At 54.6% G+C, this 56739-nt stretch carries 55 protein-coding genes and 10 pseudogenes (1 of these 65 cut by a window edge); 44 read left to right on the plus strand and 21 right to left on the minus strand.

The window, feature by feature from the left end:
* Positions 1-842, plus strand: the 3' portion of a protein-coding gene (locus GC087_RS24090; RefSeq protein WP_324030623.1) for an ISNCY family transposase. It extends 505 nt beyond the left edge of the window; 842 of the gene's 1347 nt are visible here — the last part of the coding sequence; the start codon falls outside the window, past its left edge; it ends in the stop codon at positions 840-842.
* Between the two features lie 62 nt (positions 843-904).
* On the opposite strand, the gene GC087_RS24095 is transcribed toward GC087_RS24090, so the two are convergent.
* From GC087_RS24095 to GC087_RS24130, 8 genes and pseudogenes are all read right to left on the minus strand, one after another.
* Positions 905-1135 carry a hypothetical protein gene (locus GC087_RS24095; protein WP_324028428.1) on the minus strand — a complete coding sequence of 77 codons (231 nt, stop codon included), beginning with the start codon at positions 1133-1135 and terminating at the stop codon, positions 905-907.
* Between the two features lie 829 nt (positions 1136-1964).
* Positions 1965-2450 (minus strand): type II toxin-antitoxin system YhaV family toxin, encoded by a 486-nt coding sequence (locus GC087_RS24100; protein ID WP_064352207.1) that lies wholly within the window; start codon positions 2448-2450, stop codon positions 1965-1967.
* A gap of 23 nt (positions 2451-2473) precedes the next feature.
* Positions 2474-2815, minus strand: a complete 342-nt coding sequence (locus GC087_RS24105; protein ID WP_082208507.1) for a type II toxin-antitoxin system PrlF family antitoxin — start codon at positions 2813-2815, stop codon at positions 2474-2476.
* 377 nt (positions 2816-3192) lie between these two features.
* Positions 3193-3963, minus strand: coding sequence for a hypothetical protein (locus GC087_RS24110; protein WP_205957578.1), 771 nt, complete (start codon positions 3961-3963; stop codon positions 3193-3195).
* 129 nt (positions 3964-4092) lie between these two features.
* Positions 4093-5213 (minus strand): annotated as a pseudogene (locus GC087_RS24115) (IS3 family transposase).
* Between the two features lie 30 nt (positions 5214-5243).
* The gene (locus GC087_RS24120) at positions 5244-5909 is read right to left on the minus strand and encodes a hypothetical protein (RefSeq protein WP_324030777.1); all 666 of its coding nucleotides are present in this window, start codon (positions 5907-5909) and stop codon (positions 5244-5246) included.
* A gap of 1092 nt (positions 5910-7001) precedes the next feature.
* On the minus strand, positions 7002-7145 hold the full coding sequence (locus tag GC087_RS24125; protein ID WP_415911229.1) for a hypothetical protein: 144 nt from the start codon (positions 7143-7145) through the stop codon (positions 7002-7004).
* Positions 7132-7415, minus strand: a pseudogene (locus GC087_RS24130) (SOS response-associated peptidase family protein); the annotation flags it as partial. The gene GC087_RS24125 and the pseudogene GC087_RS24130, both read right to left, overlap by 14 nt.
* Before the next feature lie 274 nt (positions 7416-7689).
* Between GC087_RS24130 and GC087_RS24135 the strand changes: the two are divergent.
* Positions 7690-7854, plus strand: a pseudogene (locus GC087_RS24135) (DDE-type integrase/transposase/recombinase); the annotation flags it as partial.
* 82 nt (positions 7855-7936) lie between these two features.
* On the opposite strand, the gene GC087_RS24140 reads toward GC087_RS24135, so the two are convergent.
* Together GC087_RS24140 and GC087_RS24145 are read right to left on the minus strand one after the other, a co-directional pair.
* Positions 7937-8914: a LysR family transcriptional regulator gene (locus GC087_RS24140; protein ID WP_205957584.1), complete on the minus strand. Its 978-nt coding sequence runs from the start codon at positions 8912-8914 to the stop codon at positions 7937-7939.
* Positions 8915-8990: 76 nt separating this feature from the next.
* Positions 8991-9688: pseudogene (locus GC087_RS24145) on the minus strand (IS6 family transposase).
* A gap of 211 nt (positions 9689-9899) precedes the next feature.
* Here GC087_RS24145 and GC087_RS24150 point away from each other — a divergent pair.
* The 6 genes from GC087_RS24150 to GC087_RS24175 all read left to right on the plus strand — a co-directional run bounded on the left by GC087_RS24150 (position 9900) and on the right by GC087_RS24175 (position 15979).
* A complete protein-coding gene (locus tag GC087_RS24150; RefSeq protein WP_205957576.1) occupies positions 9900-10217 on the plus strand; it encodes a hypothetical protein in 318 nt (105 codons plus the stop codon).
* Between the two features lie 40 nt (positions 10218-10257).
* A complete protein-coding gene (locus GC087_RS24155) occupies positions 10258-10977 on the plus strand; it encodes a fimbria/pilus periplasmic chaperone (protein ID WP_064352214.1) in 720 nt (239 codons plus the stop codon).
* A 76-nt stretch (positions 10978-11053) separates the two neighbouring features.
* On the plus strand, positions 11054-13555 hold the full coding sequence (locus GC087_RS24160; protein WP_226376384.1) for a fimbria/pilus outer membrane usher protein: 2502 nt from the start codon (positions 11054-11056) through the stop codon (positions 13553-13555).
* A 48-nt stretch (positions 13556-13603) separates the two neighbouring features.
* A complete protein-coding gene (locus GC087_RS24165) occupies positions 13604-14164 on the plus strand; it encodes a fimbrial protein (RefSeq protein WP_205957574.1) in 561 nt (186 codons plus the stop codon).
* A gap of 139 nt (positions 14165-14303) precedes the next feature.
* Positions 14304-15026 carry a hypothetical protein gene (locus GC087_RS24170; RefSeq protein WP_205957573.1) on the plus strand — a complete coding sequence of 241 codons (723 nt, stop codon included), beginning with the start codon at positions 14304-14306 and terminating at the stop codon, positions 15024-15026.
* A 677-nt stretch (positions 15027-15703) separates the two neighbouring features.
* Positions 15704-15979, plus strand: a complete 276-nt coding sequence (locus tag GC087_RS24175; protein ID WP_275273044.1) for a YgiW/YdeI family stress tolerance OB fold protein — start codon at positions 15704-15706, stop codon at positions 15977-15979.
* 442 nt (positions 15980-16421) lie between these two features.
* Here GC087_RS24175 and GC087_RS24180 read toward each other — a convergent pair.
* Positions 16422-17532 (minus strand): IS3 family transposase gene (locus tag GC087_RS24180; RefSeq protein WP_205957572.1). Its coding sequence is split into 2 segments (ribosomal slippage): positions 16422-17280 and positions 17279-17532, totalling 1113 coding nucleotides; the frame shifts between segments, so codons are not numbered across the junction.
* A gap of 79 nt (positions 17533-17611) precedes the next feature.
* On the opposite strand from GC087_RS24180, the pseudogene GC087_RS24185 reads away from it, so the two are divergent.
* Positions 17612-17746: pseudogene (locus GC087_RS24185) on the plus strand (oxidoreductase); the annotation flags it as partial.
* A gap of 548 nt (positions 17747-18294) precedes the next feature.
* Entirely contained in the window at positions 18295-19095 is an 801-nt protein-coding gene (locus tag GC087_RS24190; protein WP_205954854.1) for a class I SAM-dependent methyltransferase, read from the plus strand.
* A 224-nt stretch (positions 19096-19319) separates the two neighbouring features.
* Here GC087_RS24190 and GC087_RS24195 read toward each other — a convergent pair whose 3' ends face one another.
* The 4 genes from GC087_RS24195 to tnpA (GC087_RS24210) all read right to left on the minus strand — a co-directional run bounded on the left by GC087_RS24195 (position 19320) and on the right by tnpA (GC087_RS24210) (position 22657).
* Complete coding sequence (locus tag GC087_RS24195) at positions 19320-20012, minus strand: hypothetical protein (protein WP_205954850.1); 693 nt, start codon at positions 20010-20012, stop codon at positions 19320-19322.
* Positions 20013-20119: 107 nt separating this feature from the next.
* The gene (gene tnpC, locus GC087_RS24200; protein ID WP_205954851.1) at positions 20120-21688 is read right to left on the minus strand and encodes an IS66 family transposase; all 1569 of its coding nucleotides are present in this window, start codon (positions 21686-21688) and stop codon (positions 20120-20122) included.
* A gap of 19 nt (positions 21689-21707) precedes the next feature.
* Positions 21708-22055 carry an IS66 family insertion sequence element accessory protein TnpB gene (gene tnpB / locus GC087_RS24205; protein WP_205954852.1) on the minus strand — a complete coding sequence of 116 codons (348 nt, stop codon included), beginning with the start codon at positions 22053-22055 and terminating at the stop codon, positions 21708-21710.
* Positions 22052-22657, minus strand: coding sequence for an IS66-like element accessory protein TnpA (gene tnpA / locus GC087_RS24210; protein WP_226374906.1), 606 nt, complete (start codon positions 22655-22657; stop codon positions 22052-22054). Before tnpA (GC087_RS24210) ends, tnpB (GC087_RS24205) begins: the two co-directional genes overlap by 4 nt.
* Before the next feature lie 419 nt (positions 22658-23076).
* On the opposite strand from tnpA (GC087_RS24210), the gene GC087_RS24215 reads away from it, so the two are divergent.
* The 27 genes and pseudogenes from GC087_RS24215 (at position 23077) to trbC (ending at position 41362) form a co-directional block, all read left to right on the plus strand.
* The gene (locus GC087_RS24215) at positions 23077-23523 is read left to right on the plus strand and encodes an antirestriction protein (protein ID WP_205954820.1); all 447 of its coding nucleotides are present in this window, start codon (positions 23077-23079) and stop codon (positions 23521-23523) included.
* A 43-nt stretch (positions 23524-23566) separates the two neighbouring features.
* Positions 23567-23950: a DUF1380 family protein gene (locus tag GC087_RS24220; protein ID WP_205954819.1), complete on the plus strand. Its 384-nt coding sequence runs from the start codon at positions 23567-23569 to the stop codon at positions 23948-23950.
* Between the two features lie 9 nt (positions 23951-23959).
* The gene (locus GC087_RS24225; protein WP_205954818.1) at positions 23960-24148 is read left to right on the plus strand and encodes a hypothetical protein; all 189 of its coding nucleotides are present in this window, start codon (positions 23960-23962) and stop codon (positions 24146-24148) included.
* A gap of 770 nt (positions 24149-24918) precedes the next feature.
* Entirely contained in the window at positions 24919-25137 is a 219-nt protein-coding gene (locus tag GC087_RS24230; RefSeq protein ID WP_324030778.1) for a hypothetical protein, read from the plus strand.
* Positions 25138-25196: 59 nt separating this feature from the next.
* On the plus strand, positions 25197-26066 hold the full coding sequence (locus GC087_RS24235) for a DUF4942 domain-containing protein (RefSeq protein WP_324030779.1): 870 nt from the start codon (positions 25197-25199) through the stop codon (positions 26064-26066).
* Between the two features lie 737 nt (positions 26067-26803).
* The gene (locus tag GC087_RS24240; RefSeq protein ID WP_324030780.1) at positions 26804-27037 is read left to right on the plus strand and encodes a DUF905 domain-containing protein; all 234 of its coding nucleotides are present in this window, start codon (positions 26804-26806) and stop codon (positions 27035-27037) included.
* A gap of 70 nt (positions 27038-27107) precedes the next feature.
* Complete coding sequence (locus tag GC087_RS24245; RefSeq protein ID WP_324030781.1) at positions 27108-29159, plus strand: ParB/RepB/Spo0J family partition protein; 2052 nt, start codon at positions 27108-27110, stop codon at positions 29157-29159.
* A gap of 38 nt (positions 29160-29197) precedes the next feature.
* Positions 29198-29635 (plus strand): conjugation system SOS inhibitor PsiB, encoded by a 438-nt coding sequence (gene psiB, locus GC087_RS24250; RefSeq protein ID WP_205954814.1) that lies wholly within the window; start codon positions 29198-29200, stop codon positions 29633-29635.
* Positions 29632-30363: a plasmid SOS inhibition protein A gene (locus GC087_RS24255; RefSeq protein WP_205954813.1), complete on the plus strand. Its 732-nt coding sequence runs from the start codon at positions 29632-29634 to the stop codon at positions 30361-30363. The genes psiB and GC087_RS24255 overlap by 4 nt, the downstream gene beginning before the upstream one ends.
* Before the next feature lie 69 nt (positions 30364-30432).
* Complete coding sequence (locus GC087_RS24260) at positions 30433-30597, plus strand: hypothetical protein (RefSeq protein WP_205954826.1); 165 nt, start codon at positions 30433-30435, stop codon at positions 30595-30597.
* 656 nt (positions 30598-31253) lie between these two features.
* Positions 31254-31643 carry a hypothetical protein gene (locus GC087_RS24265; protein ID WP_205957569.1) on the plus strand — a complete coding sequence of 130 codons (390 nt, stop codon included), beginning with the start codon at positions 31254-31256 and terminating at the stop codon, positions 31641-31643.
* A gap of 135 nt (positions 31644-31778) precedes the next feature.
* Entirely contained in the window at positions 31779-32108 is a 330-nt protein-coding gene (locus GC087_RS24270) for a hypothetical protein (protein WP_205954824.1), read from the plus strand.
* Between the two features lie 94 nt (positions 32109-32202).
* Entirely contained in the window at positions 32203-32349 is a 147-nt protein-coding gene (locus tag GC087_RS24275) for a hypothetical protein (RefSeq protein WP_019106772.1), read from the plus strand.
* A gap of 48 nt (positions 32350-32397) precedes the next feature.
* Entirely contained in the window at positions 32398-33243 is an 846-nt protein-coding gene (locus tag GC087_RS24280) for an N-6 DNA methylase (RefSeq protein ID WP_205954811.1), read from the plus strand.
* Between the two features lie 136 nt (positions 33244-33379).
* A complete protein-coding gene (locus tag GC087_RS24285) occupies positions 33380-33661 on the plus strand; it encodes a type II toxin-antitoxin system RelE/ParE family toxin (RefSeq protein WP_019104686.1) in 282 nt (93 codons plus the stop codon).
* Positions 33595-33984, plus strand: coding sequence for a HigA family addiction module antitoxin (locus tag GC087_RS24290; RefSeq protein ID WP_324030785.1), 390 nt, complete (start codon positions 33595-33597; stop codon positions 33982-33984). The genes GC087_RS24285 and GC087_RS24290 overlap by 67 nt, the downstream gene beginning before the upstream one ends.
* A gap of 709 nt (positions 33985-34693) precedes the next feature.
* Positions 34694-35644, plus strand: coding sequence for a hypothetical protein (locus tag GC087_RS24295; protein ID WP_205954809.1), 951 nt, complete (start codon positions 34694-34696; stop codon positions 35642-35644).
* 89 nt (positions 35645-35733) lie between these two features.
* Complete coding sequence (locus GC087_RS24300; protein WP_033766154.1) at positions 35734-35883, plus strand: hypothetical protein; 150 nt, start codon at positions 35734-35736, stop codon at positions 35881-35883.
* On the plus strand, positions 35880-36440 hold the full coding sequence (locus GC087_RS24305) for a hypothetical protein (RefSeq protein WP_205954808.1): 561 nt from the start codon (positions 35880-35882) through the stop codon (positions 36438-36440). Before GC087_RS24300 ends, GC087_RS24305 begins: the two co-directional genes overlap by 4 nt.
* A 56-nt stretch (positions 36441-36496) precedes the next feature.
* Complete coding sequence (locus tag GC087_RS24310) at positions 36497-36820, plus strand: hypothetical protein (RefSeq protein WP_205954807.1); 324 nt, start codon at positions 36497-36499, stop codon at positions 36818-36820.
* Between the two features lie 71 nt (positions 36821-36891).
* Positions 36892-37125, plus strand: a pseudogene (locus GC087_RS24315) (TraK domain-containing protein); the annotation flags it as partial.
* Complete coding sequence (gene traB, locus GC087_RS24320; RefSeq protein ID WP_205954794.1) at positions 37122-38510, plus strand: F-type conjugal transfer pilus assembly protein TraB; 1389 nt, start codon at positions 37122-37124, stop codon at positions 38508-38510. The pseudogene GC087_RS24315 and the gene traB, both read left to right, overlap by 4 nt.
* A 13-nt stretch (positions 38511-38523) precedes the next feature.
* On the plus strand, positions 38524-39054 hold the full coding sequence (gene rfaH / locus GC087_RS24325) for a transcription/translation regulatory transformer protein RfaH (protein ID WP_205954793.1): 531 nt from the start codon (positions 38524-38526) through the stop codon (positions 39052-39054).
* Positions 39051-39458, plus strand: coding sequence for a hypothetical protein (locus GC087_RS24330; protein ID WP_205954792.1), 408 nt, complete (start codon positions 39051-39053; stop codon positions 39456-39458). Before rfaH ends, GC087_RS24330 begins: the two co-directional genes overlap by 4 nt.
* A 162-nt stretch (positions 39459-39620) precedes the next feature.
* Positions 39621-39728: pseudogene (locus tag GC087_RS24335) on the plus strand (hypothetical protein); the annotation flags it as partial.
* A complete protein-coding gene (gene traU / locus GC087_RS24340) occupies positions 39725-40717 on the plus strand; it encodes a conjugal transfer pilus assembly protein TraU (protein ID WP_088900842.1) in 993 nt (330 codons plus the stop codon). The pseudogene GC087_RS24335 and the gene traU, both read left to right, overlap by 4 nt.
* 57 nt (positions 40718-40774) lie before the next feature.
* Positions 40775-41362: a type-F conjugative transfer system pilin assembly protein TrbC gene (trbC, locus tag GC087_RS24345; RefSeq protein WP_324030782.1), complete on the plus strand. Its 588-nt coding sequence runs from the start codon at positions 40775-40777 to the stop codon at positions 41360-41362.
* A 633-nt stretch (positions 41363-41995) separates the two neighbouring features.
* On the opposite strand, the gene GC087_RS24350 is transcribed toward trbC, so the two are convergent.
* A complete protein-coding gene (locus GC087_RS24350; RefSeq protein ID WP_205954760.1) occupies positions 41996-42241 on the minus strand; it encodes a hypothetical protein in 246 nt (81 codons plus the stop codon).
* A 73-nt stretch (positions 42242-42314) separates the two neighbouring features.
* Here GC087_RS24350 and tnpA (GC087_RS24355) point away from each other — a divergent pair, with 73 nt between their 5' ends.
* From tnpA (GC087_RS24355) to tnpC (GC087_RS24365), 3 genes are read left to right on the plus strand one after another with little or no spacing between them, the layout of a single operon-like run.
* Entirely contained in the window at positions 42315-42950 is a 636-nt protein-coding gene (tnpA, locus tag GC087_RS24355; RefSeq protein WP_205954759.1) for an IS66-like element accessory protein TnpA, read from the plus strand.
* Entirely contained in the window at positions 42947-43294 is a 348-nt protein-coding gene (gene tnpB / locus GC087_RS24360; protein ID WP_043143335.1) for an IS66 family insertion sequence element accessory protein TnpB, read from the plus strand. Before tnpA (GC087_RS24355) ends, tnpB (GC087_RS24360) begins: the two co-directional genes overlap by 4 nt.
* 19 nt (positions 43295-43313) lie before the next feature.
* Positions 43314-44885, plus strand: a complete 1572-nt coding sequence (gene tnpC, locus GC087_RS24365; protein ID WP_324030783.1) for an IS66 family transposase — start codon at positions 43314-43316, stop codon at positions 44883-44885.
* A 129-nt stretch (positions 44886-45014) separates the two neighbouring features.
* On the opposite strand, the gene GC087_RS24370 is transcribed toward tnpC (GC087_RS24365), so the two are convergent.
* Positions 45015-45596: a hypothetical protein gene (locus GC087_RS24370; protein WP_064352141.1), complete on the minus strand. Its 582-nt coding sequence runs from the start codon at positions 45594-45596 to the stop codon at positions 45015-45017.
* A 427-nt stretch (positions 45597-46023) separates the two neighbouring features.
* Positions 46024-46461, minus strand: a complete 438-nt coding sequence (locus tag GC087_RS24375) for a YuaE family lipoprotein (protein ID WP_064352142.1) — start codon at positions 46459-46461, stop codon at positions 46024-46026.
* 570 nt (positions 46462-47031) lie between these two features.
* Between GC087_RS24375 and GC087_RS24380 the strand changes: the two genes are divergently transcribed.
* The 4 genes and pseudogenes from GC087_RS24380 to GC087_RS25895 all read left to right on the plus strand — a co-directional run bounded on the left by GC087_RS24380 (position 47032) and on the right by GC087_RS25895 (position 53599).
* Positions 47032-51681, plus strand: coding sequence for an Ig-like domain-containing protein (locus GC087_RS24380; protein ID WP_324030784.1), 4650 nt, complete (start codon positions 47032-47034; stop codon positions 51679-51681).
* A 2-nt stretch (positions 51682-51683) separates the two neighbouring features.
* Positions 51684-52736, plus strand: coding sequence for a hypothetical protein (locus GC087_RS24385; protein WP_205954044.1), 1053 nt, complete (start codon positions 51684-51686; stop codon positions 52734-52736).
* Between the two features lie 127 nt (positions 52737-52863).
* Positions 52864-53058: pseudogene (locus tag GC087_RS24390) on the plus strand (IS1 family transposase); the annotation flags it as partial.
* 460 nt (positions 53059-53518) lie between these two features.
* Positions 53519-53599 (plus strand): IS1 family transposase, encoded by an 81-nt coding sequence (locus GC087_RS25895; protein ID WP_205954047.1) that lies wholly within the window; start codon positions 53519-53521, stop codon positions 53597-53599.
* A 40-nt stretch (positions 53600-53639) separates the two neighbouring features.
* On the opposite strand, the pseudogene GC087_RS24395 reads toward GC087_RS25895, so the two are convergent.
* The 3 genes and pseudogenes from GC087_RS24395 to GC087_RS24405 all read right to left on the minus strand — a co-directional run.
* A pseudogene (locus tag GC087_RS24395) lies at positions 53640-53916 on the minus strand (IS5/IS1182 family transposase); the annotation flags it as partial.
* A 16-nt stretch (positions 53917-53932) separates the two neighbouring features.
* A protein-coding gene (locus GC087_RS24400; protein ID WP_103848104.1) for an IS3 family transposase occupies positions 53933-55044 on the minus strand; the annotation gives its coding sequence in 2 pieces (ribosomal slippage) (positions 53933-54783 and positions 54783-55044; 1113 coding nt in all).
* Between the two features lie 161 nt (positions 55045-55205).
* Positions 55206-56684 (minus strand): annotated as a pseudogene (locus GC087_RS24405) (Tn3 family transposase); the annotation flags it as partial.
* Positions 56685-56739: the final 55 nt, after the last annotated feature.

The following is a 56739-nucleotide window of genomic DNA, read 5'->3' on the forward strand; positions in this document are numbered from 1 at the left end:
TGATGCACCTGCGTTTCGGGGAAACCGAATCCGCGTTTGATTATATGCTGGCCACCCGCGAATACATTGACAAGCACGGTAAGCCCCTGGTTTTTTACAGCGATAAACACGGGGTTTTCCGTGTTAACCACCCGAATGGGGCAAAGACGGGAACAACGCAGTTCGGACGGTTACTTCATGATATCGGTGTGGATCTAATCTGTGCCAACAGTCCTCAAGCAAAAGGCCGGGTCGAACGGGCTAATCAGACGCTACAGGACCGGCTTATCAAAGAAATGCGTCTGGCAGGGATCTGCAGTATTGAGCAAGCCAATGCCTGGTTAGAAACCTTTATTGATAGTTTTAACGGTCGTTTTGCCCGTGTGCCCAGATTCCCTAAAAATCTGCACCGGCCGATCACTGAAAGTGTTGAGGAACTTGATGACATGTTTGCCTGGCAGGAAACAAGAAAACTCACCAAATCACTGACATTCCGTTATGACAAAATTATTTACCTGGTTGAACCGACAGAAGAAAACTCACGCCTTGCTGGCGAAAATATCATGGTATATGACTATCCAGACGGCACTTTAGCCTTTAAATATGCCCACCGCTCACTGAAATATCATGCGTTCGACAAACTTGACTGCATTGACCAGGGAAAAATAGTTGACAACAAACGCCTCGGTACGGTGCTGAAACTGGCACAGGATAAAATGGATGAGCTGGACCGTCAGGGCAAACGCGAACGAAGCAAAAGCATGCCGAAACGCCGGGCACAGGCCCGTGTTCAGGAACAACTCAAAGCCATCAATCCTGTTCTGGTCAATCCAGAAGAGTTCAGAGCAAGTCTTAAAAGATAGCGTTGGCTGATATGCTCCAGACTGAATACAAAATTAATTAGCCATTGATAGTAATCAGTTATCTATTTTTTTGATTGTAGGTATTTTTCTGCATGACTGAAGCACTTGTTAAAAAGCATATCCATATGTCTTTTATCTTCAGGCGTCTGTGGTGGATATTGTTTCGGTACATCAACGGTATTTGTAACTCTGTTTACTTTACCTGCAAGGCCGACAGGCCTCCCTTTTGAATCATTATAGATGCGCCCATCGGCAGCAGTATGCTGAGTTGATGATGATTTACTAACGTTCATGGCATACCTCGTAGCAGAGTGTGAAGTGATGAATTATTAAAAATAATAGCCAGAAGGAAGATCTTTTTTCAAATGGAATTTAAGCCATTCCCTACAAAAGTGACATTTCTATTTTGGGGGATTGCGTGACATTTTAAACTTGCAATAACATTGATGTGGCCGCTAAATTCAGATAATCGCCTTAATTATATTTAGATGACATAAAATCCGTTTAGAGATTTCCCCGGATGATTATTTATCTGATGAAGGCTTGCGGTCCATAGTGCTCTACGATGGTTGAAGTTAACGACGTCATGATTTTGCAAAATGTTATCGTTGGCAGATTCACTCTGTTTGATGGTGGTAGGTAATCTTCACGTATGGTTAGATACAAAAGCGAAGAGCCCGACAGGCAGAACCTTTCATACGTAACCGGCTTCGCCGGGCTACCGGCGCCATGTGGCAAGTTCGACCTGCCGGGCATCAGCTGGCGCCTACATGCGCTGTCGCGCATAAAACCTGATTCAGTGCAGGAGATATCCTCATGCAGAACGTTGATGATGACGAAGTTCAGTCCACTTACCGGGAAGCGTGCAGACTCACCGGCATGGTTTGTCTGAGGAAAGCGAGTGATGGCGACGTAATCAGCCGCGAATAGATCAAACGTGATCTTATACTTTTGCTAAGAGCACGTATGGAACGAAGTGATGAGGTTGAAGCCGCTCTCATGTTTGCGATTGAGCAGTTGATGGAACCGCCGCCTTAGCAATATAGATTTTGGCAACGCAGACAGTTGCAGGCACGTCCGGGTTTGTTTACCCGGGGCCAGGAACCTGAAAGTCATACTTAACTATTCCTGCTTCTGAAGAAAACCCGGAACTGAGCCTGCCGATTTGGTCTGGCTCATAAGCTCTTCCCAGTCATCAGGCGGATTACCTGCTTTAAGCATTGAGGCAAATACTCTGTAGGCGTCGTTTTTAGAACCGTAAGCACGTAGGGTATCGAAATCGTTTACCCAGCAAATTATGATGGTTTTATGTTCCTCACTGCAGCGAAAAAACAGCCTGAACTGTTGCATAAACTTTGCCCTGAACCAGTGCTTGTTATTATGGCCAAGGGTGGTACCTTGCCGAAACTGCGTATCAAGAGGATTAACTGATATTTTGTCCTTTATGACCTTTTCAATCGCCGCCAGAAGCTTTGTCTCCTTCTTGCGCTGATATTCGTCAGGTTGGGATTTTTGCAGATCCGCCACACATTGTGCCAGTGAACTAATCTGCTTCAGGAAACAATCATGAAAACAGATTTTCCAGCCATTCAGTTCTAAACTTTCCATGCGCCCTATCTCTTACTGTAAAATTAATCGTCAGTAAGCGGCACGTCCAAATCGACTTCAACTCCTGCAGTGAGTGTCTGAATGCCCGCCCAGAATTCGGTTGGCACCTGGTGAATATTTTGCGGGTTTTTCATCATGTCATTCTCAAGAAAGTTGAGGAACTGCGACACAACAGGGTCGTCTTGTTCATCTTCATTCCGGGACATAATAACTTTGCCGCCAGCCAGGAGAGTGTAATGAATATACTCGCCGGGCTTCAGATGCAAAGCGTCTCGTATCACTGCAGGGATCGTTGTCTGACTACGTTCTGTGAGTCGGGACTCAGCACGCAGTGACACGTCCGCCATTCTAAAGTTATTAACCATTCTATAAACCTCTTAACTCTGAACTGTGTACGTTTACCGGCGGGCACTAGCTGTGGCGACCGATATTTTTGACGACAATCATGAGTTCAACTTCGTTGTTGCCAACGTGGGCCCGGTATCAGATTGCTTTGATACTGCCGGGCGTTAACGCCTTTCGGCATTATATAAGAGGATCTCTGCTGGACGCTTTCCATGATCAGCAAGAGCTCAATTCAATTCGTACCCAGAAGAGGATGACCTGTTGTCACCCCAGTACTGCGCAACGGTTGCATACATCCATGACATGCAGGGTTAGTATAATGCAAATGCATTGTGCAATGCAAGTGCATTACTGCCCGGTTTGCCCAGTAAAAAAATCCAGCGATGCTGGTAAACCGTCATAACGCTGTGAAACTTTTGAATTTTTTAGAAATTCCATCTGGAAAAGTCGGCATCAGGTGGGTGCGATTTGACGGAAAAACCACGATTTCTGCTTCATGAGCGTACATTGTCGGTATCTTACCGGTAAGCGCAACCACAGAAGCGGTAATCCATTTCAGTTTGACTGTAGACTGGAGCGATAAACCGGTACTCACACTGTAAATCATATCCGCAGAGTCTAGATGCTTAGTAAGTTGCTCACGCAAGCGAGGAACCATCAAAATGTGCGAACGAATAATTATCGGACAGCCCCGTTTATGACTCTCGTCTTTAACAAATTTGAATAATTTTGAAATAACCTTTCCCCACATTTCATTCCCGACGATAGCCTGAAGTTTCAGGCCCACATAGTATCGCCCAACTCTGTACGCTTTTCTGCTCCACAATTTAAAAAAAATCCCGTCCGAAGGTTGCGCAGTGAAATAGCTACCCTTCCTGAGAGTTTTGAATACACCTAAGTAATAATTAATGGCAAGTAAAAGTAACACAAACGTCGTCAACAATATCGAACGAACTGACACAACTAATCCATCAACATAGCCGTTATAGGTTTCAGCGCATACAGAAAAAAAAACCAACCAGAAACAGAAAAAAACGCTATAAATCAGCGACCAAGTCAGAAAAACATTGCGCCTGAGCTCTTTCTTGCAGACCCTTTCCTGTTTAACAGTTCCGTTTTTTTTTGAGCGTTCAGGTTCAGAAAAATTTTCAAAATCCCGTGCCTTCACATTATTGACTCCCCTAGTTTCAGTCTGATAAAGAATATCTCATTTGTAACGACAGTTAACTATGGAAACCTCAAACTCCCAATTTTTTTTATTTTTACTCTGACCTGCCCCCAGTATTTGATACAACCTTCAGTTAGTAATGTCGGTTGGTTTTTCTTCATGTTTCCCGTTTCGCCAGCCTGCTGCAAATTCAAACGGCGTCTGGTAATTCAGCGATGAATGAGGTCTGGACTCGTTATAGTCCTGCCGCCAGTCATTAATGATTCTCCGGGCATGGAGAATATCGCTGAACCAGTTCTCATTCAGGCATTCATCCCAAAAGCGTCCGTTAAAACTCTCAACAAATCCGTTCTGTGTCGGTTTACCGGGCTGAATAAGCCGCAGCTCCACAACATGCTCAAAGACCCGTTGACCGAGTGCGCGGCAGGTAAATTCCGGGCCCTGATCCGCTCTTATCGTCGCCGGATAGCCCCGAAAGAGCGCGATGCTGTCCAGAATAAGCGTGACCTGAACGCCTGAAATACCGAAAGCAACGGTGATTGTCAGACACGTCTTCGTGAAATCATCCACGCAGGTCAGGCACTTAATCCGGCAGCCGCTGGCAAGTGCATCCATGACAAAATCCATCGACCATGTCAGGTTCGGCGCATCCGGGCGGAGAAGCGGAAGCCGCTCAGTCGCCAGACCCTTACGGCGTCGCCTGCGTTTTACACCCAGACCGTTAAGGTGACAGATGCGGTAAACCCGCTTGTGGTTGACGTGAAGGCCCTCCCGACGCAATAACTGCCAGATGCGCCGGTAACCAAACCGGCGACGTTCAAGTGCCAGCTCTGTGATACGCAGAGACAGTTGCGCGTCAGCAGCCGGACGCTGAGCCGAATAACGGCAGGTTGAAAGGGACAGACCGGCCAGCCTGCAGGCACGGCGTTGCGACAGACCTGTTGTCTCGCACATGACTTCCACGGCTTCCCGCTTCTGGTCTGTCGTCAGAACTTTCGGTCCAGAGCCACCTGAAGCGCCTCCTTATCCAGCATGGCTTCTGCGAGTAGCTTCCTGAGTCTGGCGTTCTCTTCTTCAAGTGACTTGAGCCGCTTCACTTCGGGGACTTCCATGCCGCCAAACTTCTTGCGCCAGGTCTAAAAGGTAGCATCTGAAATAGCATGCTTACGGCAGAGTTCCCGGGCCGAAACCCGGGCTTCTGCCTCGCGGAGAATACTGATGATCTGTTCGTCGGAAAATCGCTTCTTCATGGGGATGTCCTCATGTGGCTTATGAAGACATTACTGACATCGCGGTGTGTTAATCAACGGGGAGCAGGTCACATCCAGCCTAAAAACCTCCGTCCCTTGCCACCATCCTTCTCTGCCTGCGCCATTCCTGCCACAGAATATCTTCTGCCCCAGATCTACTGCCCCAGATCTACTGCCATAAGGCCGTGTGCAGGCTGAAATCATGAAAATCGTTCGAATACGCCGCGAAATTAAAAGCGCTTTTATCCCAAGAAATGTGGCCCTGCACTGTCTCTCAAAAAAGTAGTGCGAGTCATCAGTGTCAGTAGTACTTTCATCGTATGCATTGCTGATGATTCTGAGGCCCTGTGAATGTGCAAGAAAAAGTTCAAACTGTTTTTGTACTATTTTGAGCGGAAGATAGTATGAAATTTCTCTCATTCTGTTGGTTTCTGGAGCGGGAAAGTCAGTTCTTGTCCTTAAGGTGCCATCCGGAAGTGGTTCACCCCAGTCTCCTGAGACTCTTACACATTTTTCCGCGAAAGTCTCAAGTAAAAAAACAGCCTCTATAGCATAAAGTCGTGCTGTTTTTTTTCTGGTACTGAGATGCAGGTTATAACCGTACAACAGCAGTGCTGTCAGAACAGCTATGACAAGAAGTGTTATAAAGATGAAGTAATTAATCAAGGTGTGCTGTCCTATAAGCTCATATATCATTCAAATCAACCGTGGTCTCTTTTAAGAAGAGACCTATAGATTCAATAAGTTGCGTAGTAAATGCCTCTTAGCGGCTTTTGATTTCTGACAATTGGTGTTGCCGTAGGTGAGAGAAGGCTTGTCGTTTATATAATTTCTGACCTGTAAGTTCTTGCTGTTACTGGTGCTGCATTTCGCTGCGATATTCCCTTTCGTAAAGCCACTGTCTATTAAAACTGAAAGAGGAAAATTAGTCCAAATGAACTTCCTTTTCATAAACACTCCTTATAATTTATTTTTTTGAGATTTTATTTGTGCGCAAATGCGATTAGATAACAAAGAACATTCAAGATAAAGCAATCATAACACGGCGAGCAAAAAAACCCTTTACTTTAAATGGGTTTGAATGCTTGTTTCGCAAGCATAAATGTTCGTAAGACTCTGTTATATTTAACTTTAAAATCATATAACTTGATGTAGATCAAAGAAAAAACGAATTTAAATTACTTGCAACCATCATTAATTAAATTTTGATAGAATTAAGCTATCAAGATGGATGAGATCGATCAATTTAAATGAATTTACTCATAGGGATTGATCATTTAAATAAAGGAAAACTTTGCATATACCGCTAATTTCGTTTTTATTCCCTTACAATTTTGGCGCTAATTTCTCTCCGTGTAGGCGGCATATTTCTGAGGCGTCAGTAATGTATTGCTCATTAATGAGAAAGCTCGTTTCGTCTGCTCTGATATTTATCCGGTTTTTACTGATATTATTCCCAACAGTTATTCTGACAGCGGTTTGTGGATTCTCGATGGTAATCACTTTTACCTGAACCCGCTGTCATGGACGAAAAATCACTTTAAGCCCTAATACTTAGCATTACTTCACCATGGAAGGCTACTACTCTCACCCTCGATGAGATGAAAGGGCAGCGAATATTTCTGTTACAGTCGAAATTACTGAAAACACTAAGTTAGGATGTTCCACCAGCAGAAAATACTGCCCCATATGTTTTGACGGCATGGGGGGCCTGAACGATGTCGTCACAGCCCAGCGGGCTGAGATCGCCGCCGCAAGCCGGACAGGCGGTTTCTGCCAGCGACAGCGTTAAGTTACCCGCGGGTGTGCCGAGTCATGCTGTCCACCCAGCCCCACCGCCATCTCTTCCTGCTGGGCGCTGATGCGCTCTTCCGCCTCGCGCACCTGACGCTGCGTTTTCTCGTGCAGCTTTTTGGAGCTTTGCCCATTCATACCATCCGTCAGCAGGCACAACCGCCCTTCCCAGATGCCACAAAGGTTTGAACATCCGTCCAGTTGAGGCTGTCTCACCTCTGGCATCGATGAGCGGAGAATGTTTCCACCATCCCGGTGAGAATCCCCAGTAAACCGGCTTAATATGAAGCCGGCCATCACGTTCGTTCAGCAAAAGAACGCGGGTGGGGCAACGTTAAAGCGTTCCAGAGGCTCAGCGTCGAATGGCAGTTCATCCGGTGAGATGCCGGCTGATTCAGTTGAGCAAATAGTAGTAACCCTCTTTCTTTATCAACTGAGTATTCAAGAAAACCAATGTGGTTGAGCTGCTGTAGCGCATTTTTAACGATGGCGTTCTGGTTACCCAAGTGTGAGGTCAGCTGCAGGCGTTCACGAAGCCTGTCGAAGCCGATACGGTAAAAGGTGGGAGGAAGTTCAGCCAGATAGAGATAGAGCGCCTGCGCCGATTCCTTCCGAGACAATTTATGCAGCGCTTTCAGATACAGTCGCGGTTTGCCGTCTACCTGATACAGTGTATTGAGCTTTGAAGCAGGATCACCGGCACATCAAACGACGGACGCGACTGATGCCGGGATTCAAATCGTTCCGGCAGGCCCGGGGCCTGTTGGCAGGCATTGAGCTGGTAAACATGATCCGTAAAAGACAGCTTGATCATCCAGCGGGGGAAGCATTTTCACCTGCAGAGTAATTCTATCTGTTAAACAGACAGGATGACTTCTGCTGACCTGTTGTCGTTAATGCGACAGAACCCTTAGTTTTGCAGGTCTGGCTTAATCTCTCACTACTATCTCGCTGTCAGGATCATCTTTAAGGTAACGCTCCTCAGGGTGTGACCGCATATTCCAGCATCGTTCAATATAATCACGAAAGTGGTTGAAAAGGGTATTATGACGCGGATGCTGGCGCCATATAAGCCAGGCAGGCAAATCAGGTATACGCCACTCGGGCAAAACAGATACGAGTTCTCCCCGCGACAGATAAGGCGCAGCCAGCCAGCCGGGTGTTGCTAGGCTGATCCCCTTCCCCTTGAGGGCAAGATTGAACATGGCCAGCAAATTATTGGATGACAGGCCGTTTTCTGCTGAACTCTCCAGAAGATATGACTCCTCGCCACAGGAAAGCATCAGCGCGCCGGACAGTCCATTATTATGCATCCCTAAAAGGGTATGTCTTTCCAAATCACATGGATGTGAAATAGCAGGGTGCCGCCTCAGATAATCCGGACTTGCACAAATCAGGAGTTTTACCGGGCTGAGTTTTCTGTGAACCAGGTCTTCGCTCTCTATGCGCCCGCTGCGCAATACCACATCATCCAGTTCGGGGGAGTCGGAACGGAGATCAGTGCGCTCGCGTGCATCAAGAAACACCCTGACGTGAGGGTGGGCTTGGGTATAATCATGGCACCATTCACTTGCAAGAAATTCACACACGATGGCGGGGGCAGCCAGTCGGACGGCGCCTTTAATTTTTCCTTGCGGATTACGGATTTCCTCAAGCAACGCATGAAAGGATACTGTAATGTCCCTTGCCCGGTTAAGTGTAGTGACTCCAGCCTCTGTAAGCCTCATGCCCTGCGATGTCCGGGTAAAAAGTACGGTGTTGAGATATCGTTCAAAACGGCTGACGGATTTACTGACTGCGGCCGTACTCATATCTAGCTGACGAGCCGTCTCGGAAATACTCCCCGTTTCGGCCGTGCGAATAAAAATGAGCCAGTCACGCATGCCGCGGTTATTATCTTTGTCCATCGTTATCTCACTATAAATAAGTAGCATGACGGGATAATAGCAATTTTGAAGTTTCTGTCGCATAAACGACAACAGGTCAGCAGAAGCCATGCTGTCTGTTTAACAGATAAAATTGATCTGCAGGCGACAATGCTTCCCCCGCTGGATGATCAAGCTGTCCTTTACGGATCATGTTTACCAGCTCAATGCCTGCCAACAGGCCCCGGGCCTGCCGGAACGATTCGAATCCCGGCATCAGTCGCGTCCGTCGTTTGATGTGCCGGTGATCCTGCTCCTCAAGGTTGTTCAGATATTTGTTCTGCCTGACAGTGATGCTTCATTCATCTGATTTGTCGGCATTGAGTAGGGCCAACGCTGCCGTATTGGCACCACTTTTATCAGTGGTTACCGTTTCTGGCTCACCGTGATGGCGGATGGCCTTACGAAAGAAACGCAGGGCGGCGGCTGCATCACGCTTCGCCGTCAGCAGGAAATCTTTAGTCTGACCATCAGTATCGACCGCCCGGTACAGATATTTCCACTGCCCTCGGACCCGGATATATGTTTCATCCATTCGTCACCGGCGACCCCCAGCACGTTTATGCCTGCGGAACGTCTTATCCAGCAGGGGCACCATTGGTGAAGTGTGGAATGGTCAACGACAATACCCCACTCAGCCATAATTTCCTCCAGATTACGGATGCTCAGGGAATACCCCAGATACCAGCGGACACACTGCGCAATAATATCAACGGGAAAATGCAGACGTCTGAAAGATTTGCGGATCAAAGACATGGTCAGGAAATATTGTTAAAAAAACATGTTACCTGACGGTGTCATAATGCGACAGAACCTTAATGTGCCACTCTTTTCCAAAAAGTTAACGTTGCTTTAACCGCGGTTCCGTTTCCCCTCCTGCCTGATCTCTATATTATGCGCGCCTGTAGACGCAGAGGGGCGCTGAGTCCGTATAAGCGCGTTCCTATTGGAAACTACGGAGGGAATCATGACCATTTCTTCGTGCAGACACCACAGCCCAGTTAGTGCAAAGGATTTCATCAAGAGGCTGGGCCGCTATGGTTTTGTCGAATGTGCCGCCCTGCAGCGCTTTTTGCTGCTGGCATGCGACGAATATCCCGGGGAGTGCGAAACGCTCTATATATGGGCAAGGCTTTGTGAGTGTCTTGATCATCACGACAACGGCAGCGCATGGTTTGCTGATATGCGCAACATGAGGCTGTCAGCACGCTCTGCGCTTCAGCGCTGGCAGGTAAAGATGGGTACTGAAGTGGGCGTTTACCGCGCTCTGTTTACTTTTGATTAAGGCGGTTAAGGCGGTTAAGGTGGTTAAGGTGGTTAAGGGGATGAAATCGAAGCAGTCATGCAAGTCATTTTTTGGAACGGCCAGAACACTGCTGCTGGCGCTTGCGGTATGCATCCCGCTCAGCTGTATGGCAAAAGGCGGTATCACGGTCAGCGGCACACGTTTTATATTTCCCGCTAGCGCAACCCGCATCAGCGTGCGGATTGCTAATACTTCAGATGCGGATAACTACCTCATTCAGTCGTGGGTTGACGATGCGACAGGACATAAAAGTGGAAATTTCGTGGTCACCCCACCGCTGTATCTCAGTAAGCCTGACAGTGAAAACATGCTCAGCCTCATCCGCACAGGCGGAAGCTTTCCCGCTGACCGGGAGACGCTGTTTTACCTGATGGTTAAAGCCATCCCCTCAGTTGACGATAGCAGCAACACTGGCCAGGCCGTTATTCACGTGGCAACAGTGACGCAACTTAAACTATTTCTCCGACCGTCAGGGCTGAAGCCCGCTCCCGGAGAGGCTCCCCGACGTCTGACGTTCAGCCGCACAGGAAGCAGGTTGACAGTGCATAATCCGACGCCCTACTACCTCACGCTGACACATCTGAGTGCAGGAGCGAAGAATCTCAGTGACGTCATGGTTTCTCCGCTGAGCAGCACAACGCTGCCGCTGCCGCCCGGCAGCGGGTCGGTCCTGACCCTGCGCAGCATCAATGATTACGGTGGCGTAAGTGAACCACTTACGTTCAGCATACATTCTTGAATGTGCAGGGGCCGGGAACATGAAGAGAAGGCACAGACGAATAAAGCCGGGCCTAAGCAGGCTTGCATGCTGCGTGATGGCGTTACTCCCCTTCGGTGCAGACGCCGCGCTGCACTTCGAGCCATCAATGATTTCCGGCGAGTACAGCGTGGCGAACCTGTCAGCTTTCGAACAGGGGGCTGCTTTGCTCCCGGGCCGTTATCCCGTTGATATTTACGTGGACGGTAACCGGGTAGGGCGGCGAACGCTGGCGTTCAGCCTTGCCGACACCCCGGACCCGCATGACCACAGTGGGCTGCATGCCTGCCTGACCGGTGACGTTCTGGCTCTCACCGGCGTTAAGATGGCAGCGTTTCCGTCCCTCCAGCAGGCAAGCGCGGGCGGGTGTGTTCCCCTCGAGAAAATTATTCCCGGGTCGTTCATGACCTTTGACACAGATGCCATGCGTCTCAATATCAGCATTCCTCAGGCGGCCCTGGTGCACCGTCCACGGGGCTGGGTCTCTCCTGCGTACTGGGACGAGGGGATAAATGCCGCGCTTCTGGGCTGGCAGGTAAGTGGCAGCCGTAACGACGGTGAGTACGGAAACAGCAACAGCGAGTACCTTTACCTGACCAGTGGCCTGAACCTCGGGGCATGGCGGCTGAGGGACAACAGCACCTGGAGTCGCAGCGAGAACCCCTACCAGAGCCATAACCAGTGGCGACATATCAACACCTGGGCTGAGCGAACCATTATTCCGTGGCGCAGCGAACTGCTGCTGGGAGACGCCACCACCCGTGACACGATTTTCGACGCCTTTTCCTTTCAGGGGGTGAGACTGGCAACCAGTGACAGCATGTATCCGGAGAGCGTACGGTCGTATGCGCCAGTAATCAGAGGGGTAGCGTCCAGTAACGCCCGCGTCAGCGTTATTCAGAACGGCAACGTGATTTACCGGACCTTCGTGGCACCGGGTGCTTTTGTAATAGACGACCTGAATACCGTGAGCAGCGCCGGCGACCTGACTGTTGACGTCCGCGAAGCTGACGGCAGCCTGCGGGTTTTTACGGTGCCTTATTCATCCCTTCCCGTCCTGCAGCGGCAGGGTCATGTGCGTTACGCCCTGACAGGCGGTCGTTACCGGAGTGCCGGTCGCGACACGGAACTCCCCGCTTTTATGCAGGCAGAACTGCAGTGGGGGCTGCCCCACAACGTCACCGTTTACGGCGGCATGCTTCAGGCATCGCGATACCATTCAGTAGCGCTGGGAGCAGGTATTAATCTGGGGGAGTGGGGTGCCCTGTCAGCGGACCTGACGCAGGCCAACAGCATTCTGGCTGACCAGTCCCGCCACCAGGGGCAGTCGGTTCGTTTTCTTTATTCCCGTTCGCTGCTGACTACCGGAACCACCTTCCAGCTGGCCGGCTACCGGTACTCGACTCAGGGGTATCACACCTTCAGCGAAACCGCAGAGCGCAACATGTCGGGATGGAACGGTGACGACGTGGAGGTCGATGCGGCCGGCCGTCTCGTTCGTCCGGACTGGAGCCAGTATTACAACCTCTATAACAGCCGGCGGCAACAGGTCACCGTCAGTGTTTCCCAGTCGCTTGGAACGCTCGGTTCAGCCTATGTGAACGGCAGCCATCAGACATACTGGCAGACCGGCGCCAGCACCGACAGCCTGCAGGTGGGACTGAGCAGCACCTTTCACAGCGTTAACTGGAGTCTTTCATGGGGGTACAGCCACGTCAGCGGACAGCCGGATGCCGACCGCTCGCTTTACCTTGCGCTTTCAGTGCCGCTAGGCAGTTCAGGCCCGACCCCGGTTTATGTCAGCTCCAGCGCAAACCGCGACAGTGACGGGAACACGACAACGCAGGCTGCAGTCAGCGGGACAGCAGACAGTGAGCAGGTGTCATGGGCCGTCAGTCAGGGGTACGGACGCCGTGACGGCGACAGCGGCGACGCCAGTGTGGATTACAGCGGCACTGACGGCAGTCTGTCAGCCGGCTACGGTTACAGTCGGCATTACAGGCAGGTCCGCTACGGGGCCAGTGGCGGGGTAATACTGCACAGCGGCGGCGCCACATTCGGACAGCTGCCGGGAGAGACCAGCGTGCTCGTTGATGCGCAGGGCGCAGCCGGCGCGACTATTGCTGACGCACAGGGCATTCACACCGACAGCCGGGGCTATGCCATCGTCCCTTACGCCAGCAATTACATGAAAAATGACGTGGCGCTCGACGTCAGCACGCTGGATAACCATACCGACATCGACAATCCGGTGGTCAGCGTTGTGCCCACCGAGGGCGCCATTGTCCTGGCCCGTTTCCGTGTGCACCGTGGGGCTCACACACTGCTGACCGTGCTGCACAACGGCAAACCGTTACCCTTCGGAGCAACCGTGAGCAGCGGCAGTGGCGGCGGACTGGTGGGGGACGGCGGACAGGTCTACCTCACGGGCCTGTCATCACACGACACTCTGAAGGCAGAGTGGGGCACCGGACCGGACCAGCAGTGCAAAGTCCGGCTTAGCCTGCCGCCGGACGCGAATAACTTACCGTTGCTGCAGCAGCATGTTAACTGCAGATAAGCTTAACTCAGGGCATCAGGCCCTTCATACCATCAAAGGAAATAAATAATGAAACAATTTATCCGCTACTCACTTGCGCCGCTGGCAGCTCTTCCCCTGCTGGGCCTGTCTGTTGCCGCATGGGCAGACACTCCAGCCCCAGTGAGCACGAACGCCACCACTGTCAATATCAGCGCAACCGTGGTGGATAACACCTGTGAAGTGGACGCCGCCACTCCATGGACGCTGGGTAATATCAAGGTGAGCGACATCATGAATGGTGCGGCGGGGGCGGTTAAGCCGGTGACGATTGTACTGAAAAACTGCGGGACGGGTGTAAGCGGTATTGACGTTTCGACGGTTGACGCAGGTGTCGATGGGCAGGGTCTGATAGCAAATCAGGACAAAGCGACAGACAAGACATCTGCAAGCAACGTGCAAGCGCAGATTCTGGCCGGTGATAATGCAGTCGCCGCCGGTACAGCACTGACGCCCACAACTCCGGTTAAATTTAGAGAAAAAGGCGACACCCCACTTAAATTCAACGTAAAACTTCTGCCTGCAGGTGGTGCAAAGCCTACCGCAGGGAATTTCCTGGCTAACGTAGCTCTGAAGCTGGCCTACGAGTAACAGAATACAGGTTAACTTTCCGGGCCTTAAGGAGGATGGTCCATTGACGGCCCGGCAGGTTAAAAAGGGAAGAATAAGTCAATAATTTAAATGCTTGATGGTAGTACAAACTGTCAGCCACAGAAATGACGGGGTGAAAATGAACAGAATGATAGTAATCTGCTATTTACTAACGTTGGGATACAATGCCAGCGCTCAGGCAACCACTCCTGTGAAGATTTCGGCTACCGCGCCGGGAATAAAAAATGGCACAATTAATTGGGATAAACCATGGTGGCCGTGGGACGGGCCGAATTTAGTGTGTTGTGCTTCCGACTCCAGTGTTCAAGTTACAGTCCAGGGTGTAACTGGTGCTTGTATGTGCGCTGATGGAGTAGACGACCGAGGGTTTGAGGTACCCAAAAGAATGCCTACCGGCACAACCTTTGTATTGACAAACCCAACTGACAGTGAGCGAACAGTAGAGCTTAAGTTTCATGAATCAGGACGAGCGGGTACATGGCAGACATACGGTGATTCGATATTGAAAGTGCCAGCTGGTAGCACATTCTCTGCGTTGGTGGAGACTCAGGTACAGACAACACTTCATGGACAGGAACGTCAGATTATGGAGTTAGCACGGCCTGAAGAGCCTGGCGGTGTGCTCACTTTCATACCTGATAAAACAGATGGCACGCAGGGAGAAATAGCTGGCCAAGGCAATAATGTAGTTCCTTACCGTATTGACGGTGCGGAGTGGAAAGATAGCAGGTGGGTTGCCAAAAATACAGCACCGATGATGCTAATATTGAATCCTGGCCAGCAGAAGCTAAAGCCGGGCACTTATTCCGGTACATTAAATGTTAAACTTGCCATTCCTTAGGTTCCGGAAAAGCGAAATAAAGCAGAAAAGAAGAATCACTTCGACGCAGAAGTTTTTTTAAAACATCCTGAAATCAGCAGTCAAACGCGATGAATTTCAGGTTACTATAAACCTTAACCTACTAACCATCCTGAATGCAATGCTGAATAAATAATGAAGCATAGGATCCGTTGTATCACCAACATGCTTCGTCATCGGGCTCAAAGACAGTTGTTATGCTAAAACTAAAGGGCAAGATCGTCCACCAAGGCGTGAGCAGTAATTATTTAATTTATAGGAGGCTAAATATAAATGGTATAAAAAAATTAAAAAAGCGCAAAAAATTCCAGCTATTGTGTTAAAGAAGCACTCCTAAAATTTCTAAGATCAAAAAAAGAGAATATGTAAATCAAAATGTTAAGATAAGGGAAGTGAGAATTTAAAAAAATCAATTCAAACAGATGATTGCCATCAAATGTTCATGTGCTTAAATTAGCAATGTTCAAAATATGCTTAGGGTAAGTCAAGAAAGATGAAGAGCAAAAACTTGGTTATTCTTACATTTTTTAGGATTTTCATTAAAAAAATAAAATAATTAATTATCTTAATACCTTAAGATATGATTTTTCACTCTTAAAGATAAAACAAAAAAGAGTAGAAAACATGAAAAAACAAGTTTTGTAATATTAATTTCTGCCATTTCATTTGGTGTTTTAGCTAAACCTGGTTTCGTTAATTCAGGTCAAGAAACATATTTGAATGGTGGGTTTAGGGGACCGACCCCAGCCTTGACGAGTATTGAACAAGCTAAATCCTTACATGATGATGCATGGGTGGTCTTAGTAGGTCATGTCATTAAACAAGTTGGTCATGAACTATACGAGTTCAGAGGTAGAAGTGGTAGTACTTATGTCGAAATTGATGATAAATACTGGATGGCCAGACTGTTTCTCCTGAAAAAAAGTACGTATTGAGGGCGAAGTTGAAAAAAATGGAATAACTTTTAGATTGATGTAAAAAAATAGAAATTGTACTATAACAGTTTTTAAAATTAAATTTACAGCGGTGATTTTATTTTAATGAATTAATTTAACGACGCCGCTAAGATGAAACGTCCAGAATAATGACAAAAGCAATCATTAATATCACCACTGAGAGTAAAGGATGTTTACACCAAAAAACCAACAAGATAAAATCCACGAGTATTCATATTTTACATGCACTTAACAACTGAAGCTTCCTTTCTGTTTACCTTGCGGGATAATTATATTTTAACAACACACTTAAAATTTTTATGCATTTTAATAAAGTTGATTTGCAAATTCTATCAGTAGGAATTGTTAAATGTACGGCTTCGTTTAGTTAAAATTATGGAGATTTATTATGTATATGTTCCTCCCTGTAAGCACACCCGTTTTAGTTCCACGCACTTTTTGAGAGTTCCGGGGTTTCAGTCATCAGCCGGTACTCTTCCGGTGTCAGGTTATTCAGGGATTCATGAGGACGCTCGCTGTTGTATTCATTCAGCCAGCTTTCCGTGATTTCCCGTGCTTCATTCAGCGTTCTGAACAGGTAAAAATCCAGGATTTCTGTCCGGTACGTCCGGTTGAACCGTTCGATAAACGCATTCTGCGTCGGCTTACCCGGCTTGATAAATTCCAGTGCCACACTATGCTTTTCAGCCCACTGCGCAAGTGTCAGCGAAACCAGTTCCGGGCCGTTGTCCATCCGCAGTTTCAGCGGATACCCCCGGTTCGCCACTATCCTGTCCAGTACTCTGACCACCCGTTGCGCCGGGATATTCAGGTCAATTTCGATCGCCAGTGCTTCGCGGTTAAAATCATCCACTACGTTGAAGGTCCGGAAGCGTCTGCCGCACACCAGCGCATCGTGCATAAAATCGATGGACCAGCTCTGGTTCATCGCCTCTGGCGTCGCCAGCGGAGCAGGATTACGCACCGGCAGGCGCTGTTTTCCCTTACGGCGAAAATTCAGTTTCAGCAGGCAATAAATCCGGTGAACACGTTTATGATTCCAGGTGTTGCCCTGCCTGCGCAGCAACTGGAACAACTTCTTAAAACCATATCGCGGGTAGCGCTCTGCCAGCTCAGTCAGCAACTGGATCACTGGTTCATCGCGCCGGGTATCGGGCTGGTAAACATAGACCGTCCTGCTCAGCGATAATGTCCTGCAGGCCTGGCGGATGCTCATGGCGAATTGTGCCGTCAGATAGCTGACGAGCTCCCGCTTTATCGCTGGTTTTAAAGCTTTTTTCAATAACGTCTTTCAGTGCACGGCACTCAAGACTCAGGTCCGCAAACATCTGTTTGAGGCGACGGTTTTCATCCTCAAGGTCTTTCATCTTTTTGATATCAGAGGCTTCCATCCCGCCAAACTTCGCTTTCCAGTTGTAGTACGAAGCCTCGGAGATCCCGGCTTCACGGCAGACATCCTTGACGGTACGTCCGGCTTCGACGGACTTCAGAACGGCAATGATCTGGTGTTCGGTGAATCGGGCTTTACGCATGGCGATCTCCTCAGAGGACATAATCAGTATGTCGGAAGATCTCTAAAAGTGAATGGTTCGTTTTACCGGGATGCTTACACTTCAGCGCTCACCCAATATTCAGGTCATAGCCGGCACCTCGTTGGTCGCGCACCTCCGCGAGAACCTTGCAGCCGCTAACTTGTCGCTCTCAACAGATCAGGTTCGTCGTCTTAATGAAATGAGAGGAACTTAATAAGAAAAGCCGCCGAAAGGTGGTTTTGACTTATCAGGTTTAGAGGTGCTCTTGTGAGTTATTCAGCTTGAGCGAACGGATTCAACACCGTAAGTAAGTCTGTAAGTTATTTCATTGCCGGAAACAATCCTGCAAAACGTCCATTTCTGATACAAAGCGGACGCTAACATCTCTTCCTTTGTCCGCAATGAGCGAGGAGCGGACGTTCGCGGTTATCCGATAGTGGAGGAAGAGTCTGCTAATGAGGCCGTATATTCATTTGCAGGGAGCTGGTCAGAGGGTTATCTGAACTTCTTAAAACGGACTTGTTCGAACAGGTTTAGCGAATTATATTCAGAGTTCCTGCTCCCTGAACCGACTCGCACTGTGAGGTTTTTCTGAAATGAACAACTAATGTGTCCTGACCTTTTACTGGTTTGCCAGGGGTAAATGCACATTGTTGTTTATGTAAATTTGTCTGCTAACCGCAAACGTTGATAGCAGCCTCCATCAAAACTCTCTGGGCTTTACTGTCTGGCATTGTCTTTACCTGCCCGGGAGAGATAATCATGACGAGTCATTTTTCCTTCAGTAATGTTTACCATCACAATCAGGCTGTCTGGGATCGCATGGCGCGCGAAAATTGTGACTGGTCGCGTCCCGTGACAACGGAAATCATTGAGGCCGCCCGAAAAGGCCAGTGGCATGTACAACTGATACCTTCTGAACTCCCTTCTGGATGGCTTGACGACGTGAACGGTATGCGTGTTCTGTGTCTGGCCGCCTCCGGCGGCCAGCAGGCCCCTGTGCTGGCAGCTGCCGGCGCTGAGGTGGTTGTTCTTGATGCATCAAAGGAACAGCTGGCCCTGGATGAGATGGTTGCGATGAGAGACAATCTGGAATTGCGGACAGTATTAGGCGATATGCAGGATTTATCAGCCTTTGAGGATGAGTCATTCGATCTGATTTTTCATCCCATATCTAATCTGTATATACCTGATGTACGCCAGGTATGGATCGAATGTTTCCGTGTCCTCCGTAAAGGAGGGAAGCTACTCAGTAGTTTTTATAATCCGGTTGTCTTTGTTTTTGACCGTTCACCCGAGCTGGCCCCTGAAGGTTTGGTGAAGCCGGCTTTCATTTTGCCGTATGCCGATATAACGGATTTGGATGCAGAGGAAATTGATAAGAAGATAGCCAGAAATGAGGCTTTTGTTTTTGGCCATTCGTTAGCAGAACAAATTAGCGGGCAACTGGAAGCCGGTCTGATGCTGACGGGTTTCGATGAGGCTTTTCAGCCTACACCACGTTTTCTTATCGATAAATACATGCCAACCTTCATAGCAACATGTTCTGTTAAACCGGTCTAGCTCAGATATGGCTCTGCTCAGGCAGCGGAGCCACTGACAGCTGATGAAATCTGATTCAGTCCTGAGCTTAATATTTAAACCGTGTTTATATGCGCCTGTTTTAAACACCAGACAAAATATACCTGAGAAACTTCATGATGCAGTATGGATACATTCAAGCAAGTCACCGCCACAGCACCCTGAGGTTCAGTCCCTTGCAACTTGAAGTAAGATGGATATAACTGTTATATTTCAAAGAAATGTCGAAACACTGTAACAGGAGATTTAACTGCCAAAGGCTGAAGTGGAAAACACCCTGAGAGCTGACTCAGTGAAGGTTTTCGACTGAGTTTTTCATAAAAAAAATCAGCCTTGTCGGTTCTTATCTCCCCATTTCTACATAAAAATTGTCCCCAGAGGGGCATATTCCGGTATTTACCAGTAACAGCCTTTGAAGAAGCTATATATTGCGGAGGAAACAGTCTCTGGTATGCACTTATATTATATAACCATGAGAGCCCGCAAACATTTGAAATTTCAGGATGAGATGTCAGTATAAGCCGGAAAAGCTCCCTTAATTCTGCATATCTCATTTCCCTCTGGCTATAGCTTAGTGGTGACTCTTTTTCATCTTCTCGATTTTCGAAATGAATCCTTGCAGTGTTCCCAGACTCATATCCACATGAAAAACAGCCCGAAATCGCTATCACATCAGGGGGCTGCACTTCTGCTCTCGACTGCCAGACTTCATAGGTATATATCGCATTCCTGGCTGGGTTGCTATTTAGGCCGCCAACGTATTCTACCCACTCAGGGTTACCGGCATCGAAATCCCGTCCCAATCCCAGCCGGATATAAATATTCGTATAATCCATGATTGCAGCGCCCAGAGATGAATCTGTGACAGAAGTTATATAAGCAGCAAATTCAAGCTGCATTCTGAAGAAATCCTGAGTGACCAGCATTAACTGAAAACCTCATTTTCTGCCAATGAGCGATGAGAAACGGTTAAAGTTAATTATTGCATGTCCATATTACAAAATTATCAAGAAGTTAAACTCACTTGCCAGGGTAACAGATTCTTGACACGGTTCACCGGCCAGTCCTGAATATGATCGATGACGTAACGCAGCCACGCCTCAGGATCCACACCATTTAGTCGGCAGGTGCCTATCAGTGAATAGAGCACAGCGGCTCGTTCACCACCGCTGTCGGAGCCGGCAAATAACCAGTTTTTTCTGCCTAAAGCCACACCCCGGAGCGCATTCTCCGCGATGTTGTTGTCGATTTCTGCCCAGCCGTTGCCGCAGTACAGGTTGAGTGCATCCCACTGCTTCAGCAGGTACGAGAGCGCCTTCGCCGTATCCGAGTGCCGTGACAGCACCTTCATCTGCACCTGTATCCAGTCGTAAAGCGACTTCATCATCGGCACGGTTCTGGCTTTGCGGACTGCCAGTCGTTCGTCTACCGGGCTGCCGCGTATCTCCGCCTCGATGGCATACAGCTCACCGATGCGCTTCAGCGCTTCAATGGTGATGTCCGTCGGCGTACGGACGTGAACGTCGTGGATTTTCCGCCGGGCATGCGCCCAGCACGCCGCTTCGGTGATGCGCCCGTCTTCGTAAAGGGCATTGTAGCCCCCGTATGCATCCGCCTGCAGGATCCCGCTGTACCCGCTCAGGTGCTGTTGTGGATGCACGCCTTTACGGTCCGGTGAGTACGCGAACCAGACCGCAGGGGGCAGCTCTGAACCCACGTTGCGGTCATCCCGCACGTACACCCACAGCCGGGCCGTGCGCGTTTTGCCGCTGCCCGGCTCCTGAACCGGTACCGGGATATCGTCGGTGTGCACTTTGCCCGGCGTCAGCACGTACTGGCGCAGCAGGTCATACAGCGGCTCCAGCAGTTCGCTCACCGCCCCGGACCAGCGCCCCAGCGTGGCCCGGCTCAGCTCAACGCCCTGGCGGCGGTATATCTCCGACTGACGGTAATGAGGCGTGTGCTCCGCGAACTTCGCCGCGACGATGCGCGCCAGCAGGCCGGGACCCGCGTAGCTGCGCTCAATGGGTTTTGACGGCATGGCGGCCTGAACGATATGGTCGCACCTGCGGCAGGCCAGTTTTGGACGCTGCGTTTCGATAACCTTAAAGGCGCTGCTGATGAGCTCCAGCTGTTCCGACACGTCGCAGCCCAGCACGCTGAGCTCTCCGCCGCACGCCGGACAGGCGGTTTCGGCGGGCGGCAGAATGCGGGTTTCGCGGGGAAGCGAGGCCGGCAGCGGTTTACGGGAGGAAGACTGACGCAGCGGCTGCGTAAGTACCGGGTCATGCTGCTCGCCCAGCACCTCAGCCATATCTTCCTGCAGGGCGCTGATGCGCTCTTCAGCTTCGCGCACCTGACGTACCGTTTTCTCACGCAGCTTTTCGGAGCTTTTGCCGAACTGCATGCGCTGCAGCTTAGCAACCAGCGCCTTCAGTCGGTTTATCTCACTGACGTACGCCGCCACCCGCTGCGAGAGCAGGCGGTTGTACTCCGCCATTTCGCGGATTGTGTGCTGCTGTGTGTCCAGCAGCGCCCGGAGCCGGGCGTTTTCGTCGGAGAGTGAGCGTTCCATGCAGCCACATTACGCCGGTTCAGATGCGCAGGCCAGGATGATTTATCCGCTGCGGATGCTTCCAGTTGATACCCTCAAGCAGCATCGCCAGCTGGGCCTGCGTGAGGTGAACCCTGCCGTCGCGATTGACCGGCCAGACAAAGCGCCCCCGCTCCAGCCGTTTGGTGAACAGGCACAGGCCGTCGCGGTCGGCCCACAGCACCTTTATCATGTCACCCCGCCGGCCGCGGAAGATAAAAAGGTGGCCGCTGAACGGGTCCGTTCGCAGCGTGTTCTGCACTTTCGCCGCCAGCCCGTTAAAGCTGCAGCGCATATCCGTCACACCGGCGACCAGCCAGATGCGGGAGCCACCCGGAAAGTTAATCATGCCTCACCCTCCCTGAGTTCGCTGACCAGTGCACGCAGGAGCTCCGGCGTCAGTGGCCCGGTCAGACTCAGGCTGCCGCCCGGCAGCGTCAGCTTGCAGCTGATGACCGGTGGCTGGTCTGATGATACGGCCCCGTTGTGTCTGGAGGGCGGCGAAAGCGGCTCCACGGTGACCGGAATGAGAGCGGCTCTGCTGGCAGGGTCCAGCAGTCCCTGACGATGCAGATTACGCCAGTTAAACACCAGATTGTCGTTAACGCCATGTTCCCGTGCCAGTTCTGCCACGCAGGCACCCGGCTGCAGGCTCAGCTCCGCCATGCGGATTTTGAACTCCAGAGGCCAGTCCGGACGGCGTTTTTTGACAGGAAGATTTGTCTCCAGATTGAAGGCATACAGCTCCTCCTCCAGTCGCTCAGGCGTGTATTCCTCCGGCAATGGCCAGTTGATACCCGTACGGCGAAAACGTTTGAACATTTTATGCGTGGCGGAAGTGCTGACGTTCAGTTGCTCAGCGATTTCACGGTAAGTCAGGGCATCGTTCAACCGCAGGCTGAGTGCGGTGATGATCCAGGGTCTGCTGATGTAAGGCGTGTTTCTGTCCATGGTAGTGTCCATGTTCGCGAAAGTGTCCATGGTAAGAAACACGGGGAGAAATGAAAGACGGCCTGAACGATACGCTTACGGACGTTGCTGCGCGCCGCTTTATGCCGCCTGTCGGCGGGGGAGGGCAGAAAACCCGGTCCGTGCGGTCTGCGGCCGGTGCCGTGCCTTCACTCTAGCCCGACCGCTGCGTGATCAAGAGATCGCTTCGCTCGCCTCCTCACCCGTTCGCTCTCCCTCCGCCGCGCTTACTTCCGTCGCGCTTCCGCTCAGTATTCGCGTCAGCGCCGTGCGTAATCACGTCTCCGCTCGCTTGCGCTGCGGCCTCGTCGTCGCTCCTGATCACTCCGCTTTTCGTCGGGCTGTCATTCAGGCACGGCACAAGCCGTAACGGTAATTCCCTCTGACTGCGGAGATGTCTGATGAACACACAATTCCAGGTTTACCCGCCAGCGTCCGTGCTGGCCGATTCTGAAAGGCTGCATTTTCTGCCTGCGCTCTTTGGCCACGACTTCATGCGGGCCGAAAACAACGTGTACCTCTACGCCGACCGTTATCTGGCCAACTATGACGGGGCGGTGTGGGACTTTGTACGGCTGCCAGGCGTGCCCCACGGCGGCGGCTACATGAAGCCCGCCGGAGAAGAACGCTGGCAGTTTTCCAGCCCCCACGTCTGGACTGACCTTGAAATCAGTTCCGACGCGGCGGGGATCATCATCACGGCGCTGGTACTGAATCACCGTAGCTGGCTCTACGACCGCCACGACGACGAGGAACTGTGCGCGCATTTCTGCCGTCGCTACCGCCAGCTGACCGCGTTTGCACAAATTCATCCCGAAGCCGCCGCGATTTTCTGCGCCCTTGACTGATAACCCACGGGGCGGAGGGCCGCCCCCTACAGGAGAAAAAAACATGCATGGCACCGTAAATGAAGTCTGCGCCTGGCTGCTGGAAAACTATATCCCGGGGTGCGCCCTGACCGTTCTGGTGTGGACAGTTGAAGATGTGGAAGTCTGTAGCGAAGACATGGGCATTACCGAACAGGAGGCTGTCGAGGTGCTCAGACGCATCGCACAGGATGAGAACTACATTACGCACGGTATCAACAGACAGACCGTATGGGAGCATCTCAGCAACATTCGGGCGATGTATCAGGTACGTGAAGTCAGCCTTGACGCCAGAAGCCTTCAGACGCTGACCGAGGCCGCAGGGCGCTTAGTCCAGACCGGAGGAGAGGACGACCCCGACCCGATTTTGCAGGCAGTCGCCCAGGCAAGAGTGGCTCTGAACAGGTAAGGAGAAAAAATGAAACTGTCACCGCAAACCCGCGACATTCTTCGTCAGTACAGGGCGCTGATTAACGAACACCGCCGCAGCAGTGGACTGAGAGAACTCAGGACGGAGGAAGTCGTTGATGAGATCTGTCATTTCATGACCTGCCAGTGCGCGGTCTACATCGGAGGCCGCTTCATTAAGCAGGACGGCAAAGGATAATCAGCAGCGTTCAGGCGGTTACGGCCGCCTGTCAACCCGCCCAAAACCCTGCGCCTGCGGCGGCGGAGCGGCAGGGCGCGCGCCTGACGGCGCGGCCACCGCACCGCTTCTGATAACACCATTCTTCAGTGAGGCGTTTACCGCCATTTTTTCAGTGTTTTCTGTCGTGATGCGCGGGCGCCTTAGCGGGTTTTGCCCGTGGGACACGAAAAAAATGCTGCTACACCGGGCGTCCTGTCGGCTGTCATGCTCCGCACAGAGCCGGCGCGCCGTCTCTGCCCGGCCCCGTTCCGGGGCAGCGGGTTTCCATCCTGACGCAACACCTTTCGCCTGCAGCAGCCGTTCCGGCTGCGCCGCTCGGTCGCGCCGTCTCCGGCGCTCCGCGCATCCCGCCAGTACACACGGCGGGATGTAAGGGGCAACGCCGTTTCGCGCCCGCGCCTCACGCCGTTGCGGCGGGTTCCTGCTGCCGGTTGTTTCACGCGCATGAGTCCGTACGCCGGGGCTGAGACAGCCACAAACCGCCTGGCTGTCCAGGGACGGCTGAAGCCTCTCGCCGGAAAATTTTTTGTCGGGCCAAAAATTTTTCTGCTCGCGCCCGGACAGCTGCACCGGCCCGTGCCTGATTCGCCCTTTGCGGCGTACGGCTCTCAAGCGGGTGAAGGTTACAACCTGGTGAGCAAACAGCAGTTCCCCGCAAAACGTCAAAACCGCGGCCCCGGCAACTCAGCGGATGATGGTTCTTTAACAGACTGGAGAGGTTCAGGCAGATGCAGGCAAAGCGTATCTACAACGTTGCGTTTCTCGGCAGCAACGAAAAAGGCTCATTACCGATGTTTACCCGCGTCGAGGCTGTGACGGCGAAGCGGGCGCAGAAACGGTTTATCGAGGAGTTCAGGCCGGTAAAGGGCTGGTTCCTCGGTGACCCCGAGGACGTGACAGAACAGGCACAGACAGAAGCAGAAACACCGAATCAGCACCAGGCATGAACACCCCCCTTAACAATATGACACGCCGCCCCGCAGCGGCGTACAGGAAGGAGAAAAACATGACAGACACAACGACCGCACTCACCGCCGATATGCACTGTTTTGAGAATGCAGGCGAACTCATCCCGTCCGTGCCGGTTGAGCGCATCATCGCGCAACGCAACAGCGGCGTGGAGTGGTTTATGCAGGGTATGCACCTGATACAGCAGGCGCAGGCCGCGTTTGCGCAGGCGTCCGGGCGCGAATGGTTTTACGGCATGAAGGACATCATCGAATCCGGCCTCAGTTCGGCACGCGGTGACAAGGCGAGTGAAACCCTCCGCCGACAGATTGGCCGCCTTGCCGATCGCCCGATATGGGATCGCCTGATGCGTGACACCGGCATGCTGACGCTGATGAGCGCAGAGCAGAAAAAAGCATGGGATGCGGAGTTGTACGGCGAGGATTGCCCTGAAATCAGCTTTGACAGCGTGATCAGCACCTTCCGTCACCTCAACGCGAATAAAGCCGCGACCTTTGAGCAGGGGATCATCGACGTGTTCCGCAAACTGTCGTGGGACTACAAAACCAATAACCCCTGCATGCTCGGCAAACGCGTGATCCTGAGTGGCGTCATAGACAACCACGCAAACCGCTGGTATTCCGTGCGCACCTACGGGCAGGAGCGTTTAAACGACCTGGCCCGTCCGTTCTGGCTGCTTGACGGCAAAAACGTGCCGGACTGGCGCGTATCAGAGGGCATGCAGCTGGCTGACTTTATCAATGCCCGGTCGTCGAATCTCGGCGAGGTGCTGACATGCGCTTACTTCACGGTCCGCGCCTTCAAAAAAGGCTCCGCGCACGTCACCTTTACCCGCCCTGACCTCGTGGAAAAGGTCAATGACATCGTGGCCCGTCACTATCCGGGCGCACTGCCGCCAGCCGTCTGACAGGTGAGCGGGGGAGTTTGCCCCCGCCATCGTCTGACCGCGCGCAAACCCCTCTGGCCTGCGGCAAAGGAAAGGGGAGCGGCGCTGACGCGCCACTCTCTTTCCCTTTGCTGCTGCAGGCCGGATGACAGAGCTAACGGCCTTATCACTCCGGGAACGGCTTATGACGTCCTTAAGGGCTGTCTCTCCGGGCGTCCTGTCGGCTGTCATGCTTCGCACAGAGCCGGCGGGCCGTCTCTGCCCGGCCCCGTTCCGGGGCAGCGGGTTTCCATCCTGACGCAACACCTCTCGCTTGCAGCAGCCGTTCCGGCTGCGCCGCTCAGTCGCGCCGTCTCCGGCGCTCCGCGCATCCCGCCAGCACACACGGCGGGATGTAAGGGGCAACGCCGTTTCGCGCCCGCGCGTCACGTCGTTGCGGCGGGTTCCCGCTTTCCGCAGGGGTTGTGTTCGCCCGTCTGAGTCCTTTCGCCGGGGCTGAGACAAGCACAAACCGCCTGGCTGTCCAGGGACGGCTGAAGCCTCTCGCCGGAAAATTTTTTGTCGGGCCAAAAATTTTTCCGCTCGCGCCCGGACAGCTGCACCGGCCCGTGCCCGTTACGCCCTTTGCGGCGAACGGCTCTCAAACGGGTGAAGGATACAACCTGGGGAGAAAGCAGCAGTTCCCCGCAAAACGTCAGGACCGCGGCCCCGGCAACTCAACGGGTGACGGTTTTTAAGGGCAAAAAAAAGGAGATTTCATGGAAAAGTCAGCAGTGGTGCGCTTACCGGACGACATCTTTACCCGTGAGGAAGCGAACGCGGTCGCCGCGCAGTACATCAACGTCGCCATCGAGGACGATCAGGGTACGCACTTTCGCCTGGTCGTGCGTAAGGACGGCGCTATGGTCTGGCGCGCGTGGGATTTTGAGTCAAATGCGGGGGAAGGTCTGAACCGTTATATCGGTGAGTACGGCATCCGCAAAACGCAGTAAGCAGTGAAAGGTGCCCTGCCGGAGAGGTCACTCCGCAGGGCGTGACAGTTATCAATCTGGAGAACCAATAATGTCAGTAACCGAGTCTAAACCAAAAGCAGCAAAAAAAACCAGCGTCAAAAAAGTCACCGACGCCGAACAGGCGGCGGTCAGCGCGGCGCTTGAAGCCGCGCCACTGGAGCATGCGCCCCTGTCGGCGTTTGTGGTGTCGCCGCTCAATGCGCGCACCATCCCGTATTCTGCTGATAGCGTGGAGAGCCTGGCGGCTACCATTAAGTCGGTCGGCCTGTTGCAGAATCTGGTCGCCCATGCGCTGCCTGACGGGCAACTGGCTGTAGCCGCAGGCGGCAGACGCCTCACCGCCCTGAATCTGCTGCTGTCTCAGCAGGTTCTGACGCCCGATCATCCGGTGGCGTTCAAGCGCGTGTCTGAAGAGATAGCGGCGCTCGTCTCCCACATCGAAAACGCCCAGCGCAGCGACATGCATGCGGCAGAGCAGATAGCCAGCTTCGGTACGCAGGCGGCGCTGGGGAAAACCGCCGAGCAGATCGGTGCAGAGGCGGGTTACAGCACCCGCCACGTCCAGCGCATGCTCAAACTCGCGAACCTCGCCCCGTCACTCCTTAAGCTTCTGGCAGACGACAAACTGAACGTTGAGCAGTGTCAGGTGCTCTGCCTGGAAGACGATCAGGAGCGTCAGGTGAGCGTCTACGAGTCGGTGAAATCGGGCAGGCCTGACCTGCCCCTCTTCATGCTGAAACAGCAGATCACCGACAAAGAAATTTCCGTCACCGACCGCCGTTTCCTGTTCGTGGGCCGTGAAGCCTACGAGAACGCAGGCGGTGTGGTGCGTGAAGACCTGTTCAGTCAGCAGGAGGGCGAAGGAACGGCAGACATCGTGCTGCTGGAAAAACTGACCGTGCAGAAGCTGGAGGCAATGGCGCAGGAAATCCAGGCACAGGAGGGCTGGAAGTGGAGCATGGGCCGGATGAGATCACTGTGGCCGCACGGGGATGGTCTGGAATACCGCCTGACGGACGAGCCGGAGCCTGTGTATATCGATGACGAAGAATCACGTATTAATGCCCTGTACGAAAAGGCCGATGACTGTGCCAGTAGCGACGATGATGACGGTTACCTCGCGGCAACGGATGAAATCGAAGCCATTGATCTGGCCGCGCAGATCCGCGCATGGACACCTGAAACCCGCGCCGTAACGGGCGTGGTGGTCGGCTTTAACGGCATTGGCGAACTCTCTGTACAGCGCGGCGTGATCCGTCTGTCGGATATCGAGACGGTGGAAACGGAAGAAAGCAGTGAAACGGAGCCGCAGGATAACGACGCGCAGACATCCGGTGCCAGCCGTTTTGAGTATCAGTCACCGCCTGATGAGGCTGAGGGGATCAGCCTGCCGCTGCTCACGAAAATGTCCTCTGAGCGTACCCTTGCCGTGCAGGCCGCGCTGATGCAGCAGCAGAAAAAAGCCATTGCCCTGCTGACCTGGCAACTCTGCCGGAGCGTGTTCACTGCCGGTTATTTCCGCAGCAGACCGTTCCGGATCAGCCTGACCGAGTCACATTCCACCCTGACGGGCAATGCGCCTTCCGGCGAAAACGGGGCCGCCTTTCTGGCGCTCACGGAGGAGCGCAAAAGGCTGGAAGCGCTGTTACCGAAGGGCTGGGGTGAAGACCTCACCGCGTTTTTCTCGCTGAACGGCGAAACGCTCATGGCCCTGTTGACCTTCTGTGTCGCCTGCTCGGTGGACGGCGTCCAGACCCGCGAATGTGGCCACACCTCGCGCAGTAACCTGATTGAACTGGAGGCCGCGCTGGGCTTCAACCTGCGCGACTGGTGGAACCCGACAAAAGCGGGTTTATTCGGGGATCTGACACACGCCCGAATCATTGACGCCCTGAACGAGGCCGGACTCACGGGCGCGGCGCGGGATGCAGAGAAGATGAAGAAGGGCGACGCCGCAGAACTGGCTGAAAACAGAATGCGTGGCACGCGCTGGGTGCCTGCCTGGATGAAGGGGCCGGAGCCGGAAAAGGCCACTGACGACGCCGCTGCCAGCGAGGCTGACAGCGACACGGACAACAACGATCCCGCTCACGCGGCCTGACAGGGAGCGCGGCCCTTTGGGGCCGCAGAGAGACCATCATGAAAAATACCGTAATGAACAATCTCAGTGTGCTGGCGTCAATGCATCCCTGTGAGTTTGAAGAGTGGCGTGAGCGGGGCGAGGGCGAAAGGCATGTGCTGACCAGCGCCGTGCTTTCCCTGCTGGCCGTCCCGGCGGGCTGGACGGTCAACGGCGAGTACCGGGCCGAGTTCGGCGGCCTGTTCCCGGTGCAGTTGCGCTTCGCGCCGCCCGGTGAGGCATTCTGCCTGTGCGTGTGCAGCCCCGGCGAAGTCGCCGGAGAGTGGGTTGTCCTGATCGCGTCGGCGGATGGCGGCTGCGTGCGCGACGTCCTCCGGCTGACGCCGTTCGATCCGACGCGTATCAGCGCCCTGATCGCCGCTGCGGCGCAGGCCTGTCTGCTGGAGTACAGCGTCACCGGCCTGGCTGATTACCTGGTACAGGAGGGCGGCGTATGATCCCCAACAACCGTTCTCTGGTGCCGCTATCGCGTGAGCGGCAGGCCGCGATACAGGCGATTATGTATGTGGAGCAGAAAGCCGGACGCAGGCTTTACTGTGCCGAATATCCTTATGCGCGGGCTTATTTCCGCTTCCTTATGGGCAGCAAGCGGATCACGCTGAAAGAAATTCGTGTTTTCTGCCCCTGCCTGCAGGAGTCTGAACTGCGGGGAAGAAAGCAGGCGTGGCTGAAGGCCATCGATATACTGATAGCGAGCGAGGGCGGGTGCTGCCCGCTGCCGCTCAGTTGCAACGATGCGGGCTGGGTTTTTCCCGAAAAGCGTTTTCAGCAGACAGAGCGGCGGCGCATGAAAAGGGAACTGCATGCAGAGAAATACTCGCGTCAGCGGCAGCGGGAAAGGCAGGGCAGGGAGCGGGCCTACCTGGCGGAAAAAGGCCAGGCCGAAATCGACCTGGCCTTTCACACGCCGGAGACGGTCTCGTGCTGGGTGTCCCGCTGGTCGGAATCCGGGGTGACACAGTACGATCTGGAAACCCTGTTTTTCCGTTGGAGCGAGCGTTTCCCTTCCATGAAAGGGCTTGAGCGCTGGATGACAGAGGGGCAGCCGCTGTGGAAAATCGGAGCGGAAGCCCGTCATATGTCAGCGGAAGCGACAGAAGCGGTGCGGGAACTGGAGCGCTGGATGGTGCCGAACAAGCTCACGCAGGGCAGGCTGTTGCCGTAAAACGCAGACAGGCGCAGAATGACAAGAATGCTGATCTGTGCGGGTTAACATCATACTGAGAGGGTGATAATGGATTTAGTCCAGGCAGTAAACATGCATGAGGTGATGACGGGGGTGAATAATCCGCTGGTGCTGTCACTGATGGCCGTCATGGCCGTGTGCAGCCTGTATGTCGTGTGGCAGGCAGGAATGAGGGCTGTACGTTTTATCAGGCTGCTCAGTATGATGCGCTGAAGCTGACTGCTGACCCCGCTCAGCCGGGCGGGGCTGTTCAGTGGTTATGTTAAGGCGGATTTTTCCGGCCTTTTCCTGTCTGTTTTCACCTTCCCGGTATTCATTTTCTCCGTGTTCGTCTCCGTTTTTTTCTCAGGCTCCTCTTAAAGCAAACCCCTGTGAACCATGGCCCCCTTCGGCTCCTGCCCTGGCGGGCAGTCGTCAGCCCCACTCCGACAGGCGGCGGAAAAGCTGCCGCCCGTCTCCGCCGAACCGCAAAGGGCCGCGTTTCGGGCCTCCCGGCTAAGGTCTGATGGCTGAGGTCAACGTCAGGGGCTGCAACCGGCTGTCGCCGGTGCGTTAACCGGGCGCGGGCGCGCCCTGTAAGGCCGTCACGCCGTTCCGTCGTGCCGGAGGTGTTCATGCTCATGTCATCCCGTGCGGCTGTTCTGTTCCGGTGGTCCACCGCGGAGGGCTGACAGTCGCACAGTCCTTCTCCCTCCCACACAGGTCCGCTTCGCCGTTCCTCACCCGTTCGCACTCGCCGGAAAACCGGCTCGCTTGCGCTGCGGCTTCCGGGACGCCTGTGTTCCGGTCGGCGGCCGGTGCCACTTTGCCCTTCGCCGCGATGAACTCACCGAAACAGGGATAACAGCAACCGAGAGAGGAGAACCAGCATGAACACCCACAACGTCAAGACCGCCGCTTCTGAATCTACCGAAACACGGGTTTTACGGCCAAACGTCAACGGCCTTCCGTCCGGTGTCGCGCAGACGCTGGCATTTCTGGGCCATCTGGCAGAGGACGGCATGGAAGAGGGGGAACGTGCGGAACTGCTGCTCGGTTCGCTGTTGAGCCTCGCGGAAGCGCTGCGCGATGCCGTGCCGGACTGGTCAGCCCGTCGCCCGCGACTGCCGTTTCCACTGGTGCGGGCGTGGCTGGCGGCGCGTGGCGTTGCCCTGGTGCAGTTCGGTGAAACCGGGCAGGGCGCATGGGCGTATGCCCTGCATTACCTGCGTACGGAACTGGACGCGGGCTTTTACTTCTGGCGCGACAACATCTGGTGATTTTTATGCGCCGCGCAGGCGGCGCAACCCACAACCACTGACAGGGAGAACGCTATGCAACTGATTATCCGTGACGTCCTGACGGGCCTTGATGCTGACCTGCTGACAGGCGGCAATCCCCGCGAGGCGGCGTTTATCGCCTCAGTGTATGACGGCGGGCGCGATACCGCCGAGGAGGAGCGGCTTTACTGGCTGGGCCGCGAGAAAGCGGCGCTGAAAGCGCCTGCGGAAATTGACGTTCACCGCTTTCACGACGCGCTGGGCGTGGCGTATCCGCTGAACTGGTCATGCAGTGAAGACGGGGAGTGTGAAACGTTCATGCTGGCCGAGTTTTACTGCGGGCAGGTGACCGACATTTACGCCCGGGCCGGCGCGCGTTACTTCCGGCTGCGGGATTATGCCCACCTCAGCCACGCGCAGATCATGACGCGCGTTAAGGAGGCCTTTGACCTGAGTCAGAAATGAAAAAAGCAGGCCTGAGCCTGCTCTGTCCAAACCGGAAGCTTACCCCCCTAAGAGTCTGCATCCGGTATTCATCAAACTTAATGGAGGTAAAACCATGCAGTTCGACCCGCAAATCGTGTCACACGCGCAGGCGTTTGTAAATGCCCGCCGTAACGGGAAACGTGCCCGCGTTCCGGCTATGCAGGTAAGGCAGTGGCCGTTCTTTATTGCCCTGGTCAACGCGGGCCTCGGCCTCGCGTGATGTAAATCCGGCCGCCCCCCTGCGGGGCGGCCGTTTAAGGAGTGGTTTATGTCACAGTTAGATTTTGCCGATTTTTTTAACCAGGCTGAAGATCCCGCCCCCGCGCCGGTTGTCCTCAACCCCTCAGCCCCCGCCTGCGATCCGTCCCCCGTGCATCGTATGATGAGCATCGAGACGGCGCGTAAACAGTTCGTCAGCGTGTTCAGGCACACGGCCCGGCACCTGCGCCGCTGGGACGTGTTCAGCGACTTCATTACGCTTGCGGCCAGTGAACTCGACCTTGCCACGATCCGCGCACCGGAAAGCATGGAGCGCTGCCGCAAAATCTGCGGGCGCTACAGGCCGGAGGACATTCAGGATCTTCACCGGCTTTTCAGCCTGATGGTGAGCGCCCTGGAAGCGAAGTTTCATGACTTTCTGGGGGCCATTTTCATGGAGCTGGAGCTGGGCGACGGCAGGCAGGGGCAGTATTTTACGCCGTACTCCGTACAGTCGCTGATGGCGCGCATGCTCATGCCTGGCGTACAGGAAGCCGTGAAGCGTGAAGGGCTGTTTACGCTGTCAGAGCCGACCTGCGGCGCGGGCGGCATGGTGGTTGCGGTGGCCGAATGTATGCTTGAGGCGGGGCTGAATCCCTCAGAGCAGATGTTTGTGAACTGCATCGACATCGATCCGGTGGCGGCGGACATGGCGTTTATCCAGCTTTCGTTGCTGGGCATTCCTGCGGAAGTCATCACCGGCAACACGCTGACAATGCAGTTCAGCCGCGTGCGTTACACGCCGGTGTATTACATCAACGGGTTTGAGGAGCGGCTGAAAGCGCAGCGCAGAATAAACGCGATGATGGATTTCCTGCGCTCCCTGTCTGACGGGCCGGTAAACCCTGGCCCGTAGCCGTCGCAGTCGGGCCGCCTCCTGCGGGCGGCCGTTCACAGTCGCCCGTCACAGGGCGGGAAAGAGCGGGTAAAGTGTTTCCTTGAGCGAAACAGTCTGGTATAATGTTTCGTAACGGGAAACAAGGGGATGGAGCATGATCAAAAGCTGGAAGCATAAAGGGTTGCAGAAGCTCTATGAAAAAGGCGACACGAGCGGCGTTCAGGCAAAGGATGCAGAACGTATTCGGCTGCGCCTGCTGGCCATCGATGAGGCCGGTTCGACGGATGAGTTCAGCCGCTATCCCGGTTTTCGTTTCCATCCGCTCAAGGGTGATCGCAAAAACCTGTATGCCATTACGGTGCGGGCCAACTGGCGCATCACCTTCGAGTTTACCGACGGCAACGCTTACATTCTCAACCTGGAGGACTATCACTGATGGCGATGCACAATCCCCCGCATCCTGGTGGCTTCATTACGGAGTACCTGGAAGACAATAACGTGAGCCTGCGTAAAATGGCGAAAGACCTGGGCGTCTCTCCGGCGGCGCTGAGCAAGGTGGCGTCCGGCAAGGCGGCCGTCAGCCCTGAAATGGCGGTACGGCTGGAGGCGGGGTTAGGCATTGCCGCGCGTCTCTGGCTGGCGATGCAGGCCGCTTTCGACCTGCACAAAGCGCGGGAAAACACCGATGTGTCGGGCGTCATCCTGCGCCCTGGCCTGGCCCCCTTCTCAGAAGAGGCGCAGAACGGTAAGGACGCATAAGACGCCTGACCGGAACGCCGCCGTAACCCTGTCACCCACGGCAGGGTCATTCCCCGCCAGCACCGCCGCATAAGCCCCGCGCCTCCCCCGCCGCGTTCTGTTCAGCTTCCTGCCGGTATACGTTATTCCCCAGCTGTCTTTATGCCGGTGCCGGTTGGGCTGGCCAGTATGTGGTTGCTGCCTTTACTGACTTAACAGCAACAGCAACAGCAACAGCCGGGACATGGCCCCCTTCGGCTCCTGCCCTGGCGGGCAGTCGTCAGCCCCACTCCGACAGGCGGCGGAAAAGCTGCCGCCCGTCTCCGCCGAACCGCAAAGGGCCGCGTTTCGGGCCTCCCGGCTAAGGTCTGATGGCTTAGGTCAACGGCTGCAACCGGCTGTCGCCGGTGCGTTCACCGGGCGCGGTCGCGCCCTGTAAGGCCGTCACGCCGTTCCGCCGTGCCGGAGGTGTTCATGCTCATGTTATCCCGTGCGGCTGTTCTGTTCCGGTGGTCCACCGCGGAGGGCTGACAGTCGCACAGTCCTTCTCCCTCCCACACAGGTTCGCTTACGCCGTTCCTCACCCGTTCGCACTCGCCGGAAAACCGGCTCGCTTGCGCTGCGGCTTCCGGGACGCCTGTGTTCCGGTCGGCGGCCGGTGCCACTTTGCCCTTCGCCGCGATGAACTCACCGAAACAGGGATAACAGCAACCGAGAGAGGAGAACCAGCATGAACACCCACAACGTCAACGTCAAAACCGCCGCTTCTGAATCTACCGAAACACGGGTTTTAAAAAACTTCGACGTGCAACTGCCCGTGCGTACAAACCGCCTGGTCGCCCTCGCGAAACTGGAAGGTAATCTGATGACGTACCGCGCGCTGGATGCGCTGGAGGCGACTGGTCCGGATGACGGTGATGACCTGTTATCTGATATCCGGTACGCGGCAGAACTCATCACGACGATGATTGATGAAGGGGATATCGCCACCCCGTCTGCGTACGAGCTGGCGACGTCCGTCCGGTCTCTCGCCACTGAAACAGTGCCAGCAGAGTGGGCCTGGGTGGACGGGCCTGACCTGCCAGCCCTGGAATACCTTCAGAAACATGCCCCGTTTCAGCGTGAAGCGCTGCGTCAGTCATATATCGAGGCGTCGCGCCCGTTTGGCCTTACCGTCTGCGGTCGCATGGAGTTCGACGAAGATGACCGGAATCTGGGTACGTACTGGCGTGACGTGGAAATCACCCTGGGCCGTGCGGACACTCTTCCGGAGACGATGGAGCTGCTGGTAAAGGCAAGCCTGAGCGGGGACTGGGGGCAGAGCGAATACGGTGGGTACGGTTTTGACCCGCACATCGCCACTATTACCGACATTGCACGCCGTGTGGTGCTGCGCGGCAATGCCCGCACGCTGGAGTGGGCCACACCGGAAACCGATCCGGCTGCGTTCGAACGTATTGCGGCACAGAAACAGGCGCTGCTTAAGCAGGCCGCTTATGAGTCCGGCTGGGACAACTATGAGACGGCCCGCCAGCTACGCCAGGAGGCCGACATGCTCGACCTGACCAGCGTTCACGCTGTGTGGCTGAACGATCCGCATGTGGCTGAAGCACTTCGGGAATATCAGCATCCGTCCACGCGCCTGGACGAAACCGAAATCATGGAGGGCATGGAGTTTTAGGCGCAAAAAAAGCAGGGTTTCCCCTGCTTTCTTCACGGCGGGTAGCTGTAACTACCCGCCACATCAAAATCAAACTCGGAGCTACGAATATGAATTTTGACCCGCAAATCGTCGCACAGGCGGCGCTGTTTGTAAACGCACTGCTCAGCGGCCAGCACGCTCATGTGCCTGCGATGCCGTTTTATCTCTGGCAGCAGTTCATGACGACCGTTAACACAATGACGGGAGCGCGCGCATGAATCAGAACAATACGGCATCCGGTACAGAACGTCGGCCAGTCACGCAGGAAGACATCACGCGTGTTCTGGGACCGTACTGTCTGATACGTCTGGATAACGGTGACGAGGCCTTTTACATCAACGGCCATTTCATTGAGTGCGCTGATGCAGCCCTTAAAGACCCGCCAGTCAGTGAGATCGCAAAACTTTCCGCACGGGCTGCGGATGCGTTTTTGCACTGTATCGATCTGGCTGTGCCGGAAGACGAAGACTGGTGCTGGAATGACATTGTCGAGCAGCTCGCCCGCAAAGCGCCTACGAGCGAGGTGTGCGGCACGGTCACCGTGACGTGCAGCGAGGTGAAGGGCAGGGGGGTACATTTCTGCAATCACCCTCTCCTCAGCGGGCATAACGATAACCTGTGGTTTCCGGTGGGAGAGCACGAAAGCTGGTCTGAGGCTGTTGAGCGTATTCTCGTCATGAATGGTCTGGCAGAAAAACTGCTGACGTTAAAGCCGCTAAATGAAGGCGATACGGGTAATTTCAGGGCAACTTACAGCCGCACAATCATCCTCTGATAAGCGCGGGCCGGAGGCATCCGGCCCCGCTGTCGTGAACGTAACAGGAGTCCTCCATGCTGAATAACACCCGACCTGACGGGATGGCGTCCCCCGTTGTTATGCGCCCGGAATCACTGAAAATAGCCGACCTCGATGACCTGGCGGATTACGCGCTGCATCCGGTTCCGTGGGAGACAACCGACGTGTCCTGTAGCGCTGCGGCGGCAGTCGTCACCTTCGCCCGTTGCACGGGGCTGGACAGTAAAAATGACCTGGCAGAAACGGCCATTACCGATCTGCTGGCAAATCTTATGCACCTGTGCAGCGCTAAAGATCTGCCGTTCTGCGAGCTGCTTATCCGCGCAGGTTCTCATTTCAGGGATGAAGCCGCAGGCTGATCCCGTGCCGTGCAGGGCGCAGACCCTGCAGGCCCTTCGGGCCGGGCAAAACCCGGTGCTGACGCACCGGCTACACCCCGGCCGCCGGCGTGCTGCTCACGCCGGAGCGCCAGCTGGCAGGGGCGCATTTCCGCGTCATGCGCTACCGCATGAAAAACACCGGCTACGTCACCCTGGCCCTGACGGAGAGGCAGTTCTGGCAGAAGGGGGTGCGCGCCGTGATGCTGTCCACCCGTACCCTTTATGCGGGCGGAGAGGGCTATGTCTGGGTGATTTTTTCCACCGATGAAGGGGGTGCATCGTGAGCAACATCAACACCGTCACCCGCCGCCGTCAGTGGCTTATAGCAGGCGGGGCGCTGGCGGCCATGACCGTTACCGGCGGCGGCATCTGGTTTTACAACCAGCATCAGGCGGCGCTGAAGCACCAGGCAGCGCATAAGCCTGCCGACCTGACCGGCTCCGGGCTGGTCACGCCCACCTTCACCGACGCGGTCACAACCTCCGTGCTGGCGCAGCAGCAGAACAAAACGGCCGGGCTTGAGCAGGGTCTGAAGGACCTCAACACCAAAGTCGACAGCCAGGCGGCCTCGCTCGACCGGAAGCTGGAGCAGATCACGGCGGCACTGGACAAGCTTCAGTCGCAGGGTACGCATGCCGCGACGCAGCCGGGCGCATCCGGCACGCCGTCAGCGCCCGGTGCGGGGCAGAACGGCCCGGTTCCGCTGGGACCGGCCGGACCGGCGCAGTGGCGCATCACCGATCCGGCAGGCGGTCCCGCCAGCGGTCAGGGCAGCCGTTTTTATCCCGGGCAGGCTCAGGGCACGCTGCCCGCTGCTGCCGCGTCGCAGACGGGCGGACTGATGCGCAAAACCTTTACCTACGCCTCGCTCAGCCGCAAGTGGCCGCATCTGCCGTGGATTTCGTCCGGTTCGTTTTCACAGGCCGTGATGATTGAGGGGGCCGACGCCAACGCCAGCGTGACCGGCCAGCAGAACACCACGCCGGTGGTCCTCACCCTGATAGGCGATGTGTCAATGCCCAACGGCAAAACCTACAACCTGGATCAGTGCCGCGTCACCGGTGAAATCTACGGGGACATCTCCAGCGAGCGCGGTGAGGTCCGCACCAAAAACATCAGCTGTAACCTGAAAAACGGGGATCACATCGATATGCCGTTTGAAGGGCACGTGGCTTATCAGGGCAAGCAGGGCATTCGCGGCAAGCCGGTGATGCGTAACGGACAAATCCTCTGGAACGCGGGCGGTGCAGGCTTCCTGTCCGGCCTCGGAGACGGCTTCAAGTCGGCGGCCACGCCCATGGTGGGCCTGGGCGGGGCGACCACCATCGGGGCCGGCGACATCCTGAAACAGGGCTTCGGCGGTGGTGCCAGTAAGGCGGCCGACACGCTGAGCCAGTACTACATCAAACGTGCCGAGCAGTATCACCCTGTCATTGATATCGGTGCCGGTAATGCCGTGACGGTGGTGTTTCAGCAGGGTTTTCGCCTGAAGACCATTGAGGAGCAGGAGGCCGAGAAAGACAAACAGAATACCTCGCAGGTTCAGGTGCAGGAAACGGCGGCTAACACGCCCGCAGTAAACGCCAGCGGCAACCGCCCGGCGGTGCTCGACCCCAATGAAGTACTGAAGCAGGCCAGCCAGCTGCGGCTGGGTGACACCATCAACTGACAGGAACACGCCGATGAAACAGTGGTACGTACTGCAGACGCTCTCGGGACAGGAAAAGCGCGCGGAAGCGCATCTGATAAACCAGAACGTGGAGTGCTGGTTTCCCCTTTACACCGGCAGGCGGCTGGCAGACGGGAAAATCACCTCCCTGAAGCCCACACCGCTGTTTCCCGGCTATGGCTTCGTCTGCTTCGATCCGGAAGAAATTCACACCACGACAATCAAGGCCACGCGCGGTGTCTCGCAGATTGTGCGCTTTGGTGAGCGCCTGGCGGTCATGAGCGATGAGCAGATGAAGGCGCTGAAGGCCGGCGCGGGGCAGGTGGCTCAGACCTGCGAAAAGCCGCCGGTGCACGGTGACAGGCTCATTCTCGAAAGCGGCGTGTTTGAAGGGTTTGAGGCGGTGTGGCATGAGCCTAAAGGTGCCAAGCGGGCTATCATGCTGATCACCCTGATGGGCCGGATAGTGGAGCTGGATATGAGGAAAGCGTGTAAAGAGGGGCTGCGTTTCCGGTTTAAAAACAGCGGGGAGGTAAGGGTATGAACCTCAAACCCATTGAGTACGATACCAGGGAACACCGGACAGCTCTTCTGCTTACGTTTCTTATGCTGGCGCTCAACCTCGGCACTGTTGCCATCATGCTTGAATGGGAAGTGGGGCCATCCGGGGGCATAACGTGGCAGTTCTGGCAGATACTGTTCCTGCCTGCTTCGTCCACGCTGGCCATACAGCTGCTTTCTTTCGGCAGCGGGTTGAGTATGGTCCCGGTTTTCTCAGGGTTCGTCACCTGGATCATCGTGCCTGTGGGCTGGCTGGTTGAGGTTGCCCGAGCCGGCCAGCTTCAGGTGGCCAGCAAAGCATTCCTTTATACGGGACCCTGCTCAGGGGTTCTGCTTTCGTTCGGCGCTGCTGTATTTGTGCTTCTGTTCGAAAAAAGACACCTGTAAACGGGACGGGCAGCAATGAAAAAATTCAGTTTCAGTATCTGTGTGCCACTGCTGGTTAAGGAGTGAAAGAGTATGACGACCAGTAAGGCGTTAAATAACCAATCATCGAAGAACCTGCTTTCACTACTCTTACTCGCGGGGTTTTGCGGGTTGCTGACGGTGCCGGTGAAGCCGCCCGGGGAAGGGTGGTTTACCGGCAGTATTCATGACACCGACGACGGTCCGGTCTGCGTCTGGCTCCGTCCGCTGACGGCAAAGGCGGACGAATGAAACGATTACTCCTGATGCTGTGTCTGCTGCTTTCCATGACGGCCGTCAGGCCTGCCATGGCAGGCGGCAGTAACGCCGGTGACGGCCGGTGGGTAAATCCCATCAGCGACGTCTGCTGGAAATGCCTGTTTCCCATGACGCTCGGCAGCATTCAGCTGGCGTCTGGCGCGCACCCCGACACGCCGAACCCGTCGATGCCGATTCAGCTGTGTCCCTACGGCATCTTTTACCGTCTGGGGCTGGCCATCGGCTTCTGGGAGCCGCTGGCGCTCACCGACGTCACGCGTGAACCGGGTGTGATGGTCAACATGGGCGGATTCAAAATCGACCTGGGACGCACCGGCACCGGGACCGGAGGACAGAGTGACAGGCCCGCGCCCGGGGCCTTCTATCACGTGCACTGGTATAAATACCCGCTGCTGTTCTGGCTGAACATCATCACCAGTACCGGCTGTATGCAGACCGGCGACATGGACATTGCGTACCTCTCGGAAGTCGATCCGTTGTGGAACGACAGTACGCTCTCGATGATCATCAATCCGGAGGTGGCGCTGTTCAATAACCTGCTTGCGCAGGGGGCCTGTGCGGCTGACTCCATTTCGTCCACGGCGGGCATGCCGCTGGACCCACTTTTCTGGTGCGCAGGTGCGCAGGGCTCGATGTACCCGTTCACGGGCTATACCAGCAACGAGTTTTCACCGCTGGAGGCGTCCCTGCTGGTGACGGAACGCATGGCCTTCAAGCTGCACCGCGAGGGGCTGGTGATGGAGACGGTCGGGGCCGACACTGCAGTCTGTTATGAATATCCGTCCCCGATCATCCCTAAATCGCGATGGCGCTATCAGATGGTCAACATGTATCCCGAACCCAGCGACTGCCATCCGTTCGGGACCTCGACGCAGCTGTGGGGCAGCACCCACAACAGCCCGGCCACGAAGAAGAACTTTGGCTATCTGCTCTGGCGAAAGCGTAACTGCGTGTACCTCTGACGGCCCGCTGACGCAGCGCGTCGCCCGGCAGAGCCTGACTTATTCAGAGGATTTTCCATGAAAACTTTCCTGATGACGGTGCTGGTACTCGGCACCGTGCTCACGTTCGCCCGTGCGGCCGAACAGCCTGCTGCCGGTCAGAACGACGTGGCCTGGATGAAACAGCAGCAGCGCGACCTGGAGCTGTTCAAAAAGCAGCTTCAGGGCACGAATATCGCCCTGCCGGATGCGCAGCAGGGGCGGGTGACAGCGTTTCAGAACGAGATAGCCGCAGCCCAGGCCGGACAGAACAGCGCCAGCCGCGAAGCGCCCAGGGCCGTTTACTTTGTGAGCCTGGGAATTCCGCAGGAAGGCCTGCTGCCGATGCTGGAGGATGCGCGCCGCTTTGGCATCCCGGCGACCATCCGCGGGCTTGTGGACAATGATTTCCGCAAAACCGCCTCGATGATGTTTGAACTGTCAAAAAAGGACAAACAGGCCGGCGTACAGATCGATCCGACACTGTTCAGGCAGTACGGCATTAAGGTCGTACCGGCACTGGTGGTGACCTGTGGCGCTGAGTTCGACGTGATTTACGGCAGTCTGGAGCTGAAACAGGCGCTGAAAGAGGTGCAGCAGCGCGGTGACTGCGCCGGTATCAGATAATCTGCAAAACATTCGTAAACACTGTTTTAAGGTCTTCCGGATAAACCCGGAATGATCTCTGTCACCCGCGACACTGTGGATAAGTGGAAAAGGCCTTCGCTTGCAGCGGCCGCAGGCGTCCGCGCCGCTCAGAATGGGAGTCGCTCCCGCTAACGCGGGCCTCGACAGCACATCACTTTAGTTACAGCATACAGTTATTCACTGTAAACAGCACCTGCGCAGTTCTGACACCTCAGTGCCCCTCCGAGCAAAAACCGGAGCCGGACCTGAAACCCCATCGCCCCCACTGACCAGCCGCCGCCGCCCGGCCCGCAGGGCCGGAACTGCAGTGGCTGATTAATGGGTGTTGTAACTAATAGCTCTGGTGTTGCTGTAAGTGGAGTTGCTGCAGGGTACAGTGAACACGCCCGTAAGCGGCCCTAACGGCCCGCTAACGCGGAGATATGCCCCGACTGCGGCTACGCCTTGTCGTGACCACTCCGACGGCGTACAGTGGCTGTCGTGCGGCGGTTAGCGGGTCTGGCTTCGCAGGGCGAAGTAACCGACAGGCAGAACCTTTCATCACGTAACCGGCTTCGCCGGGCTACCGGCGCCATGTGGCCAGTTCATCCTGGCGGGCATCAGCTGGCGCCTTCATGCGCTGTCGCGCATAAAACCTGATTCAGTGCAGGAGATATCCTCATGCAGAACGTTGATGATGACGAAGTTCAGTCCACATACCGGGAAGCGTGCAGACTCACCGGCATGGTTTGTCTGAGGAAAGCGGGTGATGGTGACGTAATCAGCCGCGAAGAGATCAAACGTGATCTTATACTTTTGCTGAGGGCTCGTCTGGAGCGAAGTGATAAGGTTGAACCCACTCTCATGTGTAAGCGTCACATTTAGACTGTCTGTGCAGCGGGCTCCGGTTCCGGGAAAATAGTGTCCATCATTTTTTAATGGACACTATCGCGTGAAACACCGAACATGGCTCCTTGAGGCGCTTCGCCTCCATTTTGATGAAAAGCTGCCGCGTATTGAGGCCGGGCGCAGGCTGGGTATCCCCAAAACCACCGTCTGCGATCTCTTTGTCCGCTTCCGGAAGGCCGGTCTGTCATGGCCTCTGCCGCCACGGATCAACGCCAAAAATCTGGATAAACGACTTTACCGGGAGGACTCCCGAAAATCGTCTGTCCTTCCTGTAGCCTCTACCCCGGCTCCCGGTGAAATCCCTGTTGCCCGTAAGCGGCCCCGACGTCCCAACTTCCCCCGCGACTTCAAAATCGCCATGGTGGAGCAGTCGATGCAGCCCGGCGTCAGCGTGGCACAGCTTGCCCGCGAAAATAACATTAACGACAATCTCCTGTTCAACTGGCGGCGACTTTATCAGCAGGGGCTGCTGGCTGCGCGGACAGATGCGCCGGTCATGTTGCCCGTGACGCTCGCTGCTGAATCAGGCTCCGGACAGCCTCATCCACCATCCGTTCAGAGCGACGATGCCCCCTGCTGTGAGCTGGTTCTGCCCGCAGGAACGCTTCGTATCAGCGGAAAACTGACGCCGGAGCTGCTGCAGATGCTCATCCGGGAAATGCAGGGAGGGAGCCGGTGATATCACTCCCTGCAGGCTCACGCATCTGGCTGGTTGCCGGCGTCACGGACATGCGCAACGGCTTCAATGGCCTGGCTTCCAGGGTGCAGAACACGTTACGGGATGACCCGTTCAGCGGGCATCTGTTCATCTTCCGCGGCCGGCGCGGCGACATGATAAAGGTACTGTGGGCTGACCGGGACGGTCTGTGCCTGTTCACCAAACGGCTGGAGCGGGGGCGCTTCGTCTGGCCGGTGACCCGTGACGGCAAGGTTCATCTGACGCCGGCGCAACTGTCCATGCTGCTGGAAGGCATTAACTGGAAGCATCCCCAGCGGACGGAACGCCCTGGAATACGCATATAACCTGCTGTAAAGTGGGGTTATGGAGACCTCATACCCTGATGAAAACGCCCGGCTCAGGGCGCTGCTGCTGGAGCAGCAGACCACCCTCCGCAAAATGGCGGAGTATAACCGCCTGCTCTCACAGCGGGTGGCGGCGTACGCCAGCGAAATAAACCGCCTGAAAGCGCTGGTTGCTAAGCTGCAGCGCATGCAGTTCGGCAAAAGCTCCGAAAAGCTGCGTGAGAAAACGCAGCGCCAGGTACGCGAGGCAGAGGAGCGCATCAGCGCCCTGCAGGAGGAAATGGCGGAGGTGCTGGGCGAGCAGCATGACCCGGCACTCCCGCAGCCGCTGCGTCAGTCGTCTTCCCGCAAACCGCTGCCCGCCTCGCTTCCCCGCGAAATCTGCACGCTGCCGCCGGCAGAAACCGCCTGCCCGGCATGCGGCGGTGAGCTCAGCGCGCTGGGCTGCGACGTGTCGGAGCAGCTGGAGCTTATCAGCAGCGCCTTTAAGGTTATCGAAACGCAGCGGCCGAAGCTGGCCTGCTGCAGCTGTGACCACATCGTTCAGACAGCCATGCCCTCAAAACCCATAGAGCGCAGCTATGCAGGCCCCGGCCTGCTGGCGCGCATCGTCACGGCGAAGTTCGCAGAGCACACGCCTCACTATCGTCAGTCAGAGATATACCATCGTCAGGGCGTGGAGCTGAGTCGCGCCACGCTGGGTCGCTGGTCCGGCGCGGTGAGCGAACTGCTGGAGCCGCTGTACGACCTGCTGCGCCAGTACGTGCTGATGCCGGGCAAGGTGCACACCGACGATATCCCTGTGCCGGTACAGGAGCCGGGCAGCGGCAAAACGCGCACGGCCCGGCTGTGGGTATACGTGCGGGACGACCGCAACGCGGGCTCACAGCTTCCACCGGCGGTCTGGTTCGCGTACTCGCCGGACCGGAAAGGCGTACATCCACAGCAGCACCTTGCGGGGTACAGCGGTATCCTGCAGGCGGACGCTTACGGTGGTTATAATGCGCTGTACGAAGATGGCCGCATAACCGAAGCGGCCTGCATGGCCCATGCCCGGCGAAAAATCCACGACGTGCATGCCCGGACACCGACCGACATCACAACCGAAGCGCTGAAGCGTATCGGAAAACTGTATGCCATCGAGGCGGAGATACGCGGCAGCCCGGCAGACGAGCGGCTGGCGGTACGTAAAGAGCAGACTATCCCGTTAATGCAGTCACTGTACGACTGGATACAGGTTCAGATGAAGGTACTGTCGCGCCACTCGGACACGGCGAAGGCGTTCGCCTACCTACTGAAGCAGTGGGACGCGTTAAACCTGTACTGCAGCAATGGCTGGGCGGAGATCGACAACAACATTGCGGAGAACGCGCTGCGTGGCGTAGCCCTGGGCCGGAAAAACTGGCTGTTCGCCGGTTCAGATACAGGCGGAGAACGTGCGGCGATCCTCTACTCTCTGATCGTCACCTGCCGGCTTAACGGCGTTGACCCCGAGACGTGGTTGCGTTACGTCATCGGTCATATACAGGACTGGCCGGTGAACCGGGTCCGCGATCTGCTGCCATGGAAGGTCGAGCTTCCCTCTGCCTGAACGTCAATACGGTCTGAATGCGACGCTTACACTTAATGTGGTTTTTTACACGATTGACCGGCAGACCCCTCTACTGACCCTTTGTCGCTAATTTGACAGACCTCCGGCAGGCATCTGGCATCCTACTCATCACACCCAGTCGAGCAAATTTCTGTACCTTGCCACCATCCTTCTCTGCCTGCGCCACTCCTGCCAAAGAATATCTTCTGCTCCCAGTCTGCTGCCATAAGGCCGTGTGCAGGCTGAAATCCTGAAAATCACTCGGATACGCCGTGAAATCAAAAGCGCTTTTATCCCGAGAAATGTCGCCCTGCACTGTCTCTCAAAAAAGTAGTGCGAGTCATCAGTATCAGTACTTTCATCGTATGCATCACTGATGATCCTGACGGCCTGTGAATGTGCAAGAAAAAGGTCAAACTGCTTTTGCACTATTTTGAGCGGAAAAGCGTATGAAATTTCTCTCATTCTGTTGATTTCTGGAACAGGGAAGTCAGTTCTTGCCCTGCGGGTGCCATCCGGAAGCGGTTCCCCCCAGTCCCCTGATACTCTCACACATTTTTCTGCGAAAACCTCAAGTAAAACAATAACCTCAAGGGCATGAAGTCGGATTGTTTTTTTTCTGACACTGAGATGCAGGTTATAGCCGTATAACAACAGTGCTGTCAGAATTGCTATGACAGGAAGTGTGATAAAGATGAAGTTATAACTCAAGGTATGCTGTCCTGTGGACTCATGTATCACTCAAAGCAAACGGGGCTTCTTCTGAGAAGGAGCTGTGCATTCAATAAGTTGAGCGTACGTTTTACAGTAGATGCTCCGTCAGCGAAGTCTTTCAGAGGCTTTTGCGTTCTGATCATGGCAGCGAGCGCTGACGATGGCGAAACTCAACACGTTACTTCTGTTTGCAGCATATAAGTTCAGCGTTATTCATTATATTCAGCCACACTGCAGCGTTCTTCATGGTACTTTCCGGCCGTTTTCTGTCCCTGAAAAGTCTACCAGGGGGCGGCTCAGTATCCCTCTGGGATGCAGGCAGGAACTGTATATTGCTTGCCCGGAAGGGATAAAACTGACGGAGCAACCACCGGTCGTCAGCGTCCGGCCATGCCCAGACGCTGAAATATTACACGCTTTTTCGTCAGTTATGTTTCCCCTGCACCATGTCGCCGATTTTCCGCTTTACGAGCTGAAACCCCGTAAAATTTACGCTGGCACACAGGCTGTCAAGCTGCATGTTAAGCGCTTCTGCAAGCATTCGGGCAGCATCCTTGTCCATAATGTTTTTGTTTTTATTCAAAAAGACAAAGTTGCTGTTTATCCTGTCGTACTGCTGAGTGTAAATACTGTATTTCTGACTTCCTGACTGTTTAAGAAAATTAAACTGATCGATACAGATATTCCCGGAGCCAGGAATAGTATTACCGTATGTCAGTGATGACTTGTCATTTATATAATTACTGACCTGTGCATTATGGCTTTTACTACCGGTGGTTGTTGCTACGCCATTTCCAGTCGTACAGCCACTGATTATAACAACCGAAAAAGATAAAATAGCTGTAGTTGCATTCCTTTTCATAACATTCCCTTTACAGTTTATATGTCTTAAATGATTAATCAGATGCTCAGGGGGAATTAAAAAACAAAATAACGTAGAGGTAAAGCAGAAAATAAAAAAAACCACTTATACCAAGTGGGTATTGAGTGTGTGGGTTGCAGATTTTTAATTTTAACTAATTGTTTTAAATTATTTTTATTGTTTTTTTCTTGATACTAATCAAAGAAACTATTTCATATATAAATCGATTACAACGATCATTGCCAAAAACTTGATAGCTACTGACTATCATATTGCTTAGATTGATCGGTTTAATTGAATTTACTCATAGGGAAGGGATGATTATTTTAATAGCGGCAAGCTTTGCATATATCGATATTTTCCGTTTTTATCCCGTTACCCATTTTGCCGCTGATTCCTCTCCGTTGAGGCGGCATTCTTTTTGAGATCTTAGGAATGTTTTGCTCAAGGATGAGAAGGTCTGTTTCGTCTGTTCTTATATTAATCCAGGTTTTTCTTGTTCTGTTTCCATCCTTTACCGGCGTGGCACGCGCAGCGGAAATACATTCTTTTCAGGAAATGAAGACGACAATGTCGGCTATTTCAGACCTGACGAAAGCCGGATCTGGTAATTCAGGAGAGGCAGTAAGGGACGAAGACAAATCAGCTGATACTTCTTCAGTAAATATTCATTCCTACAGCCCGGGATATATCCCGGGCCCTCCCGTAGCCGGGGGGCCGGCTCTGATTTCATCTCCGCTTCCCTCCTTAGGCATACCGGATAAAACGGCCAGTGACGGCAGCGCCGCCCGCCGTGCGGATGACGGTTTCTGGAAACAGGACGGCGGCGAAATACAGAGTTCGCCCTACAGCGGACAGATGTCGCAGGCAGCCGGCGTGCTGTCCTCCGTCAGAAACAGCGAGGAGGCGGTGAACTACGCGCGAAGCATCGGTCAGGGCCTTTTAAACCAGAAAATCAACGGCTGGATCAGCCAGTATGGTACCGGCAACGTGTCGCTGGGCAGCGACGGACGCATCAGCGGTGACGTGCTGCTTCCGCTGTATGATTCACCGGATAACGTTCTTTTTTCGCAACTGGGCACGCGTAAAACCACCAACCGCAACATCGTGAACGTGGGAGCCGGGTGGCGGCACTATCTCAACCGGTGGATGCTGGGCCTCAACAGCTTCTGGGATTACGACCTTACCGGCCATAACACACGGCTCGGGGTGGGGGGCGAAGCCTGGACTGATTATCTTAAACTCGCGGCGAACGGTTATTTTGGATTAACCCGCTGGCATCAGTCGGTTCTGGACGCGATGACTGACTACGACGAAAGGCCGGCAACCGGCTTTGACCTGCGTACAGAAGCCTTTCTGCCTTCCTACCCGCAGCTCGGCGTGACATTCAAATACGAAAAATATTTCGGAAAAGGGGTCGACCTGGCCGGGAGCGCCTCAGCCGACGCGCTGCGTAACAGTCCGTCAGCATTCTCCTACGGACTGAGCTGGACGCCGGTCCCCCTCGTGACGTTAAGCGCGACCCGGAGCAGCGGCGACGATGCAGACACCCGGCTGGGCGTTTCGTTTACCTACCGGCCGGGGGTTCCCCTCAGCCATCAGACCGACCCGGACTACGTGGATCTGTCCCGCAGCCTGGCTGGAAACCGTTACGATCTGGTTGATCGCAACTATGACATCGTCATGCAGTACCGTAAGCAGACGCTGCTGAGTATTTTTCTGCCGCCGCAGGTTAACGGGCACGCGCGGGATACGCTGACGCTGGCTGCCGTTGTCAGCCGGTCAAAATACGGCCTCAGGGACATTGACTGGACGGTTTCCCCGTCTTTCCTTGCGGACGGGGGGACGCTGCAGAGACTTTCATCGCGGGAAGTGCGGATGACGTTGCCGGCCTATCAGTGGGCCCGGGCGGCGGCCGGACCGCAGACCTACACGCTGAGCGCGGTGGCGACTGATTCAAAAGGCAACAAGTCAGACACCGCCACTACCGTTATTTCGGTTTCGCCGTCCGGCAACGTTGTTAAAACCCTGACAATCACACCCGACAGGCAGATTGCAGACGGAAAAGCACGCTCCCTGGTGACGGCACGGCTTGTGGCCTCGCAGAGGCAGGTCAGTTCCCTGTCTGAAAAGGACGGAGTTAAGGGCATGCGGGTTACGTTCAGTGGTCAGCGTGTGTCTGAAGGCCCCGGGGAAGCGCGGAGCGGCAAACTGACGTTCATGCGTAAAGACGGAAGCGGGCGGACGGAGGGCCCACTCAGCACTGACGCCGATGCGCAGGGGCGGGCCGCGGTGATGGTGAGCGCCTCAGTGTCAGGGAACTATCGCATCAGGGCGCTGATGGACAACGGAAACTACAGTGATTCCACAATGACGTTCGTGGCGGACGCGGCGACGGCGAAGGTGGCCGCGCTGACGGTGACGTCGGACGGCGCGAAGGCGGACGGCAGGGCGGCGGACGGGCTGACCGTGACGGTGACGGACGGCAACGGCAACCCGCTGGCCGGGCAGGAGGTGTCGCTGGCGGCGACCGGCGGCGCGGCGGTGGCGGAGAGCGTGACCACCGGGGCGGACGGCACGGCGGCGGTGAAGGTGACCAGCACGAAGGCGGGCGCGAGCACGGTGACGGCGACGCTGGGTGAGAGCAGCCGGCAGGCGAGCGTGAGCTTCGTGGCGGACGCGGCGACGGCGAAGGTGAGCGCGGTGGTGCTGAACGGCACGGCGGTGAGCAAGGTGGCCGACGGTGAGAGCGCCTTCACCTACACCGTGACGGTGAAGGACGGCAACGGCAACCCGGTCACCGGCGTCACCGTGAAGCCGGCGGCGGATAAGGCCGGTGTGACGGTGAAAGCGGCCGGGGCGACAGACGCTGCCGGTCAGGCCACGGTAACGCTGACCAGCAGCACCCTGGCGGTGGCGGACATCACCGTGAGCGCGAAGTTGGGCAGCACGGCGGCCGTGAGCGCTGACAGGGCGGTGAGCTTCGTGGCGGACGCGGCGACGGCGAAGGTGAGCGCGGTGGTGCTGAACGGCACGGCGGTGAGCAAGGTGGCCGACGGTGAGAGCGCCTTCACCTACACCGTGACGGTGAAGGACGGCAACGGCAACCCGGTCACCGGCGTCACCGTGAAGCCGGCGGCGGATAAGGCCGGTGTGACGGTGAAAGCGGCCGGGGCGACAGACGCTGCCGGTCAGGCCACGGTGACGCTGACCAGCAGCACCCTGGCGGTGGCGGACATCACCGTGAGCGCGAAGTTGGGCAGCACGGCGGCCGTGAGCGCTGACAGGGCGGTGAGCTTCGTGGCGGACGCGGCGACGGCGAAGGTGAGCGCGGTGGTGCTGAACGGCACGGCGGTGAGCAAGGTGGCCGACGGTGAGAGCGCCTTCACCTACACCGTGACGGTGAAGGACGGCAACGGCAACCCGGTCACCGGCGTCACCGTGAAGCCGGCGGCGGATAAGGCCGGTGTGACGGTGAAAGCGGCCGGGGCGACAGACGCTGCCGGTCAGGCCACGGTAACGCTGACCAGCAGCACCCTGGCGGTGGCGGACATCACCGTGAGCGCGAAGGTGGGCAGCACGGCGGCCGTGAGCGCTGACAGGGCGGTGAGCTTCGTGGCGGACGCGGCGACGGCGAAGGTGAGCGCGGTGGTGCTGAACGGCACGGCGGTGAGCAAGGTGGCCGACGGTGAGAGCGCCTTCACCTACACCGTGACGGTGAAGGACGGCAACGGCAACCCGGTCACCGGCGTCACCGCCGTGCCGGCGGCGGATAAGGCCGGTGTGACGGTGAAAGCGGCCGGGGCGACAGACGCTGCCGGTCAGGCCACGGTAACGCTGACCAGCAGCACCCTGGCGGTGGCGGACATCACCGTGAGCGCGAAGTTGGGCAGCACGGCGGCCGTGAGCGCTGACAGGGCGGTGAGCTTCGTGGCGGACGCGGCGACGGCGAAGGTGAGCGCGGTGGTGCTGAACGGCACGGCGGTGAGCAAGGTGGCCGACGGTGAGAGCGCCTTCACCTACACCGTGACGGTGAAGGACGGCAACGGCAACCCGGTCACCGGCGTCACCGTGAAGCCGGCGGCGGATAAGGCCGGTGTGACGGTGAAAGCGGCCGGGGCGACAGACGCTGCCGGTCAGGCCACGGTAACGCTGACCAGCAGCACCCTGGCGGTGGCGGACATCACCGTGAGCGCGAAGGTGGGCAGCACGGCGGCCGTGAGCGCTGACAGGGCGGTGAGCTTCGTGGCGGACGCGGCGACGGCGAAGGTGAGCGCGGTGGTGCTGAACGGCACGGCGGTGAGCAAGGTGGCCGACGGTGAGAGCGCCTTCACCTACACCGTGACGGTGAAGGACGGCAACGGCAACCCGGTCACCGGCGTCACCGTGAAGCCGGCGGCGGATAAGGCCGGTGTGACGGTGAAAGCGGCCGGGGCGACAGACGCTGCCGGTCAGGCCACGGTAACGCTGACCAGCAGCACCCTGGCGGTGGCGGACATCACCGTGAGCGCGAAGGTGGGCAGCACGGCGGCCGTGAGCGCTGACAGGGCGGTGAGCTTCGTGGCGGACGCGGCGACGGCGAAGGTGAGCGCGGTGGTGCTGAACGGCACGGCGGTGAGCAAGGTGGCCGACGGTGAGAGCGCCTTCACCTACACCGTGACGGTGAAGGACGGCAACGGCAACCCGGTCACCGGCGTCACCGCCGTGCCGGCGGCGGATAAGGCCGGTGTGACGGTGAAAGCGGCCGGGGCGACAGACGCTGCCGGTCAGGCCACGGTAACGCTGACCAGCAGCACCCTGGCGGTGGCGGACATCACCGTGAGCGCGAAGTTGGGCAGCACGGCGGCCGTGAGCGCTGACAGGGCGGTGAGCTTCGTGGCGGACGCGCCGTCTGACGCTAAGTCGACTTTTGTGGCGTCACCCTCCTTGGTGGTGGCTGACGGCAGCACTATTAGCACGCTAACGCTGACCCTGAAGGACGTGAACGGCAATGCTGTTACGGGTGCCGCCAGCACCCTCAACCTCACTGTTTCCGACAGCAACAGTGTTACTGTCAGTAGGCTCGACGAAAGCAGCGAAGCGGGCATTTATACGGCGAACTTGACCGGCACCAAGGGCGGAATATTTACAGTGAAGCCCTCTTATGGAAGCAGAGTGCTCGGCAGCCTCAACGCTGTGGTCGGACTCTATAAAGAAACTTTTACGATCGAGGTCAATTAAAAATGAAGTTAAACTTTATGAAATATTTTACTTTTTCTCTATACGTGCTCTTCAGCTATCCAATGGCGGGAATTGCGATGGATTGTTACATCTCGTCATCAGGAGAAGCTCGTGATACAGACTATCTATCCGCCCTTGCTTTCCTCAACGGACAGGATAATGGAAAAAAGATATGGGAGTCGAAAGTTTATCATAGGTCCATACATTGTAATGCCTATGGAAACAGAGGAACTGAAAATGTTTTTCTGTTCCCTCTCCCTCTTCGTGCCGCTTCAGGTAGTCCGTTGGGTTCTGAAAACTTTCCGACGGGTATAAAGTTCGGGATTATTTTAAACGGTAAGGATTACGGCACTTATGATCCTTCATCGAAAATTTTATACTCTATTGATACAGGATGGAACGTTAATACGACTGGTGACAGTAGGTCGTTTACATTTCAGATTTATCTCATTAAAGATGGTGATATAGACGTCAGCAGAGTTTCAGATGTCCTGAGAATATTTCAACTTGATGGTCAAGGAGGAATTAACACCAACCCAGATGCTAAAAACTATTCTTTCTCATTAAGTGGAATGTCAAATATGGCTTCGGTATCCTGCGATACTCAGCTCAAAAAAAATGGTTTGACATTAAATAATATCCTAACCTCTAAAGCACTGGCAGGTACTTATAAAGAGAATGTCAATCCTGTTACATTAGCGGTGCAATGCACCAGTAGTTCCAGTTCGGCGCTTGCTAATGTTAAGAGTGTGAATGGTAATGTTTTATTTGCTGGGACCGAATTTAGTGGTAATAAAGAGTATTTTTCAACTGGTGTTGATGGTTTAGGTGTGGAGATATATTACGGCAGTGATAAAGTGAACCCGAATGGTAATATATCAGTCAGCATCCCAGTATCGAATGGTTCAGGTGAATTTCCGTTAGAATTAACTCTTATTCCACATCTTAAGAACCTATCTCTTGGCGTGCCACTATGGTTATTTAAAGATAACAGTGAAATCCCCAAAGCCAATATAAATTATAGTTTTTCGATTACATCGTTGGGGCAGAATTAAGATGCGTCACTTAATCGCATAACCTTTTGTAAAACTGTGATGCTACCGACTTACTGATGAGGACGGTCGGCACGTCTTCGTGAACGCATTATTGTCACGCTGGAGCGTCTTCTGAGGCTGCTGTTGACCGCTGTATGAATCACGCCTGAAGGGAAAGCTGCACATTATCAGCAAACGTTACACGCAGCGCATTGAACGGCATAACCTGAATCTGAAACAGCATCTGGCAAAGCTGGGACGGAAGTCACTGTCGTTCTCAAAATCGATGAAGCTGCATGACAAAGTCATTGGGAATTATCTGAACATAAAACACTATCAGTAAGTTGGAATCATTAACGATGCTGAGGTATTCTAAATCTGCCGATATGCACGACAAAATCATCGGTATTTTCATTGAACGCGAGGATTACGCTTGATCAACTCATTGTATACGCTACCCATCAGTAAGTTCGCAGCATTATCTAGAATATCATTATCACGATTCAATTTAAAAAATAAAATAAATTTAGTGACACTCTTGTGCTTCCTGAAGGTTAATAAAGGAGGTTTTTATTATTTTTACTGATTATTCATTTGTCTTAATGCGTATCTTTTTCTCCCCTAGAAGAGGTTGAAAACCAGTCAATAGAATACGAAAGATATCAGAAATTTCACTCCATTTTAAACAGACAAATAGATCCCAGCCGCCCAAGATTCGGCGTTTGCTTTCGTGATAATGAAAAATAGGTAATGCCTCTAATTGGTTAAATGTGATGTATAATATCGGCTTTTAAAGTTCGCTCATGGCCAGCATTAACGTTCATTGTCCCCGTAGTCAGTCCGCTCAAGTTTACCGTCATGGTCAGAACGATTTTGTTGAATAAATAAGATTTCGGGTGAGCTTCTCTGTAGTCCGCTGAGTTTTCAGGTAATTCGCACGCTTTCAGGTATACCCGCGGTCATCATTTTGTTCAGTGCGCGCGCCATAGCCAGTGCCTCTGCAACCTCATCATCGTAGTCTCGCAATGTCAGTGAACCACCGACCAGATGTTTTATCCTGTACATGGCAGTTTCCGCTATTGAGCGCCGGTTGCAATCTGTTGTCCATTTCCACCGGGCATTGCTCCCACTCATTTGCAACAGCACGGTTACGGTCTGCGTAATCAGCAGGCCAGTAATCTGCTCCCTTTCTCGGAGGGATTGTAAGCACACCCGTTTTAGTTCCAGGCATTTTTTGAGATCCCGGCCAAATGATTGTGTTGCCGATATTCCTCCGGCGTCATATTGTTCAGTGATTCATGCGGGCGTTCACAGTTATATTCTGACACCCACCTTTCCGTGATTTCCCGCACTTCATTCAGCGTTCTGAACAGATAAAAATCGAGTATTTCTGTACGGTATGTTCGGTTAAAGCGCTCAATAAAAGCGTTCTGCGTCGGCTTACCCGGCTGAATAAATTCCAGTTTTACTGCATGTTGCTCTGCCCATTCAGCCAGTGCAAGTGAGATAAATTCCGGACCATTATCCATGCGAAGCATGACCGGATAGCCGCGATTTGCCGCAATCCTGTCGAGTACACGGACCACGCGCAAAGCTGGCAGATTCAGATCGATTTCAATCGACAATGCCTCACGGTTAAAGTCATCAACGACATTGAACGTGCGAAAACGACGGCCACAGACCAGAGCATCATGCATAAAATCGACAGACCAGCTCTGGTTTAGCGCTTCCGGTGTGGCCAGTGGCGAGGGATTACGCACCGGCAACCGTTGTTTGCCTTTACGGCGAAAATTCAGCTTCAGCAGACAATAAATACGATGGATCCTTTTGTGATTCCACGGGTATCCCTGCCGCCGCAGAACCTGGAAAAGTTTTGGAAAACCATACCGTGGGTATCGCTCAGCCACTGCCTGCAACGCGACAATAACGGGTTCGTCACGCGTGGTATCAGGACGGTAATGATAAACCGTTCTGCTCAGGTTCAGACTCCGGCAGGCCTGACGGATACTGAGTCCAAATGTCGTTATCAGATGAGTGACCAGCTCACGCTTAAAGGCTGGTTTTAAAGCTTTTTTTCGATAACGTCTTTCAGCGCCCGGTTCTCAAGGCTCAGGTCGGCAAACATCTGTTTGAGACGCCGGTTCTCGTCCTCAAGATCCTTGATCTTTTTAATATCAGAAGCCTCCATGCCGCCGTATCTGGACTTCCAGTTGTAGTAGGTGGCTTCAGAGATACCGGCCTCCCGGCAGACATCTTTGACGGTTCGTCCGGCTTCAACCGATTTAATTACGGCAATGATCTGATGCTCAGTAAAACGGGCTTTACGCATAGCGATCTCCTTTGTTGGCAGAGTGATTATGCCGGAGGATCTCTAAATGTGAATGGCACGATTATGCGGGATACTTACAGGATAAGGGCACTGATTTTCTTAAGACGTAATTCATTGTGACATAACTTGGGGTCTGCTTGGAAAACGGAAAATATACTGCGTTAAGCCTGCTTTTTGTACATACTGCCATCTACTGAGCGTAACGGCCGGTATTTTCCTTGTCCCAGTTTGAGGTTTGTTTGCCAGACGTAATCTCCACTCAGGTTGATGTGTTCCCATTCCAGCGGGGACAGATGAGATATCAGCTGCTCATTTCGTGGGACCCCTTTTCGCTTCAGAGAATCTATGGCTTTTTGTATATATACAGTATTCTACAGTGATATCGCCGCAGTCAGCAATGTTAGCCCGCTGGCCCGGTAGATCTGGTTTTCCAGTCCCCGATCTCTGATTTCCCCCAGTCGGTGAATAAAGACTGCTCACGCAAGGGCATTGCGGGCCTCACCTTTATTCAATCCTGCCTGTACGCGTCGACGCAGGTAAGGTTCCCGGAACCAGTCCAGCATAAACAATGACCTTTCGATGCGGCCAGCTGGCTAATTTTTTCATCATCAGTGATGCCGTCACTGTTCCCTGCTTTATAGAGCTTGTCAGACGTAGTATCTCGTGCCAGTGGGTTTCAATTTCCTTCAGATTCAGGCTGGTTGAGGAGATGATTGACTGAAGCCCCCGATACAACTCAGCTTTACCATGAATAAACAGCCGCTTGTCATGAAGATCTCGGATCCTTGGCGCAAAAGCGAATCCGAGCAAATGCATTAGCGTGAAAACATGCTCAGTGAAACCTGCAGTGTCGGTGTAATGCTCTGTAATTTCCAGTTCGGTTTCATGGTACAACAGACCATCAAGAACGTGTGTCGAGTCCCGTACGCGGCTGATAACTTTGGTATAAAAAGGATTGTACTGATCCGAAATATGCGTATAAATCTGCACGCCTGCTTCCTGACCGTATTTCAGATTGACCTGCCCCGCATAGCGGCCATGACTCCCTACCCGGAAGTTCTGTCCGTCAGACAATGACGTTGTTCCATCTCCCTAGGATGCCGCCAGAGGCCGCTTCTTCTGTGCATTAACCAACTCGGGCAGTGCGGCTGAATAAGTTTCATCCCTGATGTACCAAGTCTGAACGCCCTCACGTGACTAATTAGTCGTTCCCGGACAGGATTCGGCCATTTTCGTCAGCCCAAGGTTGATGCCATCAGCCAGGATGGTGGTCAGTGACAGCTTTCTGTCTTTAGGTCAGACGTGATTATTTTTGAGGTGTGTGAAATGTAGGGTAAAACCAGTCCAGCCATCCACTTCATCCAGCATTTCAGTAAATTTAGGATTAGGCAGCATGCCATAAACCAGATCACCAAAAGGGGATGCTGCTGAAGGGACATTCTTATCCAGCGGAGTAATTTTGACGCCTTTATCCGACCGGGCAAATCACCAGCCAGCGCAATCGCATTCACTTCCTCGAGGCGCTTTGCACGGCTCTTGATGTATTCATGGCAATCGGTCGGAATAGCAAGGGGTAACTGGTTATCCCGTAATGATTTGTCAAAATCGCCAGATGGGATCAGATAATCATCGAAATTCCTGCGTTCTGTCGCATTAAGCGGGTAATCAGGTAACATGCTGTTTTTGCATGATGTT

Source organism: Pantoea sp. JZ2, from assembly GCF_035191405.1.
In the GTDB taxonomy this organism is placed as follows: domain Bacteria; phylum Pseudomonadota; class Gammaproteobacteria; order Enterobacterales; family Enterobacteriaceae; genus Pantoea; species Pantoea stewartii.

What these genes read in the sequence shown, in the direction of transcription:
- GC087_RS24155 (WP_064352214.1), top strand. Translation starts at nt 10,258, where the DNA reads ATGAAATCGAAGCAGTCATGCAAGTCATTTTTTGGAACGGCCAGAACA.
- GC087_RS24285 (WP_019104686.1), top strand. Translation starts at nt 33,380, where the DNA reads ATGATCAAAAGCTGGAAGCATAAAGGGTTGCAGAAGCTCTATGAAAAA.
- GC087_RS24190 (WP_205954854.1), top strand. Translation starts at nt 18,295, where the DNA reads ATGACGAGTCATTTTTCCTTCAGTAATGTTTACCATCACAATCAGGCT.
- GC087_RS24240 (WP_324030780.1), top strand. Translation starts at nt 26,804, where the DNA reads ATGGAAAAGTCAGCAGTGGTGCGCTTACCGGACGACATCTTTACCCGT.
- GC087_RS24160 (WP_226376384.1), top strand. Translation starts at nt 11,054, where the DNA reads ATGGCGTTACTCCCCTTCGGTGCAGACGCCGCGCTGCACTTCGAGCCA.
- GC087_RS24220 (WP_205954819.1), top strand. Translation starts at nt 23,567, where the DNA reads ATGCATGGCACCGTAAATGAAGTCTGCGCCTGGCTGCTGGAAAACTAT.
- psiB (WP_205954814.1), top strand. Translation starts at nt 29,198, where the DNA reads ATGAAAAATACCGTAATGAACAATCTCAGTGTGCTGGCGTCAATGCAT.
- GC087_RS24310 (WP_205954807.1), top strand. Translation starts at nt 36,497, where the DNA reads ATGCTGAATAACACCCGACCTGACGGGATGGCGTCCCCCGTTGTTATG.
- GC087_RS24230 (WP_324030778.1), top strand. Translation starts at nt 24,919, where the DNA reads ATGCAGGCAAAGCGTATCTACAACGTTGCGTTTCTCGGCAGCAACGAA.
- GC087_RS24095 (WP_324028428.1), bottom strand. Translation starts at nt 1,135, where the DNA reads ATGAACGTTAGTAAATCATCATCAACTCAGCATACTGCTGCCGATGGG.
- trbC (WP_324030782.1), top strand. Translation starts at nt 40,775, where the DNA reads ATGAAAACTTTCCTGATGACGGTGCTGGTACTCGGCACCGTGCTCACG.
- tnpB (WP_205954852.1), bottom strand. Translation starts at nt 22,055, where the DNA reads ATGATTAACTTTCCGGGTGGCTCCCGCATCTGGCTGGTCGCCGGTGTG.
- tnpC (WP_205954851.1), bottom strand. Translation starts at nt 21,688, where the DNA reads ATGGAACGCTCACTCTCCGACGAAAACGCCCGGCTCCGGGCGCTGCTG.
- tnpA (WP_226374906.1), bottom strand. Translation starts at nt 22,657, where the DNA reads ATGGACAGAAACACGCCTTACATCAGCAGACCCTGGATCATCACCGCA.
- GC087_RS24105 (WP_082208507.1), bottom strand. Translation starts at nt 2,815, where the DNA reads ATGGTTAATAACTTTAGAATGGCGGACGTGTCACTGCGTGCTGAGTCC.
- rfaH (WP_205954793.1), top strand. Translation starts at nt 38,524, where the DNA reads ATGAAACAGTGGTACGTACTGCAGACGCTCTCGGGACAGGAAAAGCGC.
- GC087_RS24165 (WP_205957574.1), top strand. Translation starts at nt 13,604, where the DNA reads ATGAAACAATTTATCCGCTACTCACTTGCGCCGCTGGCAGCTCTTCCC.
- GC087_RS24385 (WP_205954044.1), top strand. Translation starts at nt 51,684, where the DNA reads ATGAAGTTAAACTTTATGAAATATTTTACTTTTTCTCTATACGTGCTC.
- GC087_RS24225 (WP_205954818.1), top strand. Translation starts at nt 23,960, where the DNA reads ATGAAACTGTCACCGCAAACCCGCGACATTCTTCGTCAGTACAGGGCG.
- GC087_RS24255 (WP_205954813.1), top strand. Translation starts at nt 29,632, where the DNA reads ATGATCCCCAACAACCGTTCTCTGGTGCCGCTATCGCGTGAGCGGCAG.
- GC087_RS24120 (WP_324030777.1), bottom strand. Translation starts at nt 5,909, where the DNA reads ATGATATATGAGCTTATAGGACAGCACACCTTGATTAATTACTTCATC.
- GC087_RS24235 (WP_324030779.1), top strand. Translation starts at nt 25,197, where the DNA reads ATGACAGACACAACGACCGCACTCACCGCCGATATGCACTGTTTTGAG.
- GC087_RS24170 (WP_205957573.1), top strand. Translation starts at nt 14,304, where the DNA reads ATGAACAGAATGATAGTAATCTGCTATTTACTAACGTTGGGATACAAT.
- GC087_RS24380 (WP_324030784.1), top strand. Translation starts at nt 47,032, where the DNA reads ATGTCGGCTATTTCAGACCTGACGAAAGCCGGATCTGGTAATTCAGGA.
- GC087_RS25895 (WP_205954047.1), top strand. Translation starts at nt 53,519, where the DNA reads ATGGCCAGCATTAACGTTCATTGTCCCCGTAGTCAGTCCGCTCAAGTT.
- GC087_RS24275 (WP_019106772.1), top strand. Translation starts at nt 32,203, where the DNA reads ATGCAGTTCGACCCGCAAATCGTGTCACACGCGCAGGCGTTTGTAAAT.
- tnpC (WP_324030783.1), top strand. Translation starts at nt 43,314, where the DNA reads ATGGAGACCTCATACCCTGATGAAAACGCCCGGCTCAGGGCGCTGCTG.
- GC087_RS24295 (WP_205954809.1), top strand. Translation starts at nt 34,694, where the DNA reads ATGAACACCCACAACGTCAACGTCAAAACCGCCGCTTCTGAATCTACC.
- GC087_RS24100 (WP_064352207.1), bottom strand. Translation starts at nt 2,450, where the DNA reads ATGGAAAGTTTAGAACTGAATGGCTGGAAAATCTGTTTTCATGATTGT.
- GC087_RS24260 (WP_205954826.1), top strand. Translation starts at nt 30,433, where the DNA reads ATGGATTTAGTCCAGGCAGTAAACATGCATGAGGTGATGACGGGGGTG.
- GC087_RS24265 (WP_205957569.1), top strand. Translation starts at nt 31,254, where the DNA reads ATGAACACCCACAACGTCAAGACCGCCGCTTCTGAATCTACCGAAACA.
- GC087_RS24215 (WP_205954820.1), top strand. Translation starts at nt 23,077, where the DNA reads ATGAACACACAATTCCAGGTTTACCCGCCAGCGTCCGTGCTGGCCGAT.
- GC087_RS24305 (WP_205954808.1), top strand. Translation starts at nt 35,880, where the DNA reads ATGAATCAGAACAATACGGCATCCGGTACAGAACGTCGGCCAGTCACG.
- GC087_RS24140 (WP_205957584.1), bottom strand. Translation starts at nt 8,914, where the DNA reads ATGGACAAAGATAATAACCGCGGCATGCGTGACTGGCTCATTTTTATT.
- GC087_RS24300 (WP_033766154.1), top strand. Translation starts at nt 35,734, where the DNA reads ATGAATTTTGACCCGCAAATCGTCGCACAGGCGGCGCTGTTTGTAAAC.
- GC087_RS24195 (WP_205954850.1), bottom strand. Translation starts at nt 20,012, where the DNA reads ATGCAGCTTGAATTTGCTGCTTATATAACTTCTGTCACAGATTCATCT.
- GC087_RS24330 (WP_205954792.1), top strand. Translation starts at nt 39,051, where the DNA reads ATGAACCTCAAACCCATTGAGTACGATACCAGGGAACACCGGACAGCT.
- GC087_RS24150 (WP_205957576.1), top strand. Translation starts at nt 9,900, where the DNA reads ATGACCATTTCTTCGTGCAGACACCACAGCCCAGTTAGTGCAAAGGAT.
- traU (WP_088900842.1), top strand. Translation starts at nt 39,725, where the DNA reads ATGAAACGATTACTCCTGATGCTGTGTCTGCTGCTTTCCATGACGGCC.
- GC087_RS24125 (WP_415911229.1), bottom strand. Translation starts at nt 7,145, where the DNA reads ATGAATGGGCAAAGCTCCAAAAAGCTGCACGAGAAAACGCAGCGTCAG.
- GC087_RS24375 (WP_064352142.1), bottom strand. Translation starts at nt 46,461, where the DNA reads ATGAAAAGGAATGCAACTACAGCTATTTTATCTTTTTCGGTTGTTATA.
- GC087_RS24280 (WP_205954811.1), top strand. Translation starts at nt 32,398, where the DNA reads ATGTCACAGTTAGATTTTGCCGATTTTTTTAACCAGGCTGAAGATCCC.
- GC087_RS24245 (WP_324030781.1), top strand. Translation starts at nt 27,108, where the DNA reads ATGTCAGTAACCGAGTCTAAACCAAAAGCAGCAAAAAAAACCAGCGTC.